At 61.1% G+C, this 47,630-nt stretch carries 47 protein-coding genes; 21 read left to right on the top strand and 26 right to left on the bottom strand.

Annotation, left to right across the window (positions count from 1 at the left end):
- The first annotated feature begins 348 nt into the window (after positions 1-348).
- Positions 349-1,974, top strand: coding sequence for an ATP-dependent nuclease (locus tag ACODTY_RS20180; RefSeq protein WP_488995988.1), 1,626 nt, complete (start codon positions 349-351; stop codon positions 1,972-1,974).
- Positions 1,971-2,846, top strand: a complete 876-nt coding sequence (locus ACODTY_RS20175) for a hypothetical protein (RefSeq protein WP_488995987.1) — start codon at positions 1,971-1,973, stop codon at positions 2,844-2,846. The genes ACODTY_RS20180 and ACODTY_RS20175 overlap by 4 nt, the downstream gene beginning before the upstream one ends.
- 303 nt (positions 2,847-3,149) lie before the next feature.
- Here the strand turns inward: ACODTY_RS20175 and ACODTY_RS20170 are convergent, their stop codons facing one another.
- The 6 genes from ACODTY_RS20170 to uvrB all read right to left on the bottom strand — a co-directional run bounded on the left by ACODTY_RS20170 (position 3,150) and on the right by uvrB (position 8,904).
- The gene (locus ACODTY_RS20170; protein ID WP_488995986.1) at positions 3,150-3,572 is read right to left on the bottom strand and encodes a DUF1801 domain-containing protein; all 423 of its coding nucleotides are present in this window, start codon (positions 3,570-3,572) and stop codon (positions 3,150-3,152) included.
- Between the two features lie 53 nt (positions 3,573-3,625).
- A complete protein-coding gene (locus ACODTY_RS20165) occupies positions 3,626-4,066 on the bottom strand; it encodes a DUF1801 domain-containing protein (RefSeq protein WP_488995985.1) in 441 nt (146 codons plus the stop codon).
- Positions 4,067-4,193: 127 nt separating this feature from the next.
- Positions 4,194-4,556, bottom strand: a complete 363-nt coding sequence (locus tag ACODTY_RS20160) for a DUF1428 domain-containing protein (protein WP_488995984.1) — start codon at positions 4,554-4,556, stop codon at positions 4,194-4,196.
- Between the two features lie 56 nt (positions 4,557-4,612).
- A complete protein-coding gene (locus ACODTY_RS20155; protein ID WP_488995983.1) occupies positions 4,613-5,044 on the bottom strand; it encodes a VOC family protein in 432 nt (143 codons plus the stop codon).
- A gap of 95 nt (positions 5,045-5,139) precedes the next feature.
- Positions 5,140-5,616 carry a DUF2569 family protein gene (locus tag ACODTY_RS20150; protein WP_488995982.1) on the bottom strand — a complete coding sequence of 159 codons (477 nt, stop codon included), beginning with the start codon at positions 5,614-5,616 and terminating at the stop codon, positions 5,140-5,142.
- Positions 5,617-5,712: 96 nt separating this feature from the next.
- Positions 5,713-8,904, bottom strand: a complete 3,192-nt coding sequence (gene uvrB / locus ACODTY_RS20145; protein ID WP_488995981.1) for an excinuclease ABC subunit UvrB — start codon at positions 8,902-8,904, stop codon at positions 5,713-5,715.
- 128 nt (positions 8,905-9,032) lie between these two features.
- Between uvrB and ACODTY_RS20140 the strand changes: the two genes are divergently transcribed.
- On the top strand, positions 9,033-9,350 hold the full coding sequence (locus ACODTY_RS20140; protein ID WP_488995980.1) for a DUF1330 domain-containing protein: 318 nt from the start codon (positions 9,033-9,035) through the stop codon (positions 9,348-9,350).
- 10 nt (positions 9,351-9,360) lie between these two features.
- A complete protein-coding gene (locus ACODTY_RS20135; RefSeq protein ID WP_488995979.1) occupies positions 9,361-10,398 on the top strand; it encodes a CapA family protein in 1,038 nt (345 codons plus the stop codon).
- 8 nt (positions 10,399-10,406) lie between these two features.
- Here the strand turns inward: ACODTY_RS20135 and ACODTY_RS20130 are convergent, their stop codons facing one another.
- Positions 10,407-10,664: a SemiSWEET family sugar transporter gene (locus ACODTY_RS20130; protein WP_488995978.1), complete on the bottom strand. Its 258-nt coding sequence runs from the start codon at positions 10,662-10,664 to the stop codon at positions 10,407-10,409.
- Positions 10,665-11,089: 425 nt separating this feature from the next.
- Between ACODTY_RS20130 and ACODTY_RS20125 the strand changes: the two genes are divergently transcribed.
- Together ACODTY_RS20125 and ACODTY_RS20120 are read left to right on the top strand one after the other, a co-directional pair.
- On the top strand, positions 11,090-11,332 hold the full coding sequence (locus tag ACODTY_RS20125) for a DUF1344 domain-containing protein (RefSeq protein ID WP_488995977.1): 243 nt from the start codon (positions 11,090-11,092) through the stop codon (positions 11,330-11,332).
- 136 nt (positions 11,333-11,468) lie between these two features.
- The gene (locus ACODTY_RS20120) at positions 11,469-12,413 is read left to right on the top strand and encodes a diacylglycerol/lipid kinase family protein (RefSeq protein ID WP_488995976.1); all 945 of its coding nucleotides are present in this window, start codon (positions 11,469-11,471) and stop codon (positions 12,411-12,413) included.
- Between the two features lie 81 nt (positions 12,414-12,494).
- On the opposite strand, the gene ACODTY_RS20115 is transcribed toward ACODTY_RS20120, so the two are convergent.
- The 3 genes from ACODTY_RS20115 to ACODTY_RS20105 are packed head-to-tail and all read right to left on the bottom strand — an operon-like array spanning position 12,495 to position 16,239.
- Positions 12,495-13,418: an NAD(P)-dependent oxidoreductase gene (locus tag ACODTY_RS20115; protein ID WP_488995975.1), complete on the bottom strand. Its 924-nt coding sequence runs from the start codon at positions 13,416-13,418 to the stop codon at positions 12,495-12,497.
- On the bottom strand, positions 13,415-14,626 hold the full coding sequence (locus tag ACODTY_RS20110) for a mandelate racemase/muconate lactonizing enzyme family protein (protein ID WP_488995974.1): 1,212 nt from the start codon (positions 14,624-14,626) through the stop codon (positions 13,415-13,417). The genes ACODTY_RS20115 and ACODTY_RS20110 overlap by 4 nt, the downstream gene beginning before the upstream one ends.
- On the bottom strand, positions 14,623-16,239 hold the full coding sequence (locus tag ACODTY_RS20105; protein WP_488995973.1) for a GMC family oxidoreductase: 1,617 nt from the start codon (positions 16,237-16,239) through the stop codon (positions 14,623-14,625). The genes ACODTY_RS20110 and ACODTY_RS20105 overlap by 4 nt, the downstream gene beginning before the upstream one ends.
- Positions 16,240-16,407: 168 nt before the next feature.
- Here ACODTY_RS20105 and ACODTY_RS20100 point away from each other — a divergent pair, with 168 nt between their 5' ends.
- On the top strand, positions 16,408-16,800 hold the full coding sequence (locus ACODTY_RS20100) for an acyl-CoA thioesterase (RefSeq protein ID WP_056236798.1): 393 nt from the start codon (positions 16,408-16,410) through the stop codon (positions 16,798-16,800).
- A gap of 24 nt (positions 16,801-16,824) precedes the next feature.
- Here ACODTY_RS20100 and ACODTY_RS20095 read toward each other — a convergent pair whose 3' ends face one another.
- A complete protein-coding gene (locus ACODTY_RS20095) occupies positions 16,825-17,196 on the bottom strand; it encodes a winged helix-turn-helix transcriptional regulator (protein WP_488995972.1) in 372 nt (123 codons plus the stop codon).
- An 88-nt stretch (positions 17,197-17,284) separates the two neighbouring features.
- Here ACODTY_RS20095 and ACODTY_RS20090 point away from each other — a divergent pair, with 88 nt between their 5' ends.
- Positions 17,285-17,884 (top strand): NADPH-dependent FMN reductase, encoded by a 600-nt coding sequence (locus ACODTY_RS20090; RefSeq protein ID WP_488995971.1) that lies wholly within the window; start codon positions 17,285-17,287, stop codon positions 17,882-17,884.
- Between the two features lie 105 nt (positions 17,885-17,989).
- Here ACODTY_RS20090 and ACODTY_RS20085 read toward each other — a convergent pair whose 3' ends face one another.
- The 6 genes from ACODTY_RS20085 to ACODTY_RS20060 all read right to left on the bottom strand — a co-directional run bounded on the left by ACODTY_RS20085 (position 17,990) and on the right by ACODTY_RS20060 (position 23,246).
- Entirely contained in the window at positions 17,990-19,303 is a 1,314-nt protein-coding gene (locus ACODTY_RS20085) for a hemolysin family protein (RefSeq protein ID WP_488995970.1), read from the bottom strand.
- A gap of 90 nt (positions 19,304-19,393) precedes the next feature.
- Positions 19,394-20,095, bottom strand: coding sequence for an LssY C-terminal domain-containing protein (locus tag ACODTY_RS20080; RefSeq protein WP_488995969.1), 702 nt, complete (start codon positions 20,093-20,095; stop codon positions 19,394-19,396).
- A 45-nt stretch (positions 20,096-20,140) separates the two neighbouring features.
- On the bottom strand, positions 20,141-20,956 hold the full coding sequence (locus ACODTY_RS20075) for an extensin-like domain-containing protein (RefSeq protein ID WP_488995968.1): 816 nt from the start codon (positions 20,954-20,956) through the stop codon (positions 20,141-20,143).
- 119 nt (positions 20,957-21,075) lie between these two features.
- Positions 21,076-21,918 (bottom strand): extensin-like domain-containing protein, encoded by an 843-nt coding sequence (locus ACODTY_RS20070; protein WP_488995967.1) that lies wholly within the window; start codon positions 21,916-21,918, stop codon positions 21,076-21,078.
- 196 nt (positions 21,919-22,114) lie between these two features.
- The gene (locus ACODTY_RS20065) at positions 22,115-22,831 is read right to left on the bottom strand and encodes an MOSC domain-containing protein (protein WP_488995966.1); all 717 of its coding nucleotides are present in this window, start codon (positions 22,829-22,831) and stop codon (positions 22,115-22,117) included.
- Complete coding sequence (locus ACODTY_RS20060) at positions 22,821-23,246, bottom strand: DUF3775 domain-containing protein (RefSeq protein WP_488995965.1); 426 nt, start codon at positions 23,244-23,246, stop codon at positions 22,821-22,823. The genes ACODTY_RS20065 and ACODTY_RS20060 overlap by 11 nt, the downstream gene beginning before the upstream one ends.
- 169 nt (positions 23,247-23,415) lie before the next feature.
- Between ACODTY_RS20060 and ACODTY_RS20055 the strand changes: the two genes are divergently transcribed.
- From ACODTY_RS20055 to ACODTY_RS20035, 5 genes are all read left to right on the top strand, one after another.
- Positions 23,416-23,766 (top strand): DMT family protein, encoded by a 351-nt coding sequence (locus ACODTY_RS20055; RefSeq protein ID WP_488995990.1) that lies wholly within the window; start codon positions 23,416-23,418, stop codon positions 23,764-23,766.
- Positions 23,767-23,837: 71 nt separating this feature from the next.
- On the top strand, positions 23,838-24,383 hold the full coding sequence (locus tag ACODTY_RS20050; protein WP_488995964.1) for a tetratricopeptide repeat protein: 546 nt from the start codon (positions 23,838-23,840) through the stop codon (positions 24,381-24,383).
- 299 nt (positions 24,384-24,682) lie between these two features.
- Positions 24,683-25,156, top strand: a complete 474-nt coding sequence (gene greA / locus ACODTY_RS20045) for a transcription elongation factor GreA (RefSeq protein ID WP_056236824.1) — start codon at positions 24,683-24,685, stop codon at positions 25,154-25,156.
- Positions 25,157-25,159: 3 nt separating this feature from the next.
- The gene (locus ACODTY_RS20040) at positions 25,160-26,242 is read left to right on the top strand and encodes a glycosyltransferase family 4 protein (protein ID WP_488995963.1); all 1,083 of its coding nucleotides are present in this window, start codon (positions 25,160-25,162) and stop codon (positions 26,240-26,242) included.
- Positions 26,239-27,096 carry a glycosyltransferase family 2 protein gene (locus ACODTY_RS20035; protein ID WP_488995962.1) on the top strand — a complete coding sequence of 286 codons (858 nt, stop codon included), beginning with the start codon at positions 26,239-26,241 and terminating at the stop codon, positions 27,094-27,096. Before ACODTY_RS20040 ends, ACODTY_RS20035 begins: the two co-directional genes overlap by 4 nt.
- A 59-nt stretch (positions 27,097-27,155) precedes the next feature.
- Here ACODTY_RS20035 and ACODTY_RS20030 read toward each other — a convergent pair whose 3' ends face one another.
- The 3 genes from ACODTY_RS20030 to ACODTY_RS20020 form a co-directional block, all read right to left on the bottom strand.
- Positions 27,156-28,019, bottom strand: coding sequence for an FkbM family methyltransferase (locus tag ACODTY_RS20030; protein WP_488995961.1), 864 nt, complete (start codon positions 28,017-28,019; stop codon positions 27,156-27,158).
- Complete coding sequence (locus tag ACODTY_RS20025) at positions 28,016-28,933, bottom strand: class I SAM-dependent methyltransferase (RefSeq protein ID WP_488995960.1); 918 nt, start codon at positions 28,931-28,933, stop codon at positions 28,016-28,018. The genes ACODTY_RS20030 and ACODTY_RS20025 overlap by 4 nt, the downstream gene beginning before the upstream one ends.
- A gap of 78 nt (positions 28,934-29,011) precedes the next feature.
- Complete coding sequence (locus ACODTY_RS20020) at positions 29,012-29,482, bottom strand: Lrp/AsnC family transcriptional regulator (protein ID WP_056236844.1); 471 nt, start codon at positions 29,480-29,482, stop codon at positions 29,012-29,014.
- A gap of 247 nt (positions 29,483-29,729) precedes the next feature.
- Here ACODTY_RS20020 and trxB point away from each other — a divergent pair, with 247 nt between their 5' ends.
- The gene (gene trxB, locus ACODTY_RS20015; RefSeq protein ID WP_488995989.1) at positions 29,730-30,704 is read left to right on the top strand and encodes a thioredoxin-disulfide reductase; all 975 of its coding nucleotides are present in this window, start codon (positions 29,730-29,732) and stop codon (positions 30,702-30,704) included.
- Between the two features lie 53 nt (positions 30,705-30,757).
- A complete protein-coding gene (locus tag ACODTY_RS20010; RefSeq protein ID WP_488995959.1) occupies positions 30,758-31,654 on the top strand; it encodes a LysR family transcriptional regulator in 897 nt (298 codons plus the stop codon).
- 881 nt (positions 31,655-32,535) lie between these two features.
- On the opposite strand, the gene ACODTY_RS20005 is transcribed toward ACODTY_RS20010, so the two are convergent.
- On the bottom strand, positions 32,536-34,587 hold the full coding sequence (locus ACODTY_RS20005) for an elongation factor G (protein ID WP_488995958.1): 2,052 nt from the start codon (positions 34,585-34,587) through the stop codon (positions 32,536-32,538).
- Positions 34,588-34,716: 129 nt separating this feature from the next.
- On the opposite strand from ACODTY_RS20005, the gene ACODTY_RS20000 reads away from it, so the two are divergent.
- On the top strand, positions 34,717-36,090 hold the full coding sequence (locus ACODTY_RS20000) for a phenylacetate--CoA ligase family protein (RefSeq protein ID WP_488995957.1): 1,374 nt from the start codon (positions 34,717-34,719) through the stop codon (positions 36,088-36,090).
- 10 nt (positions 36,091-36,100) lie between these two features.
- On the opposite strand, the gene ACODTY_RS19995 is transcribed toward ACODTY_RS20000, so the two are convergent.
- From ACODTY_RS19995 to ACODTY_RS19985, 3 genes are all read right to left on the bottom strand, one after another.
- A complete protein-coding gene (locus ACODTY_RS19995) occupies positions 36,101-36,931 on the bottom strand; it encodes a hypothetical protein (RefSeq protein ID WP_488995956.1) in 831 nt (276 codons plus the stop codon).
- Positions 36,932-37,128: 197 nt separating this feature from the next.
- A complete protein-coding gene (locus ACODTY_RS19990; RefSeq protein WP_488995955.1) occupies positions 37,129-39,087 on the bottom strand; it encodes a glycosyltransferase in 1,959 nt (652 codons plus the stop codon).
- A gap of 13 nt (positions 39,088-39,100) precedes the next feature.
- Positions 39,101-40,510, bottom strand: coding sequence for an HlyD family secretion protein (locus tag ACODTY_RS19985; protein ID WP_488995954.1), 1,410 nt, complete (start codon positions 40,508-40,510; stop codon positions 39,101-39,103).
- Between the two features lie 224 nt (positions 40,511-40,734).
- Between ACODTY_RS19985 and ACODTY_RS19980 the strand changes: the two genes are divergently transcribed.
- Complete coding sequence (locus ACODTY_RS19980; protein ID WP_488995953.1) at positions 40,735-41,130, top strand: (R)-mandelonitrile lyase; 396 nt, start codon at positions 40,735-40,737, stop codon at positions 41,128-41,130.
- Between the two features lie 20 nt (positions 41,131-41,150).
- Here the strand turns inward: ACODTY_RS19980 and ACODTY_RS19975 are convergent, their stop codons facing one another.
- A complete protein-coding gene (locus ACODTY_RS19975) occupies positions 41,151-42,014 on the bottom strand; it encodes a DMT family transporter (RefSeq protein ID WP_488995952.1) in 864 nt (287 codons plus the stop codon).
- Between the two features lie 85 nt (positions 42,015-42,099).
- Between ACODTY_RS19975 and ACODTY_RS19970 the strand changes: the two genes are divergently transcribed.
- Entirely contained in the window at positions 42,100-43,530 is a 1,431-nt protein-coding gene (locus tag ACODTY_RS19970; RefSeq protein ID WP_488995951.1) for an aminotransferase-like domain-containing protein, read from the top strand.
- Positions 43,531-43,590: 60 nt separating this feature from the next.
- Here ACODTY_RS19970 and ACODTY_RS19965 read toward each other — a convergent pair whose 3' ends face one another.
- Entirely contained in the window at positions 43,591-44,793 is a 1,203-nt protein-coding gene (locus ACODTY_RS19965; RefSeq protein WP_488995950.1) for a pyridoxal phosphate-dependent aminotransferase, read from the bottom strand.
- A 189-nt stretch (positions 44,794-44,982) separates the two neighbouring features.
- On the opposite strand from ACODTY_RS19965, the gene ACODTY_RS19960 reads away from it, so the two are divergent.
- The 3 genes from ACODTY_RS19960 (at position 44,983) to ACODTY_RS19950 (ending at position 47,439) form a co-directional block, all read left to right on the top strand.
- Entirely contained in the window at positions 44,983-45,882 is a 900-nt protein-coding gene (locus ACODTY_RS19960; protein WP_488995949.1) for an EAL domain-containing protein, read from the top strand.
- Entirely contained in the window at positions 45,879-46,736 is an 858-nt protein-coding gene (locus ACODTY_RS19955; RefSeq protein WP_488995948.1) for an EAL domain-containing protein, read from the top strand. Before ACODTY_RS19960 ends, ACODTY_RS19955 begins: the two co-directional genes overlap by 4 nt.
- 91 nt (positions 46,737-46,827) lie before the next feature.
- On the top strand, positions 46,828-47,439 hold the full coding sequence (locus ACODTY_RS19950) for a glutathione S-transferase family protein (RefSeq protein WP_488995947.1): 612 nt from the start codon (positions 46,828-46,830) through the stop codon (positions 47,437-47,439).
- Positions 47,440-47,630: the final 191 nt, after the last annotated feature.

Below are 47,630 nucleotides of genomic sequence, written 5' to 3'. Positions count from 1 at the left end.
CGTTGCCCGGTGCGCAGCCGGTTCCCGCAAGAGCGATGGGGCGGATTATGGGGGAAGGTGGGAAGGGTGTGGATAAAATTGTGAAGGAAAAAATGTCAAGTAATTGAAAGGAAAAGATATTATCTCTACACGAAATTCTATTTTTAAATATATGTGCCTTATCTCTTGGTTACAGCCTGTTTAGTGTCTGGCAGCGAAAATTCGGAACGACCAAATATTCGGTAGTGGTCGAACCGTCGTAAAGTCTGCAGTTCTGATTTTGATTGGTAAAAGTATCACATTTTTTCTCAATTAGCTTTCCCGAATCGGGTCGACATGCAATTGAACCTCGCTTGATGAGGGTGGCGTATGAATACGAGAGACTCGGCAGTCGGGCTGGCTGACTTCAAGGTAATTATTTCGGTCTACTGGCCGGGTACTACAGGCGTTTCTGGTTCGTTCGTTTGGCTGCGACCGACCAGACTCGCATGGAATGACTTTGGTCACATAACCATTGCGACGATCGGTTTTGTCGAAAACGGACAACTAGTGTTCGAGTATAATGGCAAGGCTGCATATTATGATCCCATGGAACGAAAGTATATCGGTGTGGGAAATGCCGTCAATGGACTATCGAACGACGAAGAGATAATCGTTACCGACAGTCGAAGTGTGATATCGCTGGCTGATACACAAGAGTCATACCGGATGATCATCCGAAAATCTGGGGTCTATGCCGGAAACGAACGTCTGGTGGCCGCGGGAGATTTGGTTGCGATCCAGAGCGATGCGTCAAGGAGGGATATCGAGCGCGCCGCATTGGCATCGGACGTGTTTCGGTTTTCCCTTACCCGGGAATCGGAAGCGTATTATGCATTTAGGAATGCAGGGCCAATTCTACGGGGCCTTGATCAAGAGGATACTTCGTCGGGACCTGAGGAAGTGATGATTGCCATCACCGATCAGGATGGCCAGAAAGTGGAGGTCGATTTCACTTTTAGTCACGAAGCCACGATCCCAAAGCGTACCTGTGTGATCATTGGCAAAAACGGGGTTGGAAAGAGCCGGGCTTTGGGGAACATAGCCCGTAAGGCCTTGCGTGGTATCCAGCGTGGAGCTAGCGGAGACAAAGACAGGATTGTGGCGAGCCGAGTTTTAGCCTTCACTCCCGGAAACGAATTCACGGGTATCTTCCCAAGTGAGAATTGGAAGCGTCCCGCGACCTACTACAAGCGACTGTCGACCAGTCGCGTAAGGTACAGTGACGGCGGAAATACGGCGACCGCCAGCATATTGGAATTGTCCCGAAATGACAGACAAATAGCCGCTAAATCCCGATTTTCTATCTTCATGGATGCTGTCCAAGCGATCAATCGGCCCAGTGAAATAGCGTTCAAATCGTCGACGGGCATCAACGTGATCCGGCTGTCGGAGTTGAGAAGTAGTTCCGAGGAGAGGAGGATCGAGTTACTTTTCAATATGACCCGGGCCGTCGAGCCAGGGAGGCTTGTCGATGGCCGTTTTTATTATCTCAGCACCGGTGAAGTGCGATTCATAAAGTTGCTGGCGCAAGCTTGTACCTATATCGAAAACGGGTCCCTTCTGCTGCTGGACGAACCCGAAACGCATCTACATCCGAATTTCATCGCTCGTCTTATGAGTGCTTTGGAGAGGCTTCTGGCCGACACGGGGTCTTGCGCAATCATGGCCACGCATTCCGTCTATGTCGTGCGCGAGGTTTTCCATGACCAGGTGGTCATCGTTGAGAAGGACAGTAACGGGCGGGTTTCGGTAAAAGTGCCCGGCATGCGTACCTTTGGTGCTGATATTTCCTCGATCTCTGCCTTTATATTCGGCGAAGAGGACACTTCGTTTCTTGCTGATGATACGATACGCAGGATAAGTGCGGAAAGACTCTCTTTCGACGAGTTGCGCGAGAAATACGGTGCGGTCCTGTCGCGGGAAATCCTCAGCGAATTGCGCGGGAAAGAATGAAGAAGTTCGCTCACCGTTCAAAAGGGCAATACCGCGTCCTCGCGGCCGTTGCGGCGAACTCTAGGGCCAAAAGTGCTCCCACCGTCAGAACACGAATGGCCTTTTTCGCCTCTGCATATCGCGAGTACATGAGGAACCGCGGCAACCCTTGGTTAATGAATGGCTACGTGAGCAATTCCGAGTTTCGGGAGACGATGGCGGGCTTGTTCGGTTCGAAGATCGCTGCGGTAAGCTACATTGCTGCACTGCGGAAGAATTCACGCGGCCGCTGTTGTTCCTTGTGCGGCTCGCTCAACAACAACCAGATCGATCACCTCCTGCCCCAACACCACTACCCCGAGTTTTCGGTGTTCCTGCCGAACCTATTTCCGATTTGCTCGTGTAACCAAACAAAGGGCAACAGGACCGTCGGACCTGCTTGTGGCGAGCGGTTTCTCCACCCAACGTTCGATAGAAAGATCGGCGAACGGTCACTATACGTCCGTATAAGGTGCCACGACGATGCACCGACCTACAACGTGATTATGCGAAAACCTAAGGGCGTCCGCGACGCGGCGGCTTTCGATTTCCACACTCGGACTCTGATCTCCCGCGATGCCCTTACCGACTATGTTAGGGACGGGTTTGAGCGATTCTGCCGGAGGCCGGGAAGCGTGGTGCGGTTGCTAAAGCGCGCTAACCCGGACAGCAAGGAGCATCTGATTCGCCTGCTCCGTGACGAGATAGACGAGGTATGCTGGCAGCATAGGACCAAAAACAACTGGGAATCGGTGATGTTGCAGGCACTTATCGAACGGCGCACCGTGACCTGGCTGTGGAAGCGGCTGTCAATGCCAGATCGCAAGGTCGGAGATTCATTGGTCGACTTGTAGCGAACTGTGGTCCCGCGGGGGCCAGATGTTTTGGAACCGTTGCCGCTAGGCCCTGCGATATGGTTCGGGCCTGCTGGATCAGGGTGGAAAAAGTTTTAACCGGAATGGCTGCAATTCTCTCAATTTTCCCGCATAGATCGCCCTCAGTGAACCGGTTCGTAGCCGCGAAGCTAGGCATCGGTGGCACAGCTACAAAAACGTTAGCTTATGGCGAATGTCTGACCCGCTCGCGATGGACGAAATTGGGGCCAATGCAGGCCTTGAGGCGCCTTGATACGTGGATATCCCCACACCCCTCATCCTTTACTTCTTCTTGCCCTTCTTCCCCTCATTCAACACCGCTGCTGCCTTGATGAGCGCGGTGAAGGCCGCTTCATCGAGCTCTTCGCCTTCGTGGATGTCGATGGCGCGGCGGGCGTTGCCTTCGAGGCTGGAGTTGAACAGGCCTGACGGGTCTTCCAGCGACGCGCCCTTGTGGAAGGTGAGCTTGACCACGCTCTTGTAGGTCTCGCCGGTGCAGATGATGCCGTTGTGCTCCCACACCGGCACGCCGCGCCATTTCCACGTCTCGACCACGTCCGGGTCTGCCTTGTGGATGAGCTTGCGCATGCGTGAAAGCGTCTGCCCGCGCCAGTCGCCCAATTCCTTGATGCGGGCGTCGATCAGCCTGGAGGCGTCTTCAGTCTGGCCGGCGGTGGTCGGGGGGGCGGGGGTGGTCGTGGTCATGTCCGGTCTCTTCATGCTGGGTGTGTGTGGCTGGGCTGGCGTGCGTGGGCTGCTCACATGCGCTCGCCCGGCAGCGCTCTTGCCTGTTTCACCCAGTCGGTGAACTGGGCTTCGTCGAGCGCATCGTTTTCGCGGATGTCGAGGTAGCGCACGTCCTTCTGTTTCGAGGTTCCGGGCGGCAAGGGGTCGAGCGCCGCGCCGCGGAAGAAGGCGACCTTGATGTATTTTTCGAAGCAATGATAGCTGAGGAACCAGCCTTCGCCCTCGATGCCATAGAAGGGCGAGTTCCATTTGACCGCCTTGGCGACGCCGGGGACGGCGCGGGTGACGAGCGCGTCGAGCCGGCGGCCGAGCTCGCTTTTCCAGCCCGGCATGGCGGCGATGTAGGCCTGCACGGGTTCTTCGCCATAACCCTTGGCGATCTGCGGGTTGCCGCCGGACAACAGGCGGGGCTTTTGCGCTGCCTGCGGAGGTTTTTCTGTCTTGCCGGGCATTGTTCTTCTTCTTCGCTTGAGGAAGGGAAGGATAGGGCGGTTTCGGCCGATGTCGACAGAGTGATGACGGCCGATGCCGGGAAGGCGGCACGCGGCAGGGTGCGCGCCGCCTTCGTTTTCCGGCTGGTCAGGCCTTCTTGAGTTCCATCATGGATTCGAAGCCGCCATAGATCATGCGCTTGGCATCGAAGGGCATCGTCTCGAAGTTGGGCTGGGTGCGCGGGTCGGCCATGACCTTGGCGTTGACGTCGTCGCGGTGCTGGCGCGAGTTGTAGACGATCCACGAGAAGACGACGGTTTCGTCTTCCTTGGCTTGCACGGAGCGCGGGAACGAGGTCAGCTCGCCATAGGGCACGTCGTCGCCGACGCACTCGACATAGGCGAGCGCGCCGTATTCCATCCAGACATCGCCGGCCTTGCGGGCCATTTCCTTGTAGGCTTCCAGATTGGCCTTCGGCACGGCCAGCACGAAACCATCGACATAGGACATGAGTTCTCTCCTCGGTTTGCTGTGTTGCGGGTGGTCGTGGTTAGTTTTGTGGGGCGTCAGTTCTGTGGGGCGTTGAGGGCCCATTCGACGCCGAACGGATCACGCAATGCGCCCCAGCGGTCGCCCCAGAACATGAGCTGGAGCGGGGTGGTGACCTCGCAGCCGGCATCGACGGCGCGCTGCCACCAGCGGTCTATGTCGGAGTCGGCGAGGTGGAGCTGCATGGTGCAGCCCTGCGGGGCCTTCGCCGGATGGCCGTGCTCGGGATAGAAGTCTGAGATCATCAGGCTGGAGCCGTTGACGTAAAGGTGGACGTGCATGGTGCGGCCCTTCTCGTCGGGTGGCACGGCGAAGACCTGCTCGGCGCCAAAGGCCTTGCCGTAGAAATCGGCGGCTTTCTGCGCGCCGTCGATCTGCAGGTAGGGGGTGAGGCCGCCGAGCGGCTTCGGCATGGGCGGGAAGGGCGGCTGCGGTCCTTCATCGGACATGGGTTTCTCCTGTCTTCGGCTGTTTGCCCACACAGGACGTATAGCGGCAGCGCGATCCGACAAGCGGGGCGAAGTTTTTTGGTGGATGCGTGCGGTCAGTTGACGAAGGTGTTTCGCACGCGCACCGAGTTCACGACGTAGGCCACCCAGATGGCGCCGACGACCGCGCCGGGGGCGTAGACTTTCAGGAAGTCGGGCGTGGCGAGGTTGGTGAGCGTGTTGATGCCTGTGGTGGCGGTGACCCAAACGCCGACGACGAAGGGCAGGGCGAGGCCGACGATGTAGCTGACGATGAACAGGTTGGGGAAGGCGGCGCGGGTCTTGAAGAACTGGACGGCGACGTAGGCGAGGAAGCCGACATAGGCGAGCCGCATGCCGCCGTCGCCGATGAAGGCGAGCGGGTAGCGCGCGGCGGTGCCTTCCGGCACGCTGCCAAACTCCTCGATCATGCCGGTGAGGATCTGGATCGGGCCGACGACCTGGCCGATGGCCATCAGGATGAGCCAGCCGCCGATGCCCTTGAGCTTTGGCTGCTCGACGGTTTCGGTCGCAGTCGGATACGGCTCGGCCATGGCGCTTCCCCCACGCGGTAGGAAAAGAATGCCACAGATGCGGCTTGCTCGCCACAGCGGGCGCCAGTTGGCGTTAACGGCGGCTTCCGAGGGTTCTCAACTTCCCGGACGGCCGGTCTTGGACGGGCGGCGGTTGCGCCGCGCCGTTTCAGCCGGGTCTTCGTAGGAGCCGATGCCGGCGCGCTCGCGGACGATTGGTTTGACGTCCTGCGCTCTTTCCTTTCGCGCGCCTTCGGCGTCGCGGAGAGACGCGCCATCAGGCGCGACGGCCGGTCGGCCTTGCGGCTTCGCCGGTACTTTTCCTTCGACCGGCTTTTCGGTGCGGCGCACGGTCATTTCATCGAGCGAATTCTTGCGGAACAAGGAGGGTTTGTTTTGCTCGGGGATGCCGAAATCGGAGCCGTGCGCCTCGCGCGCCGACTGCTTCTTGAACAGCGAACGCGAGACTGCACCCGCCGGCGTGGTCATGTCTGTGCCGGGCCCCATGTCGTCGATGGATGGCTTGGCGAAAAGGGAGTTTGACTGGGTAGCGCTGCCCCTCACCTGCCTGCCGGCATCCTCTCCCCGTGAACGGGGAGAGGAGAGGCTGTCATCAACCGTGCGATGCCGTTCGCGGCCCTTGTTGTGCTTGCCCTTCTCGCGGCCGGAGACGGGGCTTTCCATGTCGGCGTATTTGGCGAGCGGATCGTCGGAGATGGCGAGTTCCATCTCGCGCAACCGCTTGATCTCGTCGCGGATGCGGGCGGCCTTCTCGAAGTCGAGATTGGTGGCGGCGTCGCGCATCTGCTTGTCGAGTGCTTCCAGATGGGCCTTCAGGTTGTTGCCCATCATGGCTCCGGCGTCGTCGGTGAACTGCGAGATGTCGGCGCGGACGTGGTCCTTCTCGTAAACCGAATCGAGGATGTCGGCGATGCGCGACTTGACGCTTTCCGGGGTGATGCCGTTGGCCTGGTTGTATTCGAGCTGCTTTTCGCGGCGGCGGTTGGTTTCCGCCATGGCGCGTTCCATCGAACCGGTGACCTGGTCGGCGTAGAGGATGACCTTGCCGTCGACGTTGCGCGCCGCTCGCCCGATCGTCTGGATCAACGAGGTTTCGGACCGCAGGAAGCCTTCCTTGTCGGCGTCGAGGATGGCGACGAAACCGCATTCGGGAATGTCGAGGCCCTCGCGCAGAAGGTTGATGCCGACGAGAACGTCGAAAGCTCCGAGGCGCAGGTCGCGCAGGATCTCGATGCGCTCGAGCGTGTCGATGTCGGAGTGCATGTAGCGCACGCGGATGCCCTGCTCGTGCAGGTATTCGGTGAGGTCTTCGGCCATGCGCTTGGTGAGCACGGTGCAGAGCGTGCGGTAGCCCTTCTTCGTCGTTTCGCGGATTTCGCCGACGACATCATCGACCTGGTTTTTGGCAGGGCGGACCTCGACCGGCGGATCGATGAGGCCGGTGGGGCGAATGACCTGCTCGGCAAAGACGCCGCCGGACTGCTCCATCTCCCAGCCGCCCGGCGTCGCCGAAACGGCGACGGACAGGGGGCGCATGGCGTCCCATTCCTCGAAACGCAGCGGCCTGTTGTCCATGCAGGACGGCAGGCGGAAGCCGTATTCGGCCAGCGTCGCCTTGCGACGGAAGTCGCCACGATACATGCCGCCGATCTGCGGAATGGTGACATGGCTCTCGTCGATGAAGATGAGCGCGTTGTCGGGCACATATTCGAACAGGGTCGGCGGCGGATCACCCGGCTGGCGACCGGTGAGGTAGCGCGAATAGTTTTCGATGCCGGCGCAGGAGCCGGTCGCTTCCAGCATTTCGAGGTCGAAACGCGTGCGCTGCTCCAGCCGCTGCGCTTCAAGCAGGCGTCCCGCCTTCTCAAGCTCGGCCAGACGGTGCTTCAACTCTTCCTTGATCGACTTGATGGCCTGATTCAAGGTCGGGCGCGGCGTGACATAGTGCGAGTTGGCGTAAATCTTGACCGACTTCAGGTCGCCGGTCTTCTGGCCGGTTAACGGGTCGAACTCGGTGATCGACTCGATTTCGTCGCCAAACAGCGAAATGCGCCAGGCCCGGTCCTCAAGGTGGGCGGGGAAGATTTCGATGGTGTCGCCACGGACGCGGAAGGAGCCGCGCACGAAATTGATGTCCTGGCGTTTGTACTGCTGGGCAACAAGGTCGGCCAGCAATTGCCGTTGGTCGAGGCGGTCGCCAATTGCCATCTGGAAGGTCATGGCCGTGTAGGTTTCGACCGAGCCGATACCGTAGATACAGGACACGGAGGCGACGATGATGACGTCGTCGCGCTCGAGCAGCGAGCGCGTGGCCGAGTGGCGCATGCGGTCGATCTGCTCGTTGATCGAGGATTCCTTCTCGATATAGGTGTCGGTGCGGGGAACGTAGGCTTCCGGCTGGTAATAGTCGTAGTAGGAGACGAAATACTCGACCGCGTTCTCGGGGAAGAATTTCTTGAACTCCGAATAGAGCTGGGCAGCCAACGTCTTGTTGGGTGCGAGGATGAGGGCAGGTCGCTGCGTCTCCTCGATGACCTTGGCCATGGTGAAGGTCTTGCCGGAGCCGGTGACGCCGAGCAGAACCTGCGTGCGGTCTGTGTTGTTGACGCCTTCGACAAGGTCCTTGATGGCGGTCGGCTGGTCGCCCGCCGGCTGGAAATCCGATTCCATCTTGATGGCGATACCGCCTTCGGACTTTTCCGGGCGGGCGGGCCGGTGCGGCGTCCACAGGACACCGTCCTTGTGCAGCGGATTGCCGGATTCGATGAGCGCCGACAGCGCCGCCACCGTGGCGGTGACGCCGGAATTGGAGAGTGTTTCCGCGTCTTCCAGGCTGATGTCGATGCCGGCGACCGGGTTCAGGCCGACAGCGACGCGCTCCTTGGCGGACGCTGCGCCGCCCATCGATGTGCCGCGCCCGGAGCGGGTGGGTGAGGACGAACGCTCGGGGATTTTTTTGGGAGATTTACCCCCACCCCTAGCCCCTCCCCGCAAGGGGGAGGGGGATTCGGAGGTATCGCGTGGATCCGCGCCATCGGGCGCGACGGCCGGTCGGCCTTGCCGAGCTTCGCTCGGTAATTCGGCTTCACGCGCGATCTGCTCGGCCCAATCGGAGATGGAGCCGGAAAGGGGTGCGCCGGTAAATTCAGCCTGCGGCGCTTCGGCAAAGCCCTTGCGCTCCAGCGGGACGGAGGCGTCGAGATAGTCGGTCAGCGGGTTGCCGCGCTTGCGGGGCAAGCGGCTGTCTTCGGCCTGTGAAGGCGAATTTTTTGCAGGGGGTTTGGCCATCGCCGGAATATGGGAGGAGTCAGACTAAATGGGAAGAGCAGAATGGCGTTGCTCAGCTTGTTTGAGTTTGAATTGCTGACATCGGGGTGTCAGGATCAAGCCGATTCAAAAGCTATCCGGGAGGGATCATGACGGCTTATGTTGTGGCGACAATGGCGATCCATGATCCGCAGACCTATCGCAAATATACGGACCTGACGCCGCCCTTGATAAAGCGGCATAGCGGACGGTTCCTGACGCGGGGCGACGACGTGACGACCGCCAAGGGGCAGGCATTCGCGGACCGCATGGTGCTGCTCGAATTTCCAGACAAGGCGCATGTCGAGGCTTGGCTTTCGGACCCCGAATATATCGAAGCCTGCAAGTTCAGGGACGCGGCGTCTAGCGTTCGAATACTGGTCCAGGAAAGCCGCGGCAACACGGAAAACCCCGACCCCAAACTGTAGCACCTGCCCGGTGGCCTCGAACTATCCGCTTTCCTACAAGCTGACCTGGCTGCCCCGGTTGCTGAAGCCGTCGCTGCGCGGCGATGCAGGCGCGTTTGCACCGCCGGCACAGGCTTTGTTGCGGCCAATGCCGGCAAGCACGGTGCGGATTGCCTTTGTCGGCGATATTTCGGCGGTGGCAAACCGGGGTTTGCCTGTGGTCGATCCGGCGCTTGCGGCAATCCTGTCAGGAGCCGACCTGATTGTCGGCAATTGCGAAAGCCCGGTGGTGCGGCGACCGGCGGCGAAGGTCGGAACGCGGCTGGGGCTGCGGCACGCGATGACGCGGAGCTTTCTAGAAGGCGCGCTCGAGGCTGCCGGCGTGGAGGCGCGCAAGCTGGTGCTGTCGCTGGCCAACAACCATGCGCTCGACCAAGGCGTTGACGGGTTCGACGAGACGATCGCGACGCTTCTGGAGATGGGCATAAGGCCGATCGGTACCGTGGCTGACGGAGCGCCAGTTCTTATCGAGGTCGGACCCTTGAAGGTGGGGTTTGCCGCGTTCACGCAATGGCGCAACGCATCCCGCGAGGCGTTTTCCGGGCGTGTGGCGATGGACCCGGACGGCTGGTTGAAAGCCGGGCGCGAGGGAACCGACCTGCTGGTTGCGGTGCCGCATTGGGACCGGGAGTTCCGGCATTTTCCGCAGGCCGAAACGCGCGAGATTGCAAGGCGGCTGGCCAGTCAGGGCGTCGGGCTCATTGCCGGGCATCATGCGCATGTCGTGCAACCAGTCGAGCGGATCGGCGATGCGGTCGCGGCCTACGGGCTGGGGGACTTTCTCGGAACGGTGTTTGAGCGGCAGCCGTGGCCGGGGCGGATCGGCGCGATATTCGTTGCCGATATCAGCGCCGAACCCAGAACGCTGGGCAAGGTGGCCGGTTACCGGATACAATTCTTCTACCGGTTGCGTGAGGGTGCGCGCGAACGGCTGCTGCCCTTAGAGGCTCTTGCAGGGACGATGAAGAACCGGGTCGATGCGCGGCTGGCTGCGATCTTTCCGGCGTGAGGCTGGGCTCAGCCGAAGCGCAGTTTCAGACCGACAATCGCTGCAATGAACAGGAACGAGACCGTGTTGGCGGCGATGACCGGCATCGAGCCGATGGCAAGGCCGTAAACCACCCACAGGAAGACGCCGAAGGCCAAGGCCGCGGTGGTGGCCAGCGAGATATCCCTTGCCTGCCGCTCGCGCAAAATCTTCAGGAGCTGGGGCAGCCATGCAAAGGTCGTGATGACGGCGGCGACCGCGCCAATGATTTCGAATGAAGGATGCAAGGTGGTAGCTTTCGGAAAGGAGCCGGTTGCTGGTTCCCTATGCCAGATTTGGCGTTTGTTTGGAAGCTTGGCCGCCTTGCTGGACCAACGAAACAAAATGTGTTGCGGAAAAGCATCCGGGTCGGATTTCGTGATCGACGGCAGTGGCAAATGCGGCCCCGGTGTGACTGTCACAAACCCTTGCCTTGAACGACGCAAGCGACTCGTTCTCGCGGGTTTGCGGCTGTCACAATTTGTCTTTCGGCAGGGCCGATGCGGGGAAACCGTGAGCAATGTGTCGGAAATAAGTTCCTGAATCCATTTGGAAAAGTCACCCTTCGTGATTTGAACGGCGGGTTGGCTCGGACTAGGTCTGGTGGCGTTCCCGGCAACGGCCAAAGCAAGCCGGCCGGGAGGACGAAACCGCTCAAAACGGAGTACGACCCATGAAGAAGACCCTTGCTACCGCCGGCGCCCTGCTTGCCTTCCTCAGCACGGCCTATGCGGCGACCGTGGAAGGAACCATCCAGTCGGTCGATCCACAGACCAAGTCGATCACGCTTGACGATGGCAAGATCTATCAGCTTCCAGCCGAAGCCTCGGTCGATCAGTTGACGGTCGGGGCCAAGGTTCTGGTCACAGTGGACGACACCACCGGCACGGTGACATCGATCCAGAAAGCCTCGTAGCGTCCGGGTAAAATCCGCGTAGCGTTTACGGCCGGTCCCGATGGGGCCGGCCTTTCTATTGGCCGGCTTAAAAACCCGATTCCACTTTCCGGGCCAATGCTTTATTCCGTAAGCTAAGAGGCATTGCGGGGGAGGCATGCGCTTGAAGGTGGGTGTCATCCTTAATCCGGTGGCGGGAGGCGGCAGGCTCAAGCAGGACTGGCCGCGCGCGGCGGCGTTGCTCAAGAAGCATTTTGGCGAGTTTGACCTGCGCGAGACGCAGGCCGAGGGCGACGCAGAGCGGCTGGCGATCGATCTTGCCATGCAAGGCTGCGAACTGGTGATCGCGGCAGGAGGCGACGGTACGGCCAGCGAGGTGGCCGACGGCTTGATGCAAGCGTTCGAGGAAAGCAGGCGGGTGACGGAACTGGCGCTGCTGCCCTGCGGCACGGGCATAGACTTTGCGCGCGGCCTCGGCCTGCCGAAGAAGCTCGATGTGCTGCTGAAGCAGATTGCCGAGGCCAAGGGCCGCAAGGTCGATGCCGGGCGGATCACCTATGTCGATGACCATGGCAAGCTGGCCAGCCGGCATTTCATCAACATTGCCAGCCTTGGCCTGTCCGGCGTGACCGATCGGGCGGTGAACGCCGACAAGCGCAAGGGGCGCGTTTCGGCCAAGGCGCTGTTCTACTGGCGCACGGTGGCGGAATTCGTGCGCTACCGGTTCCAGCGGGTGCGCATAACGGTCGATGACGGCAAGCCGGAGGAGGCCAGCATCGCGCTGGTGGCGGTGGCCAATGGCCGCTTCTTCGGGGGCGGCATGATGATTGCGCCGGATGCCGGATTGAACGACGGGCAGTTCGATATCGTGATCCTGAAGGCGGCGAGCAAGCTGCAACTGATCTGGGACCTGCGGCTGGTCTATGGCGGCAGGCACCGCAACCATCCGGCGATCACCATGCTGCGTGGCCGCAAGGTGCTGGTCGAGCCGGTGGGCAGCGCTTCGGTGAACGGTGCGCTGGTGGATATTGACGGGGAGTCGCCGGGGCGCATTCCGGCGACGTTCGAGATGCTGCCAGGTGCGCTGACTCTGCGGTATTGAGCGCTTCAGGAACTGATTCAAGCGCTTGCCGGATTGATTCCGACGGGACGCGTAAACTGCTGATTTTGCTGCGTATAAATGTCAGGCTTCGAGCCGTGCCGGGAAGCCGGGCGCGCGCAGGTCTTTGCCGACGGCATCCTCGAGCAGCTTGACGATCTGGGTCGACCAGGCGCTGCCGCCGTAGGTTTCCTTGCCCTTCTCGAAGATCGAGTTGACCCGCTGGGCGAGGTCGAGCGGCACGCCGGTTTCGCGGGCCATGCGCATGGCGAAGCCGAGGTCCTTCAGAGCGAGGTCCATGGTGAAGCCGATGTCGTACGAGCCATTGAGGACAAGCTGGCTCTCGGTTTCATGGACGAACGAATTGCCGGATGACGCGACGATGGCGTGGTAGGCTTGTGCGAGATCGAGACCGCCGGTCTTGGCCAGCATCAGCGCCTCGCCGGCGGCGACGAGGTGGATGAAGGCCAGCATGTTGGTGATGACCTTGATGATGGCGCCCGAGCCGATCGGCCCCATGTGGAAGGAGCGGGCGCACATCGCCTCGATCGCCTTGCGATGGTGTTCGTAGAGCGCGAGATCGCCGCCGACCAGCGCGGTGACCTGGCCCGAGGCCGCCAGATGCACGCCGCCGGTTACCGGGCACTCGAGCGTATGGATGCCGCGGGCGGCGGCGATTGCGGCGAGGTGGATGATCTCGTCGCGGCCATTGGTGGACATCTCGATCCACGTGCCGCCTTCGGGCAAGCCTTCCAGCAGGCCGCCGGGTCCGGCGAGGACGGCTTCGCTGATCTTGGGAGAAGGCAGGCAGGTGATGGCGCAGCCGGCCTTGGCGGCTGCCGTGGCGGGGCTTACTGCCGTCTTGGCGCCAAGCGCCATAAGTTTTTCGACGGCGGCGGGCGAGGGGTCGTAGACGACAAGGGAAAAGCCGTTGCGCAGGAGGCTGGCAGCGAGGTTGCTGCCTAGATTGCCGAGACCGATGAAAGCGTATCTGTGGCGCGCGGTCATGGAAACAAGGGATCCTGGGTCATCTGGAGATGCAAATCCTTGCCCGTGTAAGGATGCGCCTCGCAGACGGCTTCGTCCAGTTCCACGCCGATGCCGGGTTCTTTTGACGGGATAACGTTGCCGTCCTGCCACTCGATCTTCTTCTTCAGAAGGGTGGCGTGGAAGCCGTCCCACTGCTTGAGCGATTCCAGGATGAGGAAATTGGGCAAGGTGACGGCAAGCTGGATGTTGGCGGCACCGACAATCGGGCCGCAATAGCAGTGGGGCGCGACCTGGATGTGGTAAACCTCGGCCATTGCCGAGATCTTCTTGGTCTCGAGGATGCCGCCGGAACGGCCGAGATCGGGTTGAAGGATGGAGGCGGCACGGTTTTCGATGACGCGGGCGAATTCGAATTTGGTGGTCAGCCGCTCGCCGGTGGCGATCGGTATTCTCGTACCGCGCGCGACTTCGGCCATCACTTCCGGCATATCGGGCGGTACCGGTTCCTCGAACCAGAGCGGATCGTAGGGCTCGATGGCGGCAGCCATGCGCAACGCGCCCGACGCTGTGAACTGGCCGTGGGTGCCGAACAGGATGTCGGCCTTGGTGCCGACTGCCTCGCGAATGGCTTTCAGCATGCGAGCGGAGAGATCGATGTCGTGAAGGCGCGGCTGGTGGCCGTCGAATGCGGTATAGGGGCCGGCGGGGTCGAGCTTGACGGCGTTGAAGCCCTGCTTGACGTAAAGTGCTGCGCATTCGGCGGCGAGGTCGGGATCGTTGTAGACGTTCTTGCCGTGGGCATCCTCGGAATGGACCGATCCGGTGTGCGGATAGAGATAGGTGTAGGAGCGCAGTTTCTCGTGCACCTGGCCGCCGAGCAGCTTGTAGACCGGCTTGCCGGCTTCCTTGCCGATGATGTCCCAGCAGGCGATTTCGAGTGCGGAGAAACAGCCCATGCCAGAGACATCCGGACGTTGGGTGAAGCCGGACGAGTAGCAGCGGCGGAAGAAGCTTTCGATGTCGTGTGGGTCGCGCCCGACGAGGTAGCGCTCGGCCATGTCCTCGATCATGCGGGCGGTGACATGGGCGGAGAAGGTCGCGTTGTAGGCCTCGCCATAGCCGACGACGCCGCCATCGGTGGTGAGCTTGACGAAGATGAAATACTTGCCGCCGATGCCCGGCGGCGGATTGCCGACAACGAAGGTTTTGACGTCGGTGATTTTCATCGATTGTCCTCCAGAACCATGAGCGCGCCTTTCCAGCCGGTCATGATCGATGCGGCGTTGGTGTTGCCGGTGACGTTGTCGGGAAAGATCGAGGCGTCGATGACGCGCAGGCCCGACAGGCCGTGGACGCGCAGGCGTGAATCGACCACGGCGAGCGAGGGATCGGGGCCCATGCGGCAAGTGGAAACCGGGTGGTAGACCGTGCCCGAACGCTTCCTGAAATCCTGAATCAGGTCGGCGTCGGAAGTGATTGACGGACCTGGCAAAACTTCTTCCTCCACGATCTCGGCGATGGCCGGCATGGAAGCCAGCTTGCGCAGGAATTTCACCGCGTCCAGCATCTCCGAAACATCCTCGTTGGTCGAGAAGGCATTGGGCGTGATCTTCGGATACTCAAGCGGATTGGCCGAGCGGATCATGATCTCGCCACGGCTGGAAGGCCGGCAATTGGAAAGGCCGATGGAGAAGCCCGGCCAAGGATCGGGCGACAGGATGGGCCGCTCGCCGCTTTTGGGGATGACGGTGGAGAATGCCTGGAAATAAAGCTGCATGTTGACCCGGCGCTGACCGGGATCGGTGTGGAAGAAGCCGCCGCCCTGGTTCATCGACATCGACAGCGGACCGCTGCGCAACAGAAGGTACTGCATGCCGACCAGCGCCTTGCCCCACCATGGGCGCAGGATCTGGTTCAGCGTCGGCAGCCGGCCTTTCCAAGTGTAGTTGATCCCTTGATGGTCTTGCAGATTGCGGCCGACATTTTCCGAGGCATGGGTGACATCGATGCCGCGCTCAGCGAGCAAGGCGGCGGGGCCGATGCCCGACAGTTGCAGCAATTGCGGGGTGTTGATCGAGCCGCCGCTCAATATGACTTCGCGACCGGCGTGCGCAGTCTTGCGCTCGCCGTTTTGCATGTATTCGACGCCGATGGCGCGCTTGCCCTCGAACAGGATGCGCGTGGCGAGAGCGTTCATTTCGACGCGGACATTGGCGCGCTTCATTGCCGGCCGCAGGAAGCCGCGGGCGGCGGACATGCGCCGGCCGTTCTTCGTGGTGATCTGGTAGACGCCGACGCCTTCCTGCGACGCGCCGTTGAAATCCTGATTAAGCGCAAGCCCTGCCTGCTGGCCTGCCTTCAGGAAGCGCTCTGTCAGCGGATGGACCTTGGTGCGGTTGTCGGTGACGTGGATCGGGCCGCCCTTGGCGCGCCATGCATCCGCGCCAGCTTCATTGTCCTCTATGGCCTTGAAGATCGGCAAGAGGTCATTGAAACCCCAACCGGTATTGCCGGCTTCTGCCCATGCGTCGAAATCCTCGCGCGCGCCCCTGATCCAGACCATGGCGTTGATGGAACTGGAGCCGCCGAGCAGCTTGCCGCGCGGCCAATGGTCGGCATTGCCGGCAAGTCCGGGATCGGGTTCGGTCTTGTAGTTCCAATTGACGGCGGGATCGAAGAAGGTCTTGCCGTAGCCGAGCGGCATCTGGACATAGAAGCGGCGGTCGGTGCCGCCCGCTTCCAGAACAAGAACGGAAAAGCGTCCGCTTGCCGACAGTTTTTCCGCCACGACCGAGCCGGCAGAGCCGGAGCCGACAACGATGAAGTCATATGTGGTCATGATGGATGAAGCGGCTCCGAGTATTCCGTACCTACCCTAGACTGGCGGGACGCTGGCCGTCATCGGGCCTTCCGTCATGGCTTATGAAAAAAGCGACTGCGAAGCGCGTTGACGCACCGGACAAGCGGCACTACGGACGGATGGCAGGTCAATTGAGAAGGTGGTGGCATGGTGCATTATTCAAACGGCGAACCGCGTGGCGAACTGACGTTGCGCACGCTTGCCATGCCCGCCGATGCCAATGCCGCCGGCGACATATTCGGCGGCTGGGTGATGGCGCAGATGGACCTTGCCTGCGGCATCCGCGCTGCCGAGCGGGCGCGTGGGCGCGTTGTGACCGCGGCGGTCAACGAGATGGCTTTCGCCAAGGCGATGAAGGTCGGCGATACGCTGTGCATCTACACTCATGTCGAGCGCGTTGGCCGCACGTCGATCACGCTGAAGGTGGAAGCCTGGGCGCAGCGCTATCTCTCCGACCTGATGGAAAAGGTCACCTACGCCGACTTCGTCATGGTGGCGCTGGACGGCGAGGGCAAACCCAAGCCGGTGCCGGCGGAGTAAGACTCGTCTACCGGCACTGCTCTTTCAGCTTGCCGCAGCGCTGTCGAATTGCGCACGCGCGCTGTTGATGCGGCCCGTGTTGGCGCGCGCCCAATCGCTTAGCGCCGTGACGGGAACGAGCAGTTCGCGGCCGAGATCGGTCAATTCATAATCGACGCGCGGCGGAATGGTCGGAAAGACGGTGCGGGTAACGAAGCCGTCGCGTTCCAGGCTGCGCAGCGTCGTCGTCAACATCTTCTGCGAGATGCCGCCGACGGCGTGACGCAGTTCGTTGAAGCGCATCGGGCCGTTGCCCAGCGTCGCGACGACAAGGACTGTCCATTTATCTCCCACCCGTTGCAGGATGGCGCTGATGGCGCGGCAATCCTCGGTGTGGTGCAAGTGCCTCGGTTTCAAAAAAGTGCCTCCTTGCGGAACCGGATAACAGTCACTCATATAGTGCAGGTATCCAATTTATACCACCATCCTCACAGGAGAGACCACTATGACGAAACCAAAGATTGGAGTCATCATCGGCTCGACGCGCGAGGGCCGGTTTGCTGAAACGCCGGCCCATTGGGTTGCCGAGATTGCCAAGGCCAGAGGCGATCTGGACATCGAGATCATCGACCTGCGCGATTTTCCGCTGCCGTTCTTCGACGAGGTGTCTTCCTCGCTCTACAGCCCGTCCAAGAGCGAAGTGGCGCAGCGCTGGCAGAAAAAGGTTGCAGGCTTTGACGGCTTCATCATCACGGCGGCGGAATACAGCCGCGGCCCGGTTGCCGTGCTGAAGAACGCGCTCGACTACGCCTATACGGAATGGAACCGCAAGCCGGTGGCCTTTGTGGGTTACGGCGGCGTCGGTGGCGCGCGCGCCGTGGAGCAACTGCGCTTGAATGCGATCGAATTGCAGATGGCCCCGATCCGCAACGCCGTCCACATCACCTGGGGCGATTTCATCCAGGTCAGGCAGCATGGCAAGAAGCTCGAGGAATTCGAGCATCTCAATCAGGCTGCGAATGCAACCGTCGAGGAACTTGCGTGGTGGGCCAAGGTGCTGAAGACGGCCCGTTACAACGATGCCGAGACGGCACAGGCCGCCTGAGGACTTTCAGATGATAGTGGCCTGAAACTCGAGCGGGCGAAATGCTCGGATAGACCAATTTCCTCCCAAGGAAACCAAGGGGCGGTGCAGACACCGCCCCTTTTTCTATCGCGCGATTTCGCGATGGCCGGTCGGCAGTTTGGTTGCCATGACCTTGTCGATGCGGCGGCCGTCGAGATCGACGACCTCGAAGCGCCAGCCTTGCGCATCAACGCTTTCACCGACGGAAGGCAGGTGGTGCATGTGCGACAGGACGTAGCCTGCCACGGTTTCGTAATCGCGGTTTTCCGGCAGGTCGATGCCGATGACGTCAGCCATTTCGTCGGCCTGCATGTAGCCTTCCAGCAGCCACGAACCGTCTTCACGCTGGAAGGCGGCTTCGTCGGCGTCGTCCTCGTCCAGATCTGACCTGAACACGCCGGTGATGGCTTCGAGAATGTCGGCAGGGGTGACGACGCCTTCGAAATGGCCGTACTCGTCATGGACAAGCGCCATCGGCATGTCGGCTTCTTTCAGCTTGGCCAGTACGTCGAGGGCATCTGCCTGATCGTGGACGATGGGGGCCTGGCGGACATGCTTGCGCGCATCGAGCGTTTTGCCGGCGAGGAGCGTTGCAAGGATATCGCGGGTCTGGACGACGCCGATCATCGCATCGACGGACCCGTCGGCAGCCGGCAGGCGCGAATGCTGGGTTTCCATGAGAAGCTTGCGGATCGCCGCTTCATCCGACTGCACGTTGATCCAGTCGACATCGGTGCGCGGGGTCATGACGGCGCGCACGGCGCGGTCGCCGAGACGCATGACGCCGGCGATCATGCGGCGCTCGTCGGATTCGATGGTGCCGTGATGCTCGGCTTCGGCGACCAGCATCTTGATTTCCTCGTCGGTGACTTTTTCCTCGCTTTCGCCGCGCTGGCCGAGCAGCCAAAGGACCGCGCGGCCGGATATGTCGAGCAGCCAGACAAGCGGCGCTGCGATCTTGGCGAGGATGGCCATGGCGGGCGCGACCCTTGAAGCGACGCGCTCGGGATCGCGCAGCGCGATCTGCTTGGGCACCAGTTCGCCGATGATGAGCGAGCCGTAGGTGATGAGCGCCACGACGATGCCGACGCCAAGCGGATCGGCCACGCTTGGCCTGACGCCGTTTTCGGCAAGCAGGGAAGCGAGCCTTTCGCCGAGGGTGGCGCCCGAGAACGCGCCCGAAAGCACGCCGACCAGCGTGATGCCGATCTGGACCGACGACAGGAATTTGCCGGGGTTGGCGCCGAGTTCGAGGGCGCGGGCCGCACCGCCGACATTGCGGTCGATCATGGTCTTGAGGCGTGCCGGGCGGGAGGAGACGATGGCCAGTTCGGACATGGCCAACAGGCCGTTGACGCACACGAGCACGACGACGATGGCAATTTCAATGTAAAGCATGGACGCTCATTAGCATCAGACAAGGTGCGCGGCAAAGACGCCAAATGAAAATAGAAATACAAAAACCAAGAAATTGCATAATGGAAAAAGTCAGCGCTTCAAAGTGCCTACGATGACTTTTCCGTCGGTGAGGTAGGCGTCGCCGCCGCCGTTGCGGCCGTTTGAGGTTGCGCCGATGCCGTTTATCTCGCGGGTCGAGGCAAGCACCGATGCTTCAAGAAGATCGCGCATTAGGAGGTCGCGTTCGGCATCGATGTCCGGGCCAATGTGATGCGTGATCGCGCCGGTGTCATGGCTGACGCCGACGCCACGGTCGAAGCTGGCGGCACCCAGCCAGAGCGGGCGGCCATCCGCGCCAAGCTCGGGCGTTTGCCATAGGCGGACATGATGGCGCTGGTCGGCGCTTTCACCGACGGGTTTCTCAAAGGCAAGATCCTGGGCGCGGCCTTCGTAGAGGAGCTGGCTCACCGGCGCATCTGGATAGGGCCGGTCGAAGAGCACGCTTTCGCCGATCTCGATCGCGGTCTTGAGCGTGACGGCATCGGCGGTATCCCAATGGGCAAGGGCGAAGGCGCGCATGATTTCCTCGCGCGTGCCGACGAGGCCGACATTGATGGGATCGCCTGCGATGCCTTGCGGGGTGCGGGTGACCATTTCCATCGAGGTGGTGCCGGCGTGGCGGTCGCGCAACGTCCAGAATTCGGGTGCGGCGAAATAGGCGAGGCCGAGATAGGCGCCGCAGGCAAGTGCAAACCAGTTTGCAGAGCGCCGCAACAGCCGCTTGCGCTTCATCGACAGCTTATCCTGCCAGTTTCCAACGTCGCCGAAGCTGCCAGACTATCTGCAGGCGCGATAGCCATTCCTGCGGTTCTTGATGTCGAAATGGAAGTGGTTGCGGTGGTCGTAGTTGTAGCCGGGGCCGAGCACGGTGGTGAAGTAGGAGCAACCGTCGGCGCGGACGGTGTTGAGCAGGCTGCGCTCGCGGAAGGCGAACAGGCCAGGCTTGCGGACATCGATTTCCTTGCCGCTGTTCAGCTCGATGCTCATGACGTCCAGCGCGTTGCCCTTGCCGTGCTCGGACAGGACGCCTTCGCCACGGATACGGCGGCAGGAATAGCTCGATCCCTGGTGAATGGCTTTGACGCCGGAGAAATAGCGCAGGCGCGCGGCAGGCACGAGTTCGCTGCGGGTCCATGTGGCGAAGCTGGCGGCCATGGCGCAGGTGAGCGTGGCGGCGGGCTTCATCTCGACATTGCCGACGGCGGTCACCTTGACGGGATAGGCGATGCCGCACTGGCCACCGTCCTGGATGGGAGCAAGATCGGAATAGGAGACGCCGAGGCTCTTGAGGTCGTCGCGGCACTGGACCTCTTCGGTCGGCATGACGTTGCCTTCGGCAAAAGGCTGATCCATGCGCGGATAGGCGGCGGTCATGTAGGGGTTGGACGGCACCAGCGTCTGCATGCCGGAATATTGCGGCACAGTGGCGGTCTGGGTGCCGACATCCACGGCGGGCTCGAGGCTGAACACATCGCCCGACGTGCAGGCCGAAACGGTGCCAACCGCAGCCAACAGCGCCAAACGCAAGGCAAGTAGCCGCAAACGCTGCGCCTGAGGCATGCCACCCATTGCGGTGCGAGACTTCCCGAGCATCGAACGATCCCTGTCCTTTGAGGAAACAGAGATTAACCACGAAGGGTAAAGGAAAAATCAGTGCCGAAATTCATCGCTGTGGCGGGATTGCGGCAAGCTTCGCAGCCATGCGTTGAGGTTCACTGGCAGAAGGTGCCGCCGTTGCGGCGCGGTTCCAAGTCGAAGTGGAGATGGGTGGCGTGATCGGCATCGCTGCCGGGGCCGAGCACGGTCTTGAAGGGTCCGCATGCCTTTTTACGCACGGCATCCAGGAACTTCGCCTGCTTCTCACCAGGCGATGGGCCGACCTCGACGGTCGAGCCGTCCTGCAAGGTGAAGCTGGCGATGTCCAACGCATTGCCGAATGCATGTTCCGACATCTTCTGGCCGTTATGGCGGGGGCGACAGACATAGGCAGAGGCTTGGGCGATCGACTTCAAGGGCGAGCCGAGTTCTGCCGTGGCAGCGGGCGAGATGGTGTCCTTGATGAAGCGGGCAGCGGCCTCTGCCATCTGGCAGTTCATCAGGGCTTCCGGTGCGAGATCGATGGACGCGCCAAGCGATTTCACCGAAACGGGATATGGCAGCGCACAGCCCGCGTCCGCATCATGCTCGGCCTTGCGGTCCTCGAACGCAACGCCAAGCGCATTGAGGCGCTTGCGGCAGGCGAGTTCCTCCTCAGGCATGGTTTCGGCAGCCGTGGTGGCCGAGCGGGGATCGGCGAGGGGCTTGGTTGGCTTGGCAGGAGCAGCGTCCTCGTCCGCCCCGGCTCCCGGTTTTTGGGAAGGGAGAGGGGCGTCTGCGGGGGCGATAGGCTTGGCGCTGTTGTCATCGGGTCGCGGCTGCGGCACCGGAGGGGTGTCTGCTTCGTCGCTTGGCTGTGTGCCGGATTTCTCGTCCGGCCTGTTACTCTGCTCAGGAACAGGTGCGGAATGGGGAAGGCTGACAGGCTTGGCCATCGCCAATCCCGTCAGCGGCAACATCAACACTATCGGGAGCCATGCAAGGCGCGAAAAATCCATCGCCCTGCAACGGCAGCAGGGCGCGCGAGGTTGCACAGGGGGCCATCACGTTCAGTGACGGATTGTTGTCTTGCTACGGGAACTGGCCTGCTCAGATAGTGATTCCGCGTGGTCTGCCATCGCCTTGTTTCGGAATCGGTTTTGCCGGTTGGGGTGCCTATTGCTGCTGCGAATCGCGCAGGCGTCGGTCCCAATCCTCGACGGTGCGGGTGGTGATACGACGCGCGGCAAGGTCGCGCCACGATGTTGCAAGCTCCGGCAATCCGGCAAGTTCCTGCAAGGCGTCCATGTCGAGCGTGCGGGTGTAGAGCAGGTCGATGACACGCGACAGCGGCCATTCAGGCTGCGGGCGTTGTTGGAGATGGAAGTGATCGCCGGCTTCCACCTCGCCCTCTTCCAGCACGCGATAGTACCATCCTGTTCGAGCGGTTTTCTGGACGAGGTAGGCCATGTCCGGGCGCCCGAAGCGGGCATTCAACCGCCAGCATGGCTGACGGCCCTGGCTGACTTGAAGCATGGTGGACCCAAGACGGTAGATATCGCCGATGCAGATGTCGGCCTCGGTCATGCCTTGGGTCGAGATGTTTTCGCCAAAGCCCGGCGCGTCGGCCACGAGGCCGTCACCCAGCCATGCGGAATAGTGCTCACGCGGATAATGATGGAGGGCTTTTTCCGGGCCGCCGTGATGTCGGGTATCGCCCTGCTGGTCGCCCTCAAGGCCAGTCAGCGTGACATGTTGCGGCCCAGACATGCTTTTCTTGGCGATGCCGCTTGGGACGCCGCGCGGTCCAAGCGGGGCGAGCTTTCCGATGAACAAGGTGTCGATGACGACTTCCGTAGGCACGAGCTTGCGGGCTGGACTGCTATTCGGCAACGGCTTCCAACCCCTGTTCCAGCCAGTCGGCTAGTTGCGGCATTCCAAGCAGGTATTTCGCCGTTTGCCGCCATGGACGCTGCCTGGCCGTCGCCAGTGCCTCACTCCATTCGCCGGCGTCATAATCGCCACGCCCGACCCATGCGAGCGCGATCAATTCTGCGGCCTCATCGACGTTGAGATCACCGATCAGTTCCCGCAACTCCCGCTCGGTCAGGTCTTCGGATTCTTCTTCGGCGAGGCCATCGTGCTGATGAAGATCATGGCCGTCGCCATCGAACTCGACCTCATGCTCGCTGCCGTCGGCGAAATCGTCCGACATGCCGGCGCTCAGAGCTTTCGCCTTGAGAATAAACAGGCGAACCGTGTCTGGTCCGATGGAGAGTTCCCACTCTCTTTCTGCGCGATGCTGCACTGGACGCCTCCGTGCTTGTCCTTTCCGGTGTGCCTCGGCCGAGTGTTGCGATGATAGCGCATTTGCAGATTGCGTCATCCTTTGATGCTGGCGGCATGGCGTGCCGATTGACAGGGCCAGTATCCGGAATGAAATGGCGCAATTTCACCAACTGATCGGACCCCCTGACGTGGCGATGCTGTTGTCTCCCAAGATCCTGCCAATCCTGATGCTGATAGCGTCGAATGTGTTCATGACATTTGCCTGGTACGGGCATCTCAAGTTCAAGACGTCGCCCATCTACATCGCCGTGCTGGCAAGCTGGATGATCGCCTTCTTCGAATACTGGCTGGCTGTTCCGGCCAATCGCATCGGCAGCCAGGTCTATTCAACGGCGGAACTGAAGACGATGCAGGAGGTGATCACGCTTACCGTGTTTGCCATTTTCTCGGTGTTCTACCTGAAGGAAGCCCTGACGCTGAACCATGTGCTGGGCTTTGCGTTGATAGCCGGTGGCGCTGCGCTGATCTTCAAGGGCTGATGCGGCCCGCATCGGGATGAAATACGTGAGTTGAGGCGTTAACCTGCTGACACCTGTCCAAGGAGGCTTCGATGCGCACAAGATTGCTGATGCAAGTGGCGGCACTTGCCGTTTTGCCGATGGTTGCCATGCCGGCTTTTGCTGCCGGCGGCGATAGTGGTGGCACAAGCGGCGGAACGGAAACCGTGACCCAATGCAAGAAGGGCCAGGTGTTCGACAAGAAGCTGAACAAATGCGTCGAGCCCAAGCAAGGCATGCTGGACGACGACAATATCTATGATGCCGGCCACGCGCTCGCGATGGCGGGCCGCTACGACGAGGCAATCGCCGTGCTTAGCCTGGCGGAAGACAAGACCGATCCGCGCATTTTGAACTATCTCGGCTATTCGCACCGCAAGGCGGGCCGAATCACCGTTGGTCTCGGCTACTATCAGGAAGCATTGCAGAACGACCCCGACTATACGCTGGTGCGGGAATATCTTGGCGAGGCCCATCTGCAACTCGGGAACATCGCGGCGGCGCGCGAGCAACTGAGCGAAATCGAAAAGCGCGTTGGAAAGGGTGCCCGCGAATACGGCATGCTGGCCGAGCAGATCGACCATTTCTTGAAAAGCTGAGGCGCAATCGAACGGATACGCCTGATTTCGGCTGAATTCCGTGCCGATGGCCGCAAATTGGGGACCTTGGTTTTGCCGCACCCAATGGGTGTGCGGGGCCTGCTCCTGTGCGTTGCGGCCGATACGCCCTAAAGCTGATTATCCGGCTGTGATTTTAGGGCGTGAAAAAGCTGCGGCAATTGCTATATTGAGCAAATCCGAGATGTGACGGTCCCGTCGGGTGGTTCCGACGGACCGTTTTCTTTTTGTGCTTCAGAGCCATCCAGTGGAAATGGATTGGCGGCAGGAAAGGACTGGCCATGAACAAGGTGCCGATGACCGGCAAGGGCTTCGATACGCTGAAGGAGGAGTTGCGCTGGCGCCAACAGGAAGAGCGGCCACGCATCATCGAGGCGATCGCCGAGGCCCGTTCGCATGGCGATCTGTCCGAAAACGCCGAGTATCATGCCGCCAAGGAAGCGCAGAGCCTGAATGAAGGTCGCGTTGGCGAACTCGAAGACCTGATTGCCCGCGCCGAGGTAATCGATATTTCCAAGCTGAGCGGAGAAAAGATCAAGTTCGGCGCGACCGTCGTGCTCGTCGACGAGGATACGGAAGAGGAAAAAACCTACCAGATCGTTGGCGACCAGGAAGCCGACGTGAAGTCGGGCCGCATTTCGATTTCCTCGCCCATTGCACGCGCGCTGATCGGCAAGGAAGTGGGCGACGCCATCGAGGTCAATGCACCCGGCGGCGCGCGCGGCTACGAGATCGTCGACCTGCGCTGGCTCTAAGCAATGACAAGCCCGGTGCCCGCGACCCGCATTGACCTGTCGCGGGTCGAGGTTGTCGTGCCCAACTTCAAGCAGCGGCTTTCCGGCGTCACCAGCACCATCATCCAGCTTGTGCCGCTGCAGGCGGCGGAAATCGGTATCGCGACGCTGGGACCCGGCTTGCCTGATAGCCTGCCGAAAATGCGCTGGTGGCAAGTGCCGGGGCTGCTGCTGCGGCCCGACAAAGGGACGGTGCGCGTGTGGCATGCGCGCCGCAACCCGGAAATGCTGGCCGGTGTCGTCCTCAAATATGTGCTGCGGGCGCCCTTGAAGCTTTTGTTCACCTCGGCCTCGCAGCGCAAGCATACGCGCTGGACGCGCTTTCTCATTCGCCGCATGGACGCAGTGATTGCGACCAGCCGCAAGACCGCCGCCTATCTGGAGGTGCCGAACACGGTGGTGATGCATGGCATCGACATCGAACGCTTCCACAAGCCCTCCGACAAGGCTGAGGCGGTACGGGCCGTTGGCCTCGACCCGGCGCAGTTCTATGCCGGCTGTTTCGGCCGTGTCAGGCACCAGAAGGGCACGGACCTATTCGTGGACAGCATGATCGAGCTTCTGCCGCGGCATCCGCGATGGTCGGCCGTGGTGGCGGGCCGTGCGACGGCGGAACACAAGGATTTCGAGGCCGGACTACGGGCGAAGGTGGAAAAGGCCGGGCTTGCACAGCGCATCCTGTTCGTTGGCGAACATCGCGACATCGAGCGCTGGTATCGGGCGCTTTCGCTTTATATCGCGCCGCAACGCTGGGAGGGCTTCGGACTGACGCCGCTGGAAGCCATGGCCAGCGGTGTGCCGGTGGTGGCGAGCGATGTTGGGGCTTTCTCCGAACTGATCGAGGACGGCGTGACCGGCACGTTGATTGCGCGCGACGATCTTGGCGCGATGGTGGACGCGGCAGGCCGACTGATGGGCGACGACAAGGCGCGTGAAGGGGCTGCCGCAGCTTCCTTGCTGCGTGCGCACAAACTGTTTCCTTTGCAGCGGGAAGCCGAAACGCTGATAGGGATTTATAGGCGCTTGCAGGCTGGGACTTCGTCATGAGCGCGGACGGCCGCGTAACCGTAATAACGGTGGCGTACAACAGCGATGCGGTGCTCCCCAATCTGCTTGAGTCGGTTCCCGCATCCGCAAAGGCGATCGTCGTTGACAATGGCGGCGGGCAAGCCGTCGAGGATATTGCGGCCAGGTTCGATGCCCGCTTGATCCGCCTGACCGGCAATCAGGGCTTCGGGCGAGCCTGCAATGCCGGTGCTGCCGTTGCGCAGACCGAGTTCCTGTTCTTCGTCAATCCCGATGCCCGGATCGATAGCGGCTCTGTTGAAACTCTTGTTGCGGCGGCAGGTGCGCTTCCTGACGCGGTTGCGTTCAACCCCGCAATGGTCGACGGCAAGGGCAGGCGGCATTTTCGTAGGAAATCAGCGCTGTCCGACCCCAACATTCGGGTGGATGACAAGGACCCTTCGGGGCCGATACGCGTGCCGACATTGCTGGGCGGTGCGTTGTTTTGCAGGCGCGCGGCGTTCGAGAAAGTGGGCGGTTTTGACCCGGCGATTTTCCTCTACCACGAGGATGACGATTTGGCGGTGCGGCTGAACCGGGACTGTGGCCCGCTCTACTATGTTCCGGGAGCCGTCGTTCATCATGAAGGCGGCACGGGCTCTGGCCGGTCGCTCTCGGTCGCGCGGCTGAAAGGCTATCACATGGCGCGGGCGCGAGCCTATGTTCTCTCCAAGCACGGCCATGCCTTGCCGCGTGCGCGGACACTTGCGCGCGCGGCATTCGAACTGCTTTTGCCGCACAATTTCCTGTCCGCGCGGCGACGGGCAAAACACGCCGGCCAGTTTGCCGGTGCTTGGTCTGCGCTGAAAGATGGCGGTTCGTTCAAGGGCGATTGAGGAAATCAGCCGATGAGGCGTCGCGTTGGCTGACGCCGGTTCGGATCGATCCGGACCGTTCAGCCGCGCAGGTAGAAAGAGTTGTTCCGGGAACGGCCTGTCAGCCTGTAGCCTCGCTCAGCGAAGGCTGCTGCGCAAGCGGGATAGTCGATGTTTCCGGGCAGATGCTCGATAACGATGCGGCCGGGCAGCAATGCCGGGTCGCAGGTCTCTATGAAGGGGGCGAGGACGCGGTCCTCGTGACCTTCGATGTCGATCTTGAGGCCGTCGATGTGATTGACGCCTGCCTCGGCCAGGATCGAGGGCAAGGTCCGGATCGGGATGGACCCTTCGATGTCGTCCTCAAGCGATACGATTGCTACGTCGTCCTTGTGGATGCGGAGCGAACCGCTGCCTTCGTGATCGCTGACGGCACAGGGAAAGACGGAGACATTGCCGAGTGCGGAGGCGGCCGCGTTCCATTGGAGCCTTCTCGCCATCAATGGATTGGCGTCGATGGCGACGACCTTGCCATTTTCTCCAACCCGCTTTGCCAGCGGCAAGGTGTAGAGGCCGATATTCGCGCCGATGTCGACAAACGTGCCGTTTGGGCCCACACCTTCCAGCAGGAAGTCGATGTCTGCTGCATTGTAGCGGGGATGGAGCAGGAGGCCGTTCTCGATCAGATTGCCGGGGTCACGCAGGCGGTAGGCGCAGCCGCGGAACCACACGTCGACCGTTCGAGCCGGGGAGCCGGTGATGAGCTTCGTCACCCGCCGGCGGAAAGCGCCGCGATGCAGCGGCGTGGTCTTTGCAACTGCGATCAAGGTGGCCTGCCATCTGTCCGGTGCGAAGTGCCCGAATGGCAAGGTTTCGTCGGGGTCTATGACGGCCTGCTCGGTCTCGGACAGAATCCGTGCCGAGTTGGTCGGGGCGGCGCTCAAGCCTTGGCTCCGCTCGACAATCCGACCTTGCTCAACTGGTGCGTCAGGTAGCGGCTGGCCGGTCCTATGGCTGTCAGCTGCCGAGAAATAGCCAAGCCCGATGCGGCATGAGCGTCTTCATCCTCGACCGCGCCTTGCTCGAAGATGATGCCAGTCGGCGAAACCACTTTGAGTGGACGCAAGCCGACCTTGGCCGCCGCAAGCGTCAGGTTGCCCTGGTTGAAGCCGAGGACATGGGCGAAATGCAAGCTGCCGAAGCCTTTGCGAGCGAACCATTCGGCCGTATCAGGGACTTCGAGATAGACTTTTCCACCGGGTTTCAGCCACCTTGCGATGCGCTGAAGTGCAGGCAGCGGCGTGCTCAGATGCTCGAAGACGTGGAAGCTGGTGACGAGGTCAAACTCCGGCCCGTAGTCGGCTTCCTGCCAGCCAATCTGCCGCATGCGCGTGCCGAGTTGTTCGATGGCGTGCGTCGCGTAGGTTTCACCGGGTTCAAAGCCATGGGCGTCGAAGCCTGTTTCGAGCATCAAGGTGATGAATTCTCCGGAGCCTGCGCCGAAGTCGAGCGTGCGGGCGCCGTCAGGCAACAGGCCTTGCAATTGCTGGACCCGGCCCAGTGCCTCGCGCTGACGCTTGAGGATGTGTTTCTGCTTCGGTTTGGTTGACGCAAGCTGATAGTCGAAGCGGTAGTATTTCTCGTAGTAGGTGCCGAGCTCCGACTCTGTCGGCATGGGGTTGGTGTAGAAAAGGCCGCAACGGTTGCACATGACCGTGGGCAATCGTTTCAGCCTGCGGTCAATTCCGGCAACCGGCGCAAATGAACGCTCCCCGCAAACAGGGCAGGGCACCACTTCACCCGAATAGGGGTAGCGGGTCATCGGCAGCATGTATCTGGCAATCGAGAAGATATTCATAGGCTGTCGGAATGGCTCAAAAATAATCCGGCAGGTGATACTTCACCCCAAGTCGAATAGCTATAGGGGCAGCCCCGGCTAAATCTCTACCGGAACTTCGTCCTTGATCTTGCGAATGGTGAGCGCCGTGCGCACGGTGCCGACATTCGGCGTGGAGGTCAGTTCCTCGATGACGAAGGTCTGGAAAGTGCCGATGTCGCTGGTCACGCAGTGCAGCAGGAAGTCGGATTCGCCCGATACCATCCAGGCCTCGCGCACGATTGGCCAGGCGCGCGTGCGCTCGGCAAAGGCTTTCAGTTCCGCATCGGCCTGATGGTGCAGACCGATCAGGCAGAAGGCGACCACTTCCATGCCAAGCGAGGGGGCGTCGAGCAGGGCACGGAAACCGCGGATGATGCCTTTTTCTTCCAGCCGGCGGACGCGCCGCAGGCAGGGAGGGGCTGAGATGCCGACCCTTTGCGACAACTCGACATTGGTCATGCGGCCGTCATTTTGCAGTTCGCGCAGTATCTTCCAGTCGATGGCGTCTAGGTCAGCCTTGATCGGCATTTGGGAAAGTCCGCTGCGCAAGAATCTGTCGTTCATCGGTAATTAAACGACTTTTTGCCGCACGCCAGCGTTTTCACGCGCGATTTCGCGGGTTTCCAACGCTTCGAGAGGCCATTTGGGGTAATAACCTTTCCGGGGACACTTTGCGCACCTCCTTGCTGGCTCGGCGGCCAACACTTACATTGCGCATTCAAGATTTCAGCCAGTTGCGGGCCGCATGACGGTTCGCTTTCGCGAAGGCCGCTCCATGACCGTCAAGCACGCCCCCGTTCTCATCATCGGCTCAGGCCCGGCCGGCTATACCGCCGCGATCTATGCCGCGCGCGCCATGCTGAAGCCGGTTCTGGTGGCCGGACTGCAGCAGGGCGGGCAGCTGATGATCACCACCGATGTCGAGAACTATCCGGGCTTTGCCGAGCCGATCCAGGGGCCATGGCTGATGAGCGAGATGCTCAAGCAGGCCGAACATGTGGGCACCGAAATCATCAACGACATCATCGTCGAGGTGAATATCGACCAGCGTCCGTTCGTCGCCAAGGGCGATTCCGGCACGACCTACACGGCCGATGCACTGATCATCGCGACCGGCGCACAGGCAAAATGGCTCGGCATTCCCAGCGAACAGACCTTCATGGGTTTTGGTGTTTCGGCCTGTGCCACCTGCGACGGCTTCTTCTATCGCGGCAAGGATGTGGCGGTGATCGGCGGCGGCAATTCGGCGGTCGAGGAAGCGCTTTATCTCGCCAATCTGGCAAAGAACGTGACCGTCATCCATCGGCGCAGCGAGTTCCGCTCCGAGCGCATCCTGCGCGAACGGTTGATGGCGAAGGAAAACGTCAACGTGATCTGGGACACGGTGGTTGATGAAATCACGGGCCGCCCGGGCAAGACGCCGTTGCCGCCTTCCGTTGAGGGTTTGAAGCTCAAGAACGTGGTGACCGGGCAAGAGAGCCAGCTCAAGGTGGACGGCGTGTTCGTTGCGATCGGACACGCGCCCTCGGTCGAGCTTTTCGTCGGCAAGCTGAAGCAGAAGTCGAACGGCTATCTGTGGACGGCGCCGGATTCGACGCGCACGGATGTGCCGGGCGTGTTCGCGGCAGGCGACGTGACCGATGACATCTACCGCCAGGCGGTGACGGCGGCGGGCATGGGCTGCATGGCTGCGCTTGAGGCGGAGAAGTATCTGGCCGGAATAGAGGTACATCGGGAAGCGGCGGAGTAAGCCGCAAAGAAGCCCTATTTCTTCATCAAACGCCGCACAGAACGAGGGGAATCATGGCGTTAGATTGGGACAAGTTACGCGTGTTTCACGCAGCGGCGGAGGCTGGTTCCTTCACCCATGCTGCCGAGACGCTGCATCTTTCGCAATCTGCGATCTCCAGGCAAGTGAGTGCGCTCGAACATGACGTCGGCGTGCCCCTGTTCAACCGGCATGCGCGCGGCCTTGTGCTGACCGAACAGGGTGAAATGCTTTTCCGCACGGCACACGATGTGCTGATGAAACTGGAAACGATCAAGTCGCGGCTGTCGGAAACAAAGGACCTTCCTACCGGCATATTGCGGGTGACGACCACGGTCGGCCTCGGCACCGGCTGGCTGACCGAGCGGGCGAAGGAATTTCTCGACCTTTTCCCCGAGATCAATTTACAGCTGGTGCTGACCAATGAGGAACTCGACCTCACCATGCGGCAGGCCGATTGCGCGGTCAGGCTGCGCCAGCCGCAACAGCCGGACCTGATCCAGCGCAGGCTGTTTACCGTGCACCTGCATGTGTTTGCTTCGCAGGCTTATCTCGACAAGCACGGCGTGCCGAAGTCGGCTGCCGATCTCGACCACCACCGGATCGTCACCTTCGGCGAGCCGGTGCCGCCTTATCTCGCCGGCCTCAATGCGCTCGAAACCGTCGGGCGGCCCGATGGCGACAAGCGCCCGACCGTGCTGCAGATCAATGATTTGATGTCGATCCGGCGTGCGGTAAAGCGCGGTGTCGGCATCGCCATGCTGCCTGACTATATGGCGGGCAAGGATTCCGGCCTTGTGCCGGTGCTGGAGGAACTGGAAGGGCCGTCCTTCGACACCTTCTTCGTCTATCCCGAGGCGATGAAGAACCAGGCCAAGCTGAAGGCGTTTCGCGACTTCATGTTCGCCAAGGCGCGCAACTGGTCCTACTGACCCGATTTCGGGATGCCTGAGCGACAGGCAGCCGCCGCACTGAAATTCCGCTGAAGCCCGAGTTTGGCGCTGAGGAGGGGTGTCCTTGCCCTGAAAACCGGCGATTTTCTTCCAAATCAGCCCGGTTTCTGGCCTTATTGGCGCGAAATTGGTCTTGGACCACAGCCTGTGTCTTTTTGCATGTGTGCGTTGCAAAATAGATGCTTGTTTCTGAGGCAGGAGGGTCCCATATATTGTGCATCTCCTGAGCGCGTTCTCCTCCCATTAGCGCTCACGAGTGTTCCCCTCTGGAGGTTTAGCCCTTGTGGGCACTTCCAATCAACTCAGCCGGATCTTCTTGGATCCGGCTTTTTTGTTGCCTGCATTCAGCCGCGACTGGATGCGCGGTGTGCCTTCAGCAAACATCCAAGCCAACCCTTCAGTTTAGCGCCGTCCCCAGGACGATCGGCGGTTCGGCTTCAATGCAGCCTGGCGGCTCCCGGAACTGCTTCATCACCTGCCGTTCTCTTGGGCATCCCAGACCCGCCATCGACACGGAAGGAGACGTGTTCGTGGCGCGTAACAGTCATGTAACCCCTGTAACATGACGCCCGCTTTCGTTCTTGACTAAGGATTAGGCAGGACGCGGCGTGGCGGTTCGGGCGATGGGGGCATCGCTCGCATCGCGGGCTCAGGTAGCCGCCGCGTCCAGCTTTTTCCTGCCGGTGGAAACCGGCCGAGGGATCGCTTCACTGAGTTGTGGTGGTCTCGGATTCGGCGGAAGCCTGGAGTGGGTTTCTCCGCAGTTTGCCAATATGCGGCGGACCTGCCGTTACCTCCCCGGGAACGGTCCGCAACAAACGGCGCCCGGTTGAACCGGACGCCGTTTGTGGTTCTGGACCTCAAGCAGCCTTGCCGTTTGCATTCATGGCATCGTCAGCCAGCCGACCGGTCAGCTCCGCCATGTGGCCGAAGCTGGCGCTATAAGTGGCGACACCTGCCGTTGCCGAGCGAAGCTCGATGATGAGATCGCCGATCTCAGCTTGCGGCATGGTTGCCTCGACGACATCCCAGCCCGGCCAGCCTTCACGCGCGTCGTAGCCCAGTATCTGGCCGCGCCGTTGCGGGATGAGGGCGATGATCTTTGCCGTGGCATCGGATGGGGTGAGGATCACCACTTTCATCACCGGTTCGAGCAGCACCGGCGAGCAGGCGGCCATGCCTTCCTTCATGGCGAGCTTTGCCGCCATCTGGAAAGCCATGTCAGAGGAATCGACAGCGTGATAGGAGCCGTCGGAGAGGTTGACTGCGACATCGACGACGGGAAAGCCCATCGGGCCCGATTTCAGATAGTCGCGGATGCCTGTCTCGACCGACTGGATATAGGTCTTGGGCACGACACCGCCAGTGATCGTGTCGGTGAACTGGAAACCGCTGCCGCGGGCCAACGGCTTGATCTGCAACACCACATCCCCGAACTGGCCGTGGCCGCCGGACTGCTTCTTGTGACGCCCGCGTTGCTCGACCGGTTTGCGGATCGTTTCGCGGTACGGCACCGCAGGGGCGTGACCCTCGACCGGAATCTGGTTCTTGCCCTCCAGGCGCTCGCGGACAACACGCAGGTGCATCTCGCCATGCCCGGAAAGGATGGTTTCCGCCGAATCCTGATTGTGATGAAGGTTGAGCGAGGGGTCTTCCTCGGCCAGCCGCTGGATGGCTGCCGACATTTTCACATCGTCCTTGCGTTCCTTTGGACGCAACGCGAAGGCATAGACGGGCTGAGGCGGCGTGAGTTCTACAAGAGGTGCGATCCCGCCCTTGGCGGAGGTCAAGGTCTGGCCGGTGCGCACATCGTCCAGCTTGCCGAGCGCCACGGTGTCGCCGGTCGATGCCGAAGGCAGCTTCGACTGATCCTTGCCCAGCATGCGGTAGATGCCGGACACCTTGTTGATCTCGCCGTTGGAAAGATAAAGTTCGCTGCCGTCGGCGACCTGGCCGGACAGGATGCGCGAGACGGAAAGCTTGCCGCCATGCGCGGTATGAATGGTCTTCATGACCTGAACGACCGTAGCGTTGCCCTCCGGTGCACCAAGCCGCTTGCGGGTCGCTTCGATGTCGGGTGCGTCGTGGCGGATCGCCTTAAGCAAGCGCAGCACGCCGTTGCCTTTCTCGGCGGTGCCGATCAGTACAGGCGTGACGGAGCCGTCGCGAAGGTCGGCGGCGAGGTCGTCGAAGATGGCATCCTTCGGCGGCTCGACTTCTTCCAGCAGTTGCTCCATCAGATGATCGTCATGATCGGCCAGCGTTTCGAGCATTGAGAAACGGGCCTCCAACTCGCGGGCCTTGTCGTCGCCCGGAATTTCCGCGACTTCGCTTTCGGCGTATTCGCGGTAGATATAGGCGCGCTCCAGCGCGAGATCGATCGAGCCGATGACGATGCCGTCCTTGCGCAAGGGAATCTGCCGCAAAAGCAGCGGCAAGGTGCTGGCGGGCTGCAGCATCTTCAGCGTTTCGCGGACGCCTGCGATCGACTTGTCGATCTTGTTGAGGAACAGGATGCGCGGCACGCGAAGTTCGTCCAGGCGGCGCATGATGAGCTGCAGGGCAGGGATCTTCTTTTCGTCGGCCTCGGCCACCACGACGGCCACGTCGCAGGCGGCGAGCACGGGTTCGGCCTCGAAGGCGAATTCGATCGAGCCGGGGCAATCGACGAAGGTGAGGGTGTCGCCCATGAATTCGGTGGTGGCGACCGTCGCCTCCACGCTCATGGCGTGGGCGCGCGCTTCGGCGGAATGATCGGAAACGGTGTTGCCGGATGAGACCGGGTTTTGGCGCGGGATTGCGCCGGTGCGGGCAAGGATGGCTTCGAGAAGTGTCGTCTTACCGCTTGAGAAGGGACCGACTATGGCGATGCATTTCGGTCCCGTGCGTCGTCCTCCGGCGCGATTACCCATGACTGACCTCCGCTCAGGCGTTTTTTCAGGAGCGGCGGCCGGCCTGACGACCGTCGCGCGGCGGCAGCATTGTGAGGAAACTGCCTGCCTTGAAGCATCGTCCCACGGGTTTGGCTTTTGGGCAAGTGTGTGGGAGAAGGTGCGCGGGAGGACGCCGCCATTTCCAAATCTGCCGCCGAACAGATGTATGACAGCCTGAGCGTGTCGGAGCGGCTGCCGGCGGACGAACTGGAGGCCTATACGCGGCACCTGCTAACGCCGATCGCAAGGCATGCGTTCGATACCGTGCCGTTTTATCGGAACAGGCTCGCCGGTATTTTCCGCCCGGATGGAACGGTCGATCACGACGCATGGCTCGATTTGCCGGTGTTGACGCGGCGCGACCTCGCCGATGATTTCGAAGCCTTGAAAAGCAACGCCATTCCAATGGCCCATGGCGAGACCAGACCGGGCACGACCTCAGGCTCATCGGGGATTCCCGTTACCGTGCTCAAGACTGCGTTTGCAGGAAAGATGGAGCAGGCCATCATGGGACGGTTCTACCGGTGGGTCGGTTTGAACCCCACGCATCGGCTGGTCATGATAAGGGCCGCCGCGCACCCCAAGCTTCGCTATGAGGTGCAGGAAGATGAGCCCTGGGTCCCATCCTGGATGGCGCCCGAGGATTTCGGCACCTATTCCCGGCTTGCTTACCCGACCAAGCTTTCCGAGCAGCTTGCCTATATCCAGCGCCAGGGGCCGGTTTATCTGAATACGCAGCCAAGCAACGCCATGGGGCTGGTTGCCACTGCCGAGCAAGCCGGGGTGATCGGGCTCGAGGTGAAGGGAATAATCACGCTTGGCGAATTTGTTCCCCAGCAGCTCCGTAGCGATGCGAGACGCGTGCTGGGTTGCGAGATATTCGATACCTACAGCGCCAATGAAGTTGGCACTATGGCTTCGCAATGTGCTTGCGGTTCGCTTCATGTGAATGCCGAGTGCATTCTGGTTGAAGTGCTAAGGCCGGATGGATCGCCCTGCGATGATGGTGAGGAAGGGCGCATCGTGCTGACCACGCTGCTCAATTCCGCAATGCCGCTGATCCGCTACGACATAGGCGATATCGGCTATCTCGGCGGACGATGTGACTGCGGCTTGACCTTGCCCAAGCTCACATTGACCGTTGGTCGCCTTCGAAGGCTGTTCAAGTTTTCCGACGGGACAGAGATCGCGCCCATTTTCGGCATGGAGTGGTTTGCTTCGGCTTTTCCGGTTGTCCAGTGGCAACTCGCGCAGATCGGCCCGGAGGCTCTCGAACTGCGGTTCTCGAGCCGGGCTGACGACGATGCGCTGAACTATGAGGCCGTAACACAGGGACTGCGCGACTATTTTCGGCGGCCGGTCAGCGTCAGTTTCAAGCGCTATGACGATATGACGGTTGGGCCGGGCGGCAAGATCGACCAGTTCGTAAAAGAAAATGGACCGGCGCTTGACGCGGCCGGTCCAGATATCAGGCTGCCTTAAAAAGGCAGGGTCAGCCGCATTCGCTGGTGCAAGGTGCAGGGCCCGTCGTGGTGTCGTCGGGAGCGTTGAAGGCTGCGCCGAAGAAGTCGAGCAGGCGGGTGCGCGGGTCATCCTCACGATGACGATCCTTGAGAGACTTGCCGGCTTCACCGAAGTAGATGCGCAGGCCGACATTGTAGGTCTGGGTGTCGTCGCCAATGCCTGCATCCGCGAACAAGGCAACATTGTTGCTGGCGAAGGGCAGCATCGCTTCGCCGCCGACCTTGGCGAAGGTTTCATCGAACTGATGTCCGATGCCTGCGTGGATGCGGAAATTGTCGGTTGCGTAGAATGCCGCGACCAGATCGCCGCTGAAGAACGTGTCGTTGCCGCCGTCGCCATCGACGAAATCGGCACCTACGAAGGCTTCAACGCTGACACGGTCGAAGTAGGCTTCACCTTCGCCGCCGAGGCGCCAGATCGAAGCGCTGTCGCCGCCACCCGAGATGCGGACATAGTGACCGTAGATGCCAAGCAGGCCCTGATCGGGATCGCGCCAGAAGCCGTGGGCGCCGATGCCGCCTGCGGTGATGTGAGGGTCAGTATCGAAGCGGCCAGCGCCTGCATCGATCTGAACGCCGAACTGCTGGGCAACCGGGAAGGAAATCGATCCGACGCCATAGATTGCGTTCGGCTCATCGGAAACGCCCGAAATGTTGGTGTCGGTGTAGCCGATGTCGAGCTTGCCATTGATGCCGGATACGGCTGGCTTGCCCTCGAACTTTTCCTGAAAATCGGCCGCCTGAGCGGATACGCCCAAGGTGAAGAAAATCGCAGTCGTGGTCAGAAGATATGCGCGCATCGTCCCCATCCAAAAAATACTCAAATCAACTTGCGGCACCATGGCGAGACTCGGATCGGAGCGGAAGCATTGCGTTACCGGATTCAAGGTTAACGCAGAGGAATGCCGAAACGGTGTGGCGACTTTGACACATTCTTGCCAGAGTTAGGCCACGTTCTGTTCGTGACCGATGCTGCCCGTGCACACGAATCGGCGCGCTATTTCATCAACCGCCCGATGACCTTGCGTGCTACGGTGCCGGGTTTGACGTTGCTTATCTGGCCTTTGTACTCGCCGGAATAAACCTTGCGCACCATGGCGGTGCGGTTGGACACGTTTTCATCCAGCGACACGGCAAACTCAGACTCGGATCGCCGGACAATGGTGCCTTCAAAATGAGCGTGACCGAGTTGAACGGATACCCGCGTTCCAAGCGGTGCATGCACATTGCCCAGCAGGCGCATGCCGCCGACCGACACATCCGCGGTGACGAAGATGTGGTGTTCGTTGTCGAACGACACGATCACCGTCTCCTTGCCTTGAAGGCGCTCATGGCGGCGCATACGGGGTTTTTCGACGCAGACCGCGATCGCGGAAACGAGAATGATTATGTTGTACCAGGACCAGTAGAGCGCCACCACGCTGGAATCCTGCAGCGGATCTCTGCCGCCAAAGGAGATAAGCACCCCGAGAAGGGTCAAGCCGAGCAGGAAGCTGAACATACCCATCATGCGCCACTGGATGACTGTCTTGGAGCGATCTCCACCCTTGGCAGTAACCTTGAATTTCTGACCCTTGGGCTTGAACAGTCCGATGGCGACAGCGGTGAGGATTTCGCGTGCGGCAAGCAATTGCGAGATATCGGTCATCACCGGCAGGACGCGCTGACCGGAGAGCCACGCCATGACCGCGATCTGGGAAAGATAGTAGGGCAGGAAGTTCGCGATGCCGTCGGCTGTGCCGACATTGACGGCGTTGATGCCCAGCAGGAGGTAGAAGATCGGGACGAGGATGCCGGCCACGCGAAACAGGTAGGCCATGCTCCAGTAGAGCATGCTTTCGACCAAGCTGACGCGGTCGATGAACTGAAGGCCGTTGCTGAGTTTGAACGGACCATCCTTGCCGCGGATGATCTGGATGAAGCCGAGACACCAGCGCGAGCGCTGGGTGATGTATTCCTGCAGGCCTTCGGGCGCCAAGCCGAGTGACAGACGCTCGTTGAGGTAGACCGTGCGGAAGCCGTTGCGCTTCAGCCTTAACGTGAGCAGGTAGTCTTCCGTCACGGATTCAGTCGGGAAGCCGCCGGCGCGCTGGAGTGCTTTCATGCGGATGACGGAGGAGGTGCCGCAGCAAAAGGCCGTGCCCCAGGCATCCTTTGCCGGCATGAGCACGTCGAAGAAATAGCGCTGCTCGTCCGGCCAGGCGTCGGAAGCCTGCAGGTTGGCCTGGATCGGGTCCGGATTGATGAAGTGCTGCGGCGTCTGCACGATGCCGACATCCGGCTCCTTGAACAGGGTCAGCGCGCGCGACAGGAACATTGGCGTTGGCACGAAGTCGGCATCGAGAACGGAGATGAAATCCGGCGGCTCATCCAGGCCTGCGACGTGACGCAGGGCGTGGTTGATGTTGCCCGCCTTGGCATGGGCGTTGTCCGGGCGGGTCAGGTAGTTCGCGCCGAGTTCGTCCGCTAGTTCAGCAAGCCATTGCCGCTTTCCGTCATCCAGTACCCAGACGCGGAAGTTGGTATAGGTCATGCCGGTTGCGCCGACGATTGTGCGCTCAAGGATTTCGCGTTCCTCGTTGTAGGTGCAGATGAAGACATCGACCAACGGCATATGGGGCAGGGCATTCAGCCACGGCGTGTTCTTTTCGACCTCGCTCGAGCGTTCCTTGGTGCGGGTCAGAGTTATGTAGGAGATGATCGAGCCCGTAACCGCTCCGACCTCGATCAGGAAGAACAGCCAGCCGACGACAAAATCGACGGGATTGGCGAGGGAGGGGATGGTGGCGGTGATACGCCAGAACAGATATTTGGCGGTGAGGGCCAGAACCAGAATGATCGGCAGAATTCGGAAGCGGCTATGGCGATTGATCCATGGCATCACGGCCAGCAGCAGGCCGGCAATGATAAGGCCGGGCACGGCACCTTCCGATAGAACCGACAGGATCGGGTTCATGGCCGGGACGCTCTCAGGAAGACGTCTTGCCGAAAACCACGCGGCCTGTGCGGCCAACAGGGCAAGAACCTTCCTGTTGCATTCCCTCGACTGCGACCAAAGCGCGATAAGCCTCTTTCGTCAGAGCCGACGGCAGAATAGCGAAGTTGGATGCGGCCGATGAAACGCCGCTGAGTTGCACCACTTTGCCCGGCAGGGCGCGCGAACCTTCACGGAAGGTGAAGCTTGCCGGCATGCCGACCGAAAGCGTGTTGTAGACAGCCTCGGTAACCGCTGCGGTGACCAGCAATTTCGAGCAATCCAGCACGCTGATCAGTGGCTGCCCGGCAGTGACCTGTTCGCCCGGCGCGGTGAACAGTTCCCATACCTGGCCAGCGGTCGGCGCGGTCAACTTTGCTTCGCTTGCCAGATCAAACAGCGATTTTTCCCGGGTCAGCCCTTCTTCCAGCCTGGCTACACGCGCGTCTTGCCTTGCCTTGTCGGATTCGAGGGACGCCATTGTCTCGGCGATGTCGTCGAGACGCTGGGCGGAGCGGGGCTCGTCGTCATAACCGTCGCCGAAGAAGCGGCTTTGCGCCAATGCTTCCGCTTCGACGCCAAGTGCGGCCTTGCGCGCCTTGGCCTGATCCAGTTCAGCGGCGGCGACATCAAGGTCGCGCTTGGCGTTTTCCCGAGCAGCCTTCGCGGCCGTGCCCTTGGCTGTCAGCGACGACTGCCGCTCGAACTCTGCTTCGGCGCGCGCCAGAATTGCTTCGGCTCCGGTCAACTGGGCATCGACCTCGGCAATTTGCGCGGCGACACGGTTCTTGCGATCGATACGAAACGTATCCACCCGCTTGCCTATGCCGGCGCGCAGTTCGGCCAGACGGGAAATGCGGGCTGCGAGTGCATCCTGCTCTTCGCGGGCAGCACCCAGTTCCTCGCTGGCGCGCTCTATGGCGTTATGGTCCGCGCGGGCATTGGCCACGGTTGCCAGTTCCCAACCGGCCGGGATCGTGCTTCCGACGCGGAGCCCTTCGAGGCCTTCCGCGATGACGCCGCCAATCGGGGCGCGGATGGTTACGATCTGGGCGTTGACCACCGCTTCCACGCTCGAAACCTGGAAAAGGCGCTGCATCGGCATCCAGCCGACCGTCAGCAGGATGGCAAGACCTGCAACTGTCTTGAGAATGCGCGACCAAAGCGGCGAAAGAGGCTGGCTAAGACGTGAGGGAGCGGGCTGAGGAGCGGGCGCTTCCTGGGTCTCCTCGTTGCTGAATTCCTTGGCAAGCATGGTCTGCAAGGCGCCAGCGCCTTTGGCGTCCGTTGATGGCGTTGCCTGATTATAGACGAAGCGGTTCGCCGACGAGGCGTCCGTATCCGTGTCCGGATCGGGTTGGGTATTGGTGACTTTCCTGGGCTGGGCCCCGGTTTTGGATGTCATCTCGACCATCCCGCCGTTGGCGGGTTCCCTGTTACACCGAACGTGTTGCTTGTTGCATTCGGCTTTTATCTGCCGACAGTGTTACCGATGGGAGTTTCGAGACCCTAAAGTTCTATGCAATTTTTACGCGATGGCTAATGCATCGTGAAAAATGGCGCTGATTGCAGGGTGGCCTTATAGTCAGTTGAATCAGCTTGGAATTTATCGGGAAACGAGGTTTCACCATGAAGATCACACCATGCGGAAGCGTGCCGACACGGCTTGCTTCGGAACAGTATTTTACGGGCAGGGTGACGCAGGACCCGATCATCGAGACGGAAGCCCCGGCCCATTTAAGGGCGATTTCGGTGCGGTTCGATCCGGGCGCGCGAACGCACTGGCACACGCACCCGCTTGGCCAGACCTTGCACGTGACGGCAGGGGCGGGACGCGTGCAAAGCTGGGGTGGCCCTGTTCAGGAGATCAGGGCAGGCGATACGGTGTGGTTCGCGCCCGGCGAAAAGCATTGGCATGGTGCTACTCCGCTCACGGCCATGACCCATATCGCCATGCAGGAAGCGCAAGATGGCAGGGCCGTCGACTGGCTGGAGCCGGTGAGCGATGAGCAGTACGGGGCGTAGTGCCGGGTGAAGCGCTGACCCTAGCTGGCGAACTTGCGTGCGCCGGCCACGCACAGGATGACTGCAACAGTGACCGCCAGCATGCCCAGCGTTACGGGCTCGTGCAGGAGGGTCGCCGCCAGCGCCAAACCGAAGAACGGCTGCAGGAGTTGCAACTGGCCCACCGCTGCGATGCCGCCTTGCGCGAGGCCGCGGTACCAGAACACAAAGCCGATCAACATGCTGAACAGAGAGACATAGACAAGGCCGATCCAGGCAGGTGGATTTATGTCCGCGAATGTCGGCGGCATCCGGCTGATCATCAAAGCCGCCATGACGGGTAGCGACAGTACGAGCGCCCAGGAGATGACCTGCCAGCCGCCGAAGACGCGAGACAGCTTGGCGCCTTCGGCATAACCCAATCCGCAGACAATCACCGCCGCTAGCATCAGCGTGTCGCCAATCGGCGAGGCGGTGAGGCCTTGCGATAGCGCAAAGCCCGCTACAAGCGCACTGCCGAGGACAGAGAAAGCCCAGAAGGCGGGCTTGGGCCGTTCGCCGCCGCGGATGACGCCGAATATGGCCGTCGCAAGGGGCAGCAGCCCTATGAAAACGATCGAATGCGCGGACGTGACGTGCTGAAGGGCAAACGCTGTCAGCAGCGGAAATCCGACGACAACGCCTAGCGAGACCACGACAAGCGAGGCGATGTCGGCGCGGGTAGGGCGCTTCTGCCTAAATGCGAGGAGCAGGCAGAGCGCCAATGCGCCGGCGATTGCCGCACGTGCCGCAGTCAGAAACACAGGATCGAACTGCAACACGGCAACGCGGGTGGCGGGCAGCGAGCCGCTGAATATGACCACGCCAATCAAGCCGCTGACCCATCCGGTGGTTGTCCGGTCCATATCCCACTCCATCGATTGCAGCTTTCTATGGGCTTCGATGGCTGGCGCAGCCAGTAACAGTTCAGTACAATTGAACTGAACTGTTATGATACGATGGGCAATACAGATGGATGGAAATTCCGCAACAGGTTCCCGCGTCGAGGCAGTGATGGCAACTGTGCGCCAGCGGATTGCAGGGCGCAGCCTCACATCAGGCGCCAAACTGCCGTCGATCCGTGGGTTCGCCGCCACGCTCAAGGTTTCCGCCTCGACCGTGGTGGAGGCCTACGAGCGGCTTGTCGCGGAAGGGGTTATCCACTCGCGGCCCGGCTCAGGTTTCTACGTCGCCAACCAGACGGCGCCGCTATCGCTGTCCGAGATCGGCCCGAAGCTCGACCGGGAGGTCGATCCGTTCTGGGTTTCGCGGCAATCGCTGGCGACCGGCGACGACAGCATGAAGCCGGGCTGTGGATGGTTGCCGGCATCGTGGATGCCGGAGAGCGGTATCCGGAAAGCGCTACGTTCGCTTTCGCGCGCTGAAGGGACGGTGCTGGGTGACTATGGCTCTCCCTTGGGCCTGCCGCCGCTGCGCCAACTTATCGTCCGGCGGATGGCGGAGAGGGGCATCGAATGTTCGCCGGACCAGGTCATGCTGACCGAATCCGGAACGCAGGCAATGGACCTGCTTTGCCGCATGCTTCTGGAACCCGGCGATACAGTGCTGGTCGATGACCCTTGCTATTTCAACTTCCAGGCGCTGTTGCGCGCCCATCGCGCCAGGATGGTCAGCGTGCCTTACACGGCGTCCGGACCCGATACAGAGCGCCTCGCGGTAGTGTTGGCCGAACACAGGCCGCGGCTCTACCTGACCAATTCGGCGATCCACAATCCGACCGGCGCGATCCTGTCGCCTGTTGTTGCCCACAGGGTTCTTAAGCTCGCCGACCAGTTCGGGCTGACCATCATAGAGGACGACATTTTCGCCGACTTCGAACGCAGCCCGGCTCCGCGCCTGGCCGCTTTCGACGGGCTCGACCGTGTCATCCACATCGGCAGCTTTTCAAAGACGCTTTCCGCGTCTGCCCGTTGCGGCTTCGTGGCGGCGCGCCCTGAATTGATCGAAAGCCTGATTGACCTGAAGATTGCAACCTCATTCGGAGGCGGAAGGCTAACCGCTGAACTGGTTCTTTCCGTGCTGAGCGACGGCGGCTACCGCAAGCACATGGACGGACTGAGAAGCCGTCTTGCTCGCGCAATGTCCGATGTCGCAACCAGGCTGAAGGCCATTGGCATCGTGCCCTGGCTTGAGCCGCAAGCCGGAATGTTCCTGTGGTGTCGCCTGCCGGACGGTCTGGACGCCGCGGATGTCGCGCGGGCGGCACTCGAAAGGGGTGTGGTGCTGGCACCCGGCAATGCGTTCAGCCTGTCGCAATCTGCCACGAACTACATGCGGTTCAATGTTTCGCAAACGCTCAGAGACCACACTTTCCAAGTGTTGCAAGAGGCGTTGCAGTCGGCGCGGAAGTCGGGCGGCTGACGAAAACACAAAGCCCGGCGGTGTGCCGGGCTTTGGAGTCATTTCAGGTGGTTGAGCAGGTCAGCTCAAGCTTGCTGTGAAACGCTGGATGCGCGTGCAGGCTTCCTCCAGCAGCTTTTCCGACGTGGCGTAGGAAATGCGGAAATTCGGGCCAAGGCCAAAGGCCGAGCCGAACACCACAGCGACGCCTTCGGCCTCCAGCAATTCGCTGCAGAAGGTCTCGTCGGTGTCGATGACCTTGCCGTTGGGAGCCTTCTTGCCGATCAGGTTGGCGCAGGACGGATAGACGTAGAACGCGCCTTCAGGCGATGGGCAGGTAATGCCGCGCGACTGGTTGAGCATCGACACGACGAGGTCGCGCCGGCCCTGGAAGATCGCCTTGTTCTTCTTGATGAAGTCCTGCGGGCCATTGAGCGCTTCGACGGACGCCCACTGGGCGATGGTGCAGGCACCGGAGGTCTGCTGACCCTGGATCATGTCCATTGCCTTGATGAGCTGGAGCGGGCCGGCTGCATAGCCGATGCGCCAGCCGGTCATGGCATAGGCTTTCGAGACGCCGTTCATCGTCAGCGTGCGTTCGTAGAGGTTCGGCTCGACCTCGGCGATGGTCTTGAAGACGAAGTCGCCATAGGTGAGATGCTCATACATATCATCGGTCAGCACCCAGACCTGCGGGTGCTTCAGGAGAACGTCGGCGAGGGCCCTCAGTTCGGCCTCGGTGTAGGCGGCACCGGAAGGGTTGGACGGCGAGTTCATCAAGAGCCACTTGGTCTTCGGCGTGATCGTCTTTTCCAGCACCTCAGGGGTCAGCTTGAAGCCGTTGTCGATCGAGGTATCGGCAAAAGCGGACGTACCGCCGCAGATCGCCACCATTTCAGGGTAGCTGACCCAGTAGGGGCGAGGGATGATGACTTCGTCGCCGGGGTTGAGCGTAGCCATGAAGGCGTTGAACAGGATCTGCTTGCCGCCGGTGCCGACGATGGTCTGCGCGGGCGTGTAGTCGAGATTGTTCTCGCGCTTGAACTTCTTGGCGATCGCCTCGCGCAGCGGCACGATGCCGGAGACGGGCGGATACTTGGTTTCGCCGCGGCGGATTGCCTCGATGGCAGCGTTCTTGATGTTGTCGGGCGTGTCGAAATCCGGCTCGCCGGCACCGAGGCCGATGACATCGCGCCCGGCGCTTTTCAGCTCGCGCGCTTTCTGCGTCACCGCGATGGTCGCGGAAGGCTTTACGCGGGAAAGGGCGTCGGCAAGAAAGGCCATGAGGAAATGTCTCCAGAGTGTGGCTGAATCCAGTCGTTCGACTGCGTGCTTCTATTGTCGCATCGGCTGGCGAAGTGCAAGCTTCGCGAAACGGGAACCGGCGAATTCCAATCTCTGCTACATTAACTGGCGGTAAAATATTGAGCCGGTAGAATGGTCTGATTTGCAACTGGTATGCGGAGCGCCGATTTGGCTCGGAGCATCGGGCTTGCCCATGTCATTCGTCACGAGGACGGCACTGCGACCGGCGTGTGGGGCGTCTATACGCTGAAGAGCGCATTCCAGCCGATTTTCGCATTCAATGAAGGCAAGCTTTCGATCGTTGCGTTCGAGGGGCTGATCCGCCCGTTCCGCAACGGAGAGCCGGAAACACCGGCTGTGTTCTTTTCAGGATGCCCTCCCGTAGACCGCCTGCACATCGAGGGGCTGACGCGAACCATGCACCTTTTGAACGCCGGGGTTTGCCTTCCCGAGCAAATGTCGGTGTTCATCAACTTCGACCCTTCCGTCTTTACGGACAGGAGCATCTCGGATGCTGCCATGCGCGACATGCGGCTGGTGCTGCATGAGGCGAAAATCGATCCGCGCCGCGTGGTCTGCGAAGTGACCGAGCAAAAGACGATATCCCAGGAAGCGCTTTACGAGTTTGTCTCGGCACTGCGCGGCAGCGGGTTCCGGATTGCGGTGGACGACTACGGCGCCGACGAATCCGACATAACCCGCATCCAGGAACTCAAGCCAGACATCGTTAAGTTCGATGCGGTATGGATCGGCCAGTTGATGGAGTCTGGTGCGGGCTTTGCCTTGCTGACGGCAATGGTGAAGTCCTTCGAGGAGCAGGGAATTCATACCGTGTTCGAGGGCATCGAGGAGAACTGGCAACTCGAGCTTGCAGAAAAGTCCGGCGCCTCGATGGTGCAGGGTTTTGTGCTGGCGCGCCCGGAAATAGCCTCGTTGTCCTTGCGCAACATGGGGGGCATCAGCGAGATGCAGGCGACACTTGAGCAAGCTGAGGATGCCGATGCGGCACGGCCGTCGCGCGCTATCGGGCGGACGGTCAGGGTGTTTGGCCGAAGATCCCTCAGATGACACGCAAGCCTGACCGGCGCCGCGATGTCCGCGGAGCGATCTTTGCCGATGAAATCGGCATCGAATACGGGGTCTATGGCGATTTCCGGCTGCGCAGCGCCTATCAGCCGATCTTTGCGCATCGCGACGGTGCGCTGAAGCCTGTGGCTGTCGAGGCACTCATAGAACCTCATGTGGCCGGCCAGCCTCTTTCTCCCGGTGTCTTCTTTGATGGCATTGCGGCCAAGGATCGGCTGTTCGTGGAAACGATGTGCCGCACTTTGCACCTGCATAACTTCCGGCATATCGGGGTTAGTGACCTCGACCTGTTCTTCAATTTCCATCCTGGCGTCAACGATCATCCGGGGCGTGTTCTTGCCGAACTGCGGCTGATGATGGGCGGGCTGGAGGATGTCGAACTGCATCCCGGCATGCTTGTGTGCGAGATCACCGAACATGCCGCGCCAAATGACAAGGTGCTGGTGGCAATCGCTCGCGAAATGCGTCGCAACGGCCTTCGCATAGCGGTTGACGATTTTGGCGCCGGCCATTCGACGGAAGAAAGGCTCAAGCTGATCGAGCCGGATATCGTCAAGATCGATGGACCATGGTTCGCGCTTTTGTGCCGCTACCCTGCGGCCGAACGCCTGTTCAAGTCGCTGGTCAGCCTGTTGCACGATCGCGGCGTCAAAATACTGGTTGAGGGGATCGAGCAATCCAACCAGTTGCGGGTGGCGATGGAAGGCGGCGCTGACCTGCTGCAAGGGTTTCTGCTCGGCCGCCCGGCACTGGCCGGAACGATTTTCAACGAGGAGCCGCTCGACGCTGCGCGCTTGCTCGGCCGGACCGGCATGGCTTCGCCTTTGATCGGCTGACCGATCAACGAAATCGATTACTGCACCAATATTAATCACTGGAAGCGCGGTTTTGGCGGGCGCAATAGTTCAGCACAGGGAGACTGACTGAATGACCGTGCTTTATGGAATGATCGACAGCGGCAATTGCTACAAGCCGCGGCTGCTTATGGCGAAACTGGGCCTGCCGTTCACCAATGTCGAGGTGAGCTCGCATACCGGGCAGACACGCACCCCCGAGTTCGTGGCCAAGAACCCGAACGCGATGGTGCCGCTGCTGGAACTCGATGACGGCCGGCGGATTGCCGAATCGAACGCCATCCTGCTCTATCTTGCGGAAGGAACGCGGTTTCTGCCCGGCGACCGCTATCAAAGGGCCATGGCCTATCAATGGCTGTTCTTCGAGCAATACAGCCATGAGCCCTATATCGCCGTGCGCAAGGCGCTTTTGACTTTTCCCGAACGCGCGAAGGACGCGACACCGGAACGGCTGGCGCAGACGCTGGAGCGCGGCAACAAGGCGCTTGGCGTCATGAACAGGCATCTGGCCGACAACGCCTATTTTGCCGGAGGCGCGCTCAGCGTTGCTGATATTGCGCTTTATGCCTACACGCACTCTGCGGAGCAGGGGGGCTTTCAGCTCGATGCCTATCCGGCGGTTGCCGCGTGGCTGAAGCGGGTGGAAGCCGATCCGGGCCACGTGCCGAGCGACTGGCTGCCGTGAGGCCAACGTATAGCGCGTGCCACGCCGTTCTTTTGCGCAATTTGTACGCTGCCGTTTGGTCATGGCATGGATCCCAGGGTCTTCGCAACGGCCTTCGGCCTGCTCCGCCCTAGGATGACGAAGGATGGGTGTCGCCCGCCCTCCCTTCTCCCCTTGTGGGAGAAGGTGCCTGAACGAAGTGAAGGCGGATG

Source organism: Mesorhizobium sp. FG116 (genome assembly GCF_057809835.1).
The sequence above is the reverse complement of the archived record's forward strand: the minus strand, read 5'-3'. Positions and strand labels throughout refer to the sequence as shown.

Excerpts from the sequence above, each read along its gene's own strand:
- ACODTY_RS20180 (WP_488995988.1), top strand. The coding sequence starts at position 349 with ATGAATACGAGAGACTCGGCAGTCGGGCTGGCTGACTTCAAGGTAATT.
- ACODTY_RS20175 (WP_488995987.1), top strand. The coding sequence starts at position 1,971 with ATGAAGAAGTTCGCTCACCGTTCAAAAGGGCAATACCGCGTCCTCGCG.
- ACODTY_RS20170 (WP_488995986.1), bottom strand. The coding sequence starts at position 3,572 with ATGACCACGACCACCCCCGCCCCCCCGACCACCGCCGGCCAGACTGAA.
- ACODTY_RS20165 (WP_488995985.1), bottom strand. The coding sequence starts at position 4,066 with ATGCCCGGCAAGACAGAAAAACCTCCGCAGGCAGCGCAAAAGCCCCGC.
- ACODTY_RS20160 (WP_488995984.1), bottom strand. The coding sequence starts at position 4,556 with ATGTCCTATGTCGATGGTTTCGTGCTGGCCGTGCCGAAGGCCAATCTG.
- ACODTY_RS20155 (WP_488995983.1), bottom strand. The coding sequence starts at position 5,044 with ATGTCCGATGAAGGACCGCAGCCGCCCTTCCCGCCCATGCCGAAGCCG.
- ACODTY_RS20150 (WP_488995982.1), bottom strand. The coding sequence starts at position 5,616 with ATGGCCGAGCCGTATCCGACTGCGACCGAAACCGTCGAGCAGCCAAAG.
- uvrB (WP_488995981.1), bottom strand. The coding sequence starts at position 8,904 with ATGGCCAAACCCCCTGCAAAAAATTCGCCTTCACAGGCCGAAGACAGC.
- ACODTY_RS20140 (WP_488995980.1), top strand. The coding sequence starts at position 9,033 with ATGACGGCTTATGTTGTGGCGACAATGGCGATCCATGATCCGCAGACC.
- ACODTY_RS20125 (WP_488995977.1), top strand. The coding sequence starts at position 11,090 with ATGAAGAAGACCCTTGCTACCGCCGGCGCCCTGCTTGCCTTCCTCAGC.
- ACODTY_RS20120 (WP_488995976.1), top strand. The coding sequence starts at position 11,469 with ATGCGCTTGAAGGTGGGTGTCATCCTTAATCCGGTGGCGGGAGGCGGC.
- ACODTY_RS20115 (WP_488995975.1), bottom strand. The coding sequence starts at position 13,418 with ATGACCGCGCGCCACAGATACGCTTTCATCGGTCTCGGCAATCTAGGC.
- ACODTY_RS20110 (WP_488995974.1), bottom strand. The coding sequence starts at position 14,626 with ATGAAAATCACCGACGTCAAAACCTTCGTTGTCGGCAATCCGCCGCCG.
- ACODTY_RS20105 (WP_488995973.1), bottom strand. The coding sequence starts at position 16,239 with ATGACCACATATGACTTCATCGTTGTCGGCTCCGGCTCTGCCGGCTCG.
- ACODTY_RS20100 (WP_056236798.1), top strand. The coding sequence starts at position 16,408 with ATGGTGCATTATTCAAACGGCGAACCGCGTGGCGAACTGACGTTGCGC.
- ACODTY_RS20090 (WP_488995971.1), top strand. The coding sequence starts at position 17,285 with ATGACGAAACCAAAGATTGGAGTCATCATCGGCTCGACGCGCGAGGGC.
- ACODTY_RS20085 (WP_488995970.1), bottom strand. The coding sequence starts at position 19,303 with ATGCTTTACATTGAAATTGCCATCGTCGTCGTGCTCGTGTGCGTCAAC.
- ACODTY_RS20080 (WP_488995969.1), bottom strand. The coding sequence starts at position 20,095 with ATGAAGCGCAAGCGGCTGTTGCGGCGCTCTGCAAACTGGTTTGCACTT.
- ACODTY_RS20075 (WP_488995968.1), bottom strand. The coding sequence starts at position 20,956 with ATGCTCGGGAAGTCTCGCACCGCAATGGGTGGCATGCCTCAGGCGCAG.
- ACODTY_RS20070 (WP_488995967.1), bottom strand. The coding sequence starts at position 21,918 with ATGTTGCCGCTGACGGGATTGGCGATGGCCAAGCCTGTCAGCCTTCCC.
- ACODTY_RS20050 (WP_488995964.1), top strand. The coding sequence starts at position 23,838 with ATGCGCACAAGATTGCTGATGCAAGTGGCGGCACTTGCCGTTTTGCCG.
- greA (WP_056236824.1), top strand. The coding sequence starts at position 24,683 with ATGAACAAGGTGCCGATGACCGGCAAGGGCTTCGATACGCTGAAGGAG.
- ACODTY_RS20040 (WP_488995963.1), top strand. The coding sequence starts at position 25,160 with ATGACAAGCCCGGTGCCCGCGACCCGCATTGACCTGTCGCGGGTCGAG.
- ACODTY_RS20035 (WP_488995962.1), top strand. The coding sequence starts at position 26,239 with ATGAGCGCGGACGGCCGCGTAACCGTAATAACGGTGGCGTACAACAGC.
- ACODTY_RS20025 (WP_488995960.1), bottom strand. The coding sequence starts at position 28,933 with ATGAATATCTTCTCGATTGCCAGATACATGCTGCCGATGACCCGCTAC.
- ACODTY_RS20020 (WP_056236844.1), bottom strand. The coding sequence starts at position 29,482 with ATGCCGATCAAGGCTGACCTAGACGCCATCGACTGGAAGATACTGCGC.
- trxB (WP_488995989.1), top strand. The coding sequence starts at position 29,730 with ATGACCGTCAAGCACGCCCCCGTTCTCATCATCGGCTCAGGCCCGGCC.
- ACODTY_RS20010 (WP_488995959.1), top strand. The coding sequence starts at position 30,758 with ATGGCGTTAGATTGGGACAAGTTACGCGTGTTTCACGCAGCGGCGGAG.
- ACODTY_RS20005 (WP_488995958.1), bottom strand. The coding sequence starts at position 34,587 with ATGGGTAATCGCGCCGGAGGACGACGCACGGGACCGAAATGCATCGCC.
- ACODTY_RS19995 (WP_488995956.1), bottom strand. The coding sequence starts at position 36,931 with ATGCGCGCATATCTTCTGACCACGACTGCGATTTTCTTCACCTTGGGC.
- ACODTY_RS19990 (WP_488995955.1), bottom strand. The coding sequence starts at position 39,087 with ATGAACCCGATCCTGTCGGTTCTATCGGAAGGTGCCGTGCCCGGCCTT.
- ACODTY_RS19985 (WP_488995954.1), bottom strand. The coding sequence starts at position 40,510 with ATGACATCCAAAACCGGGGCCCAGCCCAGGAAAGTCACCAATACCCAA.
- ACODTY_RS19980 (WP_488995953.1), top strand. The coding sequence starts at position 40,735 with ATGAAGATCACACCATGCGGAAGCGTGCCGACACGGCTTGCTTCGGAA.
- ACODTY_RS19975 (WP_488995952.1), bottom strand. The coding sequence starts at position 42,014 with ATGGACCGGACAACCACCGGATGGGTCAGCGGCTTGATTGGCGTGGTC.
- ACODTY_RS19970 (WP_488995951.1), top strand. The coding sequence starts at position 42,100 with ATGATACGATGGGCAATACAGATGGATGGAAATTCCGCAACAGGTTCC.
- ACODTY_RS19965 (WP_488995950.1), bottom strand. The coding sequence starts at position 44,793 with ATGGCCTTTCTTGCCGACGCCCTTTCCCGCGTAAAGCCTTCCGCGACC.
- ACODTY_RS19955 (WP_488995948.1), top strand. The coding sequence starts at position 45,879 with ATGACACGCAAGCCTGACCGGCGCCGCGATGTCCGCGGAGCGATCTTT.
- ACODTY_RS19950 (WP_488995947.1), top strand. The coding sequence starts at position 46,828 with ATGACCGTGCTTTATGGAATGATCGACAGCGGCAATTGCTACAAGCCG.